The organism is Nonomuraea sp. H19 (genome assembly GCF_052068215.1).
Classification (GTDB): domain Bacteria; phylum Actinomycetota; class Actinomycetes; order Streptosporangiales; family Streptosporangiaceae; genus Nonomuraea.
The window spans coordinates 1-57,671 of sequence record NZ_JBQHCV010000033.1 but is presented as its reverse complement, the minus strand read 5'-3'; the positions used below and the strand labels follow the sequence as shown (position 1 = coordinate 57,671).

47 protein-coding genes and 1 pseudogene (1 of these 48 running past the window's edge) are annotated in these 57,671 nt (G+C 69.1%); 27 read left to right on the top strand and 21 right to left on the bottom strand.

The features are described 5' to 3' along the window. Both ACTMTI_RS47515 and ACTMTI_RS47510 read left to right on the top strand, forming a co-directional pair. A protein-coding gene (locus tag ACTMTI_RS47515) for a hypothetical protein (protein WP_441127467.1) crosses the window boundary here: on the top strand, nucleotides 1-204 show its 3' portion. 42 nt of this gene lie to the left of the window's left edge; 204 of the gene's 246 nt are visible here — the last part of the coding sequence; its start codon lies beyond the left edge, outside the window; the stop codon is at nucleotides 202-204. An 824-nt stretch (nucleotides 205-1,028) separates the two neighbouring features. Then, the gene (locus ACTMTI_RS47510; RefSeq protein WP_441127466.1) at nucleotides 1,029-2,087 is read left to right on the top strand and encodes a LacI family DNA-binding transcriptional regulator; all 1,059 of its coding nucleotides are present in this window, start codon (nucleotides 1,029-1,031) and stop codon (nucleotides 2,085-2,087) included. Nucleotides 2,088-2,290: 203 nt separating this feature from the next. On the opposite strand, the gene ACTMTI_RS47505 is transcribed toward ACTMTI_RS47510, so the two are convergent. The 3 genes from ACTMTI_RS47505 to ACTMTI_RS47495 form a co-directional block, all read right to left on the bottom strand. Then, nucleotides 2,291-3,862 carry a lectin gene (locus ACTMTI_RS47505; RefSeq protein WP_441127465.1) on the bottom strand — a complete coding sequence of 524 codons (1,572 nt, stop codon included), beginning with the start codon at nucleotides 3,860-3,862 and terminating at the stop codon, nucleotides 2,291-2,293. Nucleotides 3,863-3,875: 13 nt separating this feature from the next. Beyond that, nucleotides 3,876-5,063 carry a cellulose binding domain-containing protein gene (locus tag ACTMTI_RS47500; protein ID WP_441127464.1) on the bottom strand — a complete coding sequence of 396 codons (1,188 nt, stop codon included), beginning with the start codon at nucleotides 5,061-5,063 and terminating at the stop codon, nucleotides 3,876-3,878. A 256-nt stretch (nucleotides 5,064-5,319) separates the two neighbouring features. Beyond that, nucleotides 5,320-6,651 (bottom strand): extracellular catalytic domain type 1 short-chain-length polyhydroxyalkanoate depolymerase, encoded by a 1,332-nt coding sequence (locus tag ACTMTI_RS47495; protein ID WP_441127463.1) that lies wholly within the window; start codon nucleotides 6,649-6,651, stop codon nucleotides 5,320-5,322. Nucleotides 6,652-7,165: 514 nt separating this feature from the next. Between ACTMTI_RS47495 and ACTMTI_RS47490 the strand changes: the two genes are divergently transcribed. The 6 genes from ACTMTI_RS47490 (at nucleotide 7,166) to ACTMTI_RS47465 (ending at nucleotide 17,665) form a co-directional block, all read left to right on the top strand. Then, complete coding sequence (locus tag ACTMTI_RS47490; RefSeq protein WP_441127462.1) at nucleotides 7,166-8,626, top strand: endo-1,4-beta-xylanase; 1,461 nt, start codon at nucleotides 7,166-7,168, stop codon at nucleotides 8,624-8,626. Between the two features lie 246 nt (nucleotides 8,627-8,872). Continuing rightward, entirely contained in the window at nucleotides 8,873-9,055 is a 183-nt protein-coding gene (locus ACTMTI_RS47485) for a hypothetical protein (RefSeq protein ID WP_441127461.1), read from the top strand. A gap of 632 nt (nucleotides 9,056-9,687) precedes the next feature. Further along, nucleotides 9,688-12,414, top strand: a complete 2,727-nt coding sequence (locus ACTMTI_RS47480; RefSeq protein ID WP_441127460.1) for a beta-L-arabinofuranosidase domain-containing protein — start codon at nucleotides 9,688-9,690, stop codon at nucleotides 12,412-12,414. Nucleotides 12,415-12,419: 5 nt separating this feature from the next. Continuing rightward, on the top strand, nucleotides 12,420-14,432 hold the full coding sequence (locus tag ACTMTI_RS47475) for an RICIN domain-containing protein (RefSeq protein WP_441127459.1): 2,013 nt from the start codon (nucleotides 12,420-12,422) through the stop codon (nucleotides 14,430-14,432). 73 nt (nucleotides 14,433-14,505) lie between these two features. Continuing rightward, nucleotides 14,506-15,960 (top strand): non-reducing end alpha-L-arabinofuranosidase family hydrolase, encoded by a 1,455-nt coding sequence (locus ACTMTI_RS47470; protein WP_441127458.1) that lies wholly within the window; start codon nucleotides 14,506-14,508, stop codon nucleotides 15,958-15,960. A 133-nt stretch (nucleotides 15,961-16,093) separates the two neighbouring features. Further along, on the top strand, nucleotides 16,094-17,665 hold the full coding sequence (locus tag ACTMTI_RS47465; protein WP_441127457.1) for a cellulose binding domain-containing protein: 1,572 nt from the start codon (nucleotides 16,094-16,096) through the stop codon (nucleotides 17,663-17,665). A 37-nt stretch (nucleotides 17,666-17,702) separates the two neighbouring features. Here the strand turns inward: ACTMTI_RS47465 and ACTMTI_RS47460 are convergent, their stop codons facing one another. From ACTMTI_RS47460 to ACTMTI_RS47435, 6 genes are all read right to left on the bottom strand, one after another. After that, entirely contained in the window at nucleotides 17,703-18,296 is a 594-nt protein-coding gene (locus ACTMTI_RS47460; RefSeq protein WP_441127456.1) for a DedA family protein, read from the bottom strand. Nucleotides 18,297-18,503: 207 nt separating this feature from the next. After that, nucleotides 18,504-19,967, bottom strand: a complete 1,464-nt coding sequence (locus ACTMTI_RS47455) for a sensor histidine kinase (RefSeq protein WP_441127455.1) — start codon at nucleotides 19,965-19,967, stop codon at nucleotides 18,504-18,506. Then, nucleotides 19,964-20,644: a response regulator transcription factor gene (locus ACTMTI_RS47450; RefSeq protein ID WP_441127454.1), complete on the bottom strand. Its 681-nt coding sequence runs from the start codon at nucleotides 20,642-20,644 to the stop codon at nucleotides 19,964-19,966. The genes ACTMTI_RS47455 and ACTMTI_RS47450 overlap by 4 nt, the downstream gene beginning before the upstream one ends. Nucleotides 20,645-20,731: 87 nt before the next feature. Beyond that, entirely contained in the window at nucleotides 20,732-22,660 is a 1,929-nt protein-coding gene (locus ACTMTI_RS47445) for an ArnT family glycosyltransferase (RefSeq protein WP_441127453.1), read from the bottom strand. Next, nucleotides 22,657-24,096, bottom strand: a complete 1,440-nt coding sequence (locus tag ACTMTI_RS47440) for a glycosyltransferase (protein ID WP_441127452.1) — start codon at nucleotides 24,094-24,096, stop codon at nucleotides 22,657-22,659. The genes ACTMTI_RS47445 and ACTMTI_RS47440 overlap by 4 nt, the downstream gene beginning before the upstream one ends. Before the next feature lie 41 nt (nucleotides 24,097-24,137). Then, entirely contained in the window at nucleotides 24,138-25,418 is a 1,281-nt protein-coding gene (locus ACTMTI_RS47435; protein WP_441127451.1) for a glycosyltransferase 87 family protein, read from the bottom strand. 367 nt (nucleotides 25,419-25,785) lie between these two features. On the opposite strand from ACTMTI_RS47435, the gene ACTMTI_RS47430 reads away from it, so the two are divergent. From ACTMTI_RS47430 to ACTMTI_RS47410, 5 genes are read left to right on the top strand one after another with little or no spacing between them, the layout of a single operon-like run. Further along, entirely contained in the window at nucleotides 25,786-26,478 is a 693-nt protein-coding gene (locus ACTMTI_RS47430; protein WP_441127450.1) for a DUF998 domain-containing protein, read from the top strand. Then, on the top strand, nucleotides 26,475-27,479 hold the full coding sequence (locus tag ACTMTI_RS47425) for a DMT family transporter (protein WP_441127449.1): 1,005 nt from the start codon (nucleotides 26,475-26,477) through the stop codon (nucleotides 27,477-27,479). The genes ACTMTI_RS47430 and ACTMTI_RS47425 overlap by 4 nt, the downstream gene beginning before the upstream one ends. Beyond that, the gene (locus tag ACTMTI_RS47420; protein WP_441127512.1) at nucleotides 27,374-28,567 is read left to right on the top strand and encodes a glycosyltransferase; all 1,194 of its coding nucleotides are present in this window, start codon (nucleotides 27,374-27,376) and stop codon (nucleotides 28,565-28,567) included. Before ACTMTI_RS47425 ends, ACTMTI_RS47420 begins: the two co-directional genes overlap by 106 nt. Beyond that, the gene (locus ACTMTI_RS47415) at nucleotides 28,539-29,243 is read left to right on the top strand and encodes a response regulator transcription factor (RefSeq protein WP_441127448.1); all 705 of its coding nucleotides are present in this window, start codon (nucleotides 28,539-28,541) and stop codon (nucleotides 29,241-29,243) included. Before ACTMTI_RS47420 ends, ACTMTI_RS47415 begins: the two co-directional genes overlap by 29 nt. Next, nucleotides 29,240-30,406 carry a sensor histidine kinase gene (locus tag ACTMTI_RS47410; RefSeq protein ID WP_441127447.1) on the top strand — a complete coding sequence of 389 codons (1,167 nt, stop codon included), beginning with the start codon at nucleotides 29,240-29,242 and terminating at the stop codon, nucleotides 30,404-30,406. Before ACTMTI_RS47415 ends, ACTMTI_RS47410 begins: the two co-directional genes overlap by 4 nt. Before the next feature lie 180 nt (nucleotides 30,407-30,586). Here the strand turns inward: ACTMTI_RS47410 and ACTMTI_RS47405 are convergent, their stop codons facing one another. From ACTMTI_RS47405 to ACTMTI_RS47395, 3 genes and pseudogenes are all read right to left on the bottom strand, one after another. Beyond that, entirely contained in the window at nucleotides 30,587-31,246 is a 660-nt protein-coding gene (locus ACTMTI_RS47405; protein ID WP_441127446.1) for a response regulator, read from the bottom strand. Next, nucleotides 31,243-32,352 (bottom strand): annotated as a pseudogene (locus ACTMTI_RS47400) (sensor histidine kinase); the annotation flags it as partial. The pseudogene ACTMTI_RS47400 and the gene ACTMTI_RS47405, both read right to left, overlap by 4 nt. Further along, nucleotides 32,351-32,479 carry a hypothetical protein gene (locus ACTMTI_RS47395; protein WP_441127445.1) on the bottom strand — a complete coding sequence of 43 codons (129 nt, stop codon included), beginning with the start codon at nucleotides 32,477-32,479 and terminating at the stop codon, nucleotides 32,351-32,353. The gene ACTMTI_RS47395 and the pseudogene ACTMTI_RS47400, both read right to left, overlap by 2 nt. 46 nt (nucleotides 32,480-32,525) lie before the next feature. Here ACTMTI_RS47395 and ACTMTI_RS47390 point away from each other — a divergent pair, with 46 nt between their 5' ends. Further along, nucleotides 32,526-32,756, top strand: a complete 231-nt coding sequence (locus ACTMTI_RS47390; RefSeq protein ID WP_441127444.1) for a hypothetical protein — start codon at nucleotides 32,526-32,528, stop codon at nucleotides 32,754-32,756. Between the two features lie 229 nt (nucleotides 32,757-32,985). Here the strand turns inward: ACTMTI_RS47390 and ACTMTI_RS47385 are convergent, their stop codons facing one another. From ACTMTI_RS47385 to ACTMTI_RS47350, 8 genes are all read right to left on the bottom strand, one after another. Continuing rightward, a complete protein-coding gene (locus tag ACTMTI_RS47385) occupies nucleotides 32,986-36,465 on the bottom strand; it encodes a ThuA domain-containing protein (protein WP_441127443.1) in 3,480 nt (1,159 codons plus the stop codon). A 315-nt stretch (nucleotides 36,466-36,780) separates the two neighbouring features. Then, nucleotides 36,781-36,909: a hypothetical protein gene (locus ACTMTI_RS47380; RefSeq protein WP_441127442.1), complete on the bottom strand. Its 129-nt coding sequence runs from the start codon at nucleotides 36,907-36,909 to the stop codon at nucleotides 36,781-36,783. Between the two features lie 854 nt (nucleotides 36,910-37,763). Next, the gene (locus ACTMTI_RS47375; protein ID WP_441127441.1) at nucleotides 37,764-38,597 is read right to left on the bottom strand and encodes a sugar phosphate isomerase/epimerase family protein; all 834 of its coding nucleotides are present in this window, start codon (nucleotides 38,595-38,597) and stop codon (nucleotides 37,764-37,766) included. Between the two features lie 35 nt (nucleotides 38,598-38,632). Further along, a complete protein-coding gene (locus tag ACTMTI_RS47370; RefSeq protein WP_441127440.1) occupies nucleotides 38,633-39,841 on the bottom strand; it encodes an ABC transporter substrate-binding protein in 1,209 nt (402 codons plus the stop codon). Then, the gene (locus ACTMTI_RS47365; RefSeq protein ID WP_441127439.1) at nucleotides 39,828-40,778 is read right to left on the bottom strand and encodes an ABC transporter permease; all 951 of its coding nucleotides are present in this window, start codon (nucleotides 40,776-40,778) and stop codon (nucleotides 39,828-39,830) included. Before ACTMTI_RS47365 ends, ACTMTI_RS47370 begins: the two co-directional genes overlap by 14 nt. Beyond that, on the bottom strand, nucleotides 40,775-41,746 hold the full coding sequence (locus ACTMTI_RS47360; RefSeq protein WP_441127438.1) for an ABC transporter permease: 972 nt from the start codon (nucleotides 41,744-41,746) through the stop codon (nucleotides 40,775-40,777). The genes ACTMTI_RS47365 and ACTMTI_RS47360 overlap by 4 nt, the downstream gene beginning before the upstream one ends. Next, complete coding sequence (locus tag ACTMTI_RS47355; protein ID WP_441127511.1) at nucleotides 41,743-43,176, bottom strand: sugar ABC transporter ATP-binding protein; 1,434 nt, start codon at nucleotides 43,174-43,176, stop codon at nucleotides 41,743-41,745. Before ACTMTI_RS47355 ends, ACTMTI_RS47360 begins: the two co-directional genes overlap by 4 nt. 2 nt (nucleotides 43,177-43,178) lie before the next feature. Next, nucleotides 43,179-43,859 (bottom strand): Gfo/Idh/MocA family protein, encoded by a 681-nt coding sequence (locus ACTMTI_RS47350; protein WP_441127437.1) that lies wholly within the window; start codon nucleotides 43,857-43,859, stop codon nucleotides 43,179-43,181. Between the two features lie 91 nt (nucleotides 43,860-43,950). On the opposite strand from ACTMTI_RS47350, the gene ACTMTI_RS47345 reads away from it, so the two are divergent. The 8 genes from ACTMTI_RS47345 to ACTMTI_RS47310 all read left to right on the top strand — a co-directional run bounded on the left by ACTMTI_RS47345 (nucleotide 43,951) and on the right by ACTMTI_RS47310 (nucleotide 51,834). Continuing rightward, a complete protein-coding gene (locus ACTMTI_RS47345) occupies nucleotides 43,951-45,135 on the top strand; it encodes an ROK family transcriptional regulator (RefSeq protein ID WP_441127510.1) in 1,185 nt (394 codons plus the stop codon). Between the two features lie 120 nt (nucleotides 45,136-45,255). Then, nucleotides 45,256-46,386 carry an inositol-3-phosphate synthase gene (locus ACTMTI_RS47340; RefSeq protein ID WP_441127436.1) on the top strand — a complete coding sequence of 377 codons (1,131 nt, stop codon included), beginning with the start codon at nucleotides 45,256-45,258 and terminating at the stop codon, nucleotides 46,384-46,386. Then, nucleotides 46,383-47,228 (top strand): SCO3242 family prenyltransferase, encoded by an 846-nt coding sequence (locus ACTMTI_RS47335; RefSeq protein WP_441127435.1) that lies wholly within the window; start codon nucleotides 46,383-46,385, stop codon nucleotides 47,226-47,228. Before ACTMTI_RS47340 ends, ACTMTI_RS47335 begins: the two co-directional genes overlap by 4 nt. Continuing rightward, nucleotides 47,225-48,091 (top strand): sugar phosphate isomerase/epimerase family protein, encoded by an 867-nt coding sequence (locus ACTMTI_RS47330; protein WP_441127434.1) that lies wholly within the window; start codon nucleotides 47,225-47,227, stop codon nucleotides 48,089-48,091. The genes ACTMTI_RS47335 and ACTMTI_RS47330 overlap by 4 nt, the downstream gene beginning before the upstream one ends. Continuing rightward, nucleotides 48,036-48,542 carry an EboA domain-containing protein gene (locus ACTMTI_RS47325; RefSeq protein WP_441127433.1) on the top strand — a complete coding sequence of 169 codons (507 nt, stop codon included), beginning with the start codon at nucleotides 48,036-48,038 and terminating at the stop codon, nucleotides 48,540-48,542. Before ACTMTI_RS47330 ends, ACTMTI_RS47325 begins: the two co-directional genes overlap by 56 nt. Beyond that, nucleotides 48,543-49,388, top strand: coding sequence for a TatD family hydrolase (locus ACTMTI_RS47320; RefSeq protein ID WP_441127432.1), 846 nt, complete (start codon nucleotides 48,543-48,545; stop codon nucleotides 49,386-49,388). Between the two features lie 2 nt (nucleotides 49,389-49,390). Next, nucleotides 49,391-50,503, top strand: coding sequence for a metabolite traffic protein EboE (gene eboE / locus ACTMTI_RS47315; protein ID WP_441127431.1), 1,113 nt, complete (start codon nucleotides 49,391-49,393; stop codon nucleotides 50,501-50,503). Beyond that, nucleotides 50,503-51,834 (top strand): nucleotide pyrophosphatase/phosphodiesterase family protein, encoded by a 1,332-nt coding sequence (locus tag ACTMTI_RS47310; protein WP_441127430.1) that lies wholly within the window; start codon nucleotides 50,503-50,505, stop codon nucleotides 51,832-51,834. Before eboE ends, ACTMTI_RS47310 begins: the two co-directional genes overlap by 1 nt. A 119-nt stretch (nucleotides 51,835-51,953) precedes the next feature. Here ACTMTI_RS47310 and ACTMTI_RS47305 read toward each other — a convergent pair whose 3' ends face one another. Further along, complete coding sequence (locus ACTMTI_RS47305) at nucleotides 51,954-52,673, bottom strand: FadR/GntR family transcriptional regulator (protein ID WP_441127429.1); 720 nt, start codon at nucleotides 52,671-52,673, stop codon at nucleotides 51,954-51,956. A gap of 297 nt (nucleotides 52,674-52,970) precedes the next feature. On the opposite strand from ACTMTI_RS47305, the gene ACTMTI_RS47300 reads away from it, so the two are divergent. Genes ACTMTI_RS47300 through ACTMTI_RS47280 form a run of 5 tightly spaced genes read left to right on the top strand, consistent with a single transcriptional unit; the run spans nucleotide 52,971 to nucleotide 57,005 of the window. Then, a complete protein-coding gene (locus tag ACTMTI_RS47300; protein WP_441127428.1) occupies nucleotides 52,971-53,111 on the top strand; it encodes a hypothetical protein in 141 nt (46 codons plus the stop codon). Further along, entirely contained in the window at nucleotides 53,108-53,233 is a 126-nt protein-coding gene (locus ACTMTI_RS47295) for a hypothetical protein (RefSeq protein ID WP_441127427.1), read from the top strand. The genes ACTMTI_RS47300 and ACTMTI_RS47295 overlap by 4 nt, the downstream gene beginning before the upstream one ends. Before the next feature lie 53 nt (nucleotides 53,234-53,286). Beyond that, entirely contained in the window at nucleotides 53,287-54,366 is a 1,080-nt protein-coding gene (locus ACTMTI_RS47290) for a sugar ABC transporter substrate-binding protein (protein ID WP_441127426.1), read from the top strand. A gap of 31 nt (nucleotides 54,367-54,397) precedes the next feature. Next, nucleotides 54,398-55,966 (top strand): sugar ABC transporter ATP-binding protein, encoded by a 1,569-nt coding sequence (locus ACTMTI_RS47285; protein ID WP_441127425.1) that lies wholly within the window; start codon nucleotides 54,398-54,400, stop codon nucleotides 55,964-55,966. Then, nucleotides 55,959-57,005, top strand: coding sequence for an ABC transporter permease (locus ACTMTI_RS47280; protein WP_441127424.1), 1,047 nt, complete (start codon nucleotides 55,959-55,961; stop codon nucleotides 57,003-57,005). Before ACTMTI_RS47285 ends, ACTMTI_RS47280 begins: the two co-directional genes overlap by 8 nt. The last annotated feature ends 666 nt before the right edge of the window (nucleotides 57,006-57,671 follow it).

Sequence of the window (57,671 nt, the reverse complement as noted above, 5' to 3'; positions counted from 1 at the left end):
ATCACCGCAGCTGCCATCTGGCTCATCATCCTCGCCGCCCGCCTCACCGAGCGGCCGCGCAACCGTCCCAACCCCAGCATCGATCTTGTCGATCAGGCCCGCGAGCTCAAAGCCCTCGGCCAGATCCAGGAAGCCGTCTTCCTGGTGCGGGGCGAAACAGGCATGAGCCAGCGCGCCGCCGCCCGCTTCGTCAACCGGCTGTGAGCCTGGCGGTCTCGCCCAAACGGACAGAACTGCACGAACGGTGAGTTTTAGCGTCATACCGTACAGAACGAGGATTCTGTTCTGTTTGACTTGTTTGTTGGCGTTCGTCCCCATCCGTGTCGCATCAGGTGTCCTATCTCATCGGACCTGCTTGGGCTGGCGGGTACTCGTCTCAGTGAAAAGGCGCCTCGATCCCGGAGATCCGCGGTGACCCGTCGGCTCGCAAAGTGCGGCGGGATACGCAGACGGGGCAGCGACCCGGGCGCTCCCCCAGCCTCCCACCACCGACCTCCTCGCAATCAGCGGGCGTTTCGCGTCCCGGCCGGGCCCATGGCGACCCGCCCGCCGGTGCGTGATCATCGGTTGGGGCCGTGCGTGCTGCCCGACGCATTCACCACCGGCAGCGCGTCCCCGAGCCACTGCCGCACAAGCGGCTGTTCCTTGCCCGCCACCGGCTACTCCCCTGTTTCGATCGCGGCGGCAGTGCTATGGAGGGCCGGACTTCAGCGGGCTCCGTCCCTCCCCTGCCCTGGTTGGTCAGGACCGGAAGTGATCTTGCGGTGTTGTGTGTGCCCGCCCCTGCCATGCGCCGCTCTTGTTTGGGCCGCGACGGTCACCGTCACTGCGCAGCGCGTTCTTTGCAGGCCTGGTGCTGGGCGGGTGCGTCCGACGGCAGGAGGTCACCGGGCCGCCGCGGCGGTGTCTCCATGGCGGTCTGGGTGTCATGGGCGCGAAGCATGCGTTTGAGGGGTTGCCGGCAGCCGCCGGGGTGCTGGGCGGTAGTGATCGTTCGCCCGGCGTGACCACGTGGCTAAACTGCCGCTATGACCGCAGAGTCGTCCCCTTTGACCCTCGCGCAGCTCGCCGAGCTGGCGGGAGTTTCGACCGCCACGGTCTCGAAGGTCGTGAACGGCCGCTCCGAGGTCTCGCCGGAGACGCGGGCCGCTGTGGAAGATCTCATCCGGCGGCACGGCTATCGCAGGCAGCGTCGGCGGCCTGCCCCGACCGCTGTGGTCGAGGTGGTCTTCCACGCCTTGGAGGGCGACTATCCGGTCGAGATCATCAAGGGTGTGGAGGAGGTGGCGCGCGAGCACCAGCTCATGGTGGCGGTGTCGGAGCTGCAACACCAGCAGGCCACGGAGCAGGGCTGGTTGGAAGGGGTGCTGCGCCGTCGCCCCACCGGGATCGGGGTGATCGCGGTGTTCTCCAGCTTGAACGAGGCCGAGCGGGAGCAGCTTGCCCGGCGTGAGATCCCGCTCGTGCTGCTGGATCCGGCCGACGCTCCTGGCAGGGGCACCCCGTTGGTGAGTGCGGGCAACTGGAACGGCGGGCTGGTGGCCACGCGTCACTTGCTGGAGCTGGGGCATCGCCGGATCGGCATCATCACCGGCCCCGACTACGCGCTGTCCGGGCGGGCCCGGTTCGACGGCTACCGGACCGCTCTGGACATGGCGGGCGTTCCCGCCGACCCCGGCCTCGTCGCGTGCGGTGACTTCCTCATCGAAGGCGGGATGGCGGCCGCGCAGCGGCTGCTGCGGCTGCCCGATCCGCCCACGGCCATCTTCGCCACGAACGACGGTCAGGCCATCGGCGTCTACCACGCGGCCCGCCGGCTCGGCCTGCGCATTCCGGATGATCTGAGCGTGGTCGGTTTCGACGATCTGCCGTCCGTGCGATGGGCCACTCCGCCGCTCACCACCGTTCGCCAGCCTCTCACTGCGATGGCCGCCGCGGCCACGACCATGCTGCTGACGCTCGCGCATGCCGGCCCTCTGCTCCAGCACCGCATCGAACTCGCCACCGAGCTCGTCGTCCGCGAGAGCACCGCCCCTCCCCCGCCCGGTCGCCCGGGCAGGGGTGGCGGATCGCCGTCAGCAGGGTGAGTTGAGTGCGGCTGTTGCCTGTGTGCGCTGGCTGCCAGGGTTGTTGACTATGTGTGCTTCGTCGGCGACGGCGAATCCCAGGTGCCGAGAGGGTCGTCGGCCAGGCGCATGGGCGTACGGACGGTGAGATCGCTGCGGCAATTGGCCTGACCGCGCCACCGCTTTCGCGACGGCGCCGCCATCGGGGTCGTGGGATTGGGTCCTCAGGTGCGGGCCCACCGCTGGTTGGTGCCGCCGTTGCAGGACCAGATGATCAGCTTGGTGCCGTTGGCGGTGGCGTTGTTCGGCACGTCGAGGCACAGACCCGAGTGCGCTGCGGTGATGGTGCCGTCGGCGTTGTGGCGCCACTGCTGGTTGGCTTGCCGGTTGCAGTCCCAGACGATCACTTGGGTGCCGTTGGCGGTGCCCTGGTTGTAGGCGTCCAGGCACTTGTTGCCGTAGACCCGTAGTTCACCGCTCGCGGTGGGTGTCCATTGCTGGTTGGGCTGGCCGTTGCAGTCCCAGATCTGTGCCTGCGCGCCGTTGGCCTGCGAGGCGCCGGTGACGTCCAGGCATCGGCCTGAGGCGGCCCCTCTGATCGCGACCGTGGGGACGATGCCCCCTCCGGTGAGGGTGTACATGGCTGCGCCGTGCCCGGGCACCGAGGCGCTGATCGTTCCGGATGTGGAGGACGTCGTGTGCGCCCACAGGTCGCGTACCGAGTAGGAGGACGCCGGGCCCAGGCCCAGGGCTGAGGCGGTGGTGGAGATGGTCGAGGTCGAGGTGCCCCGGTTGAGCAGGACGATCGCGACCGAGCCGTTGGACATCGGCTTGCGCCAGACCTCCAGGTTGCCGTTGTCGCTGATCTTGTGGCCCTGCCTGCCGGCCCAGTCCTGGTTGATCGCGATGACCTCGGTGTTGGTCAGGATAGAGCGGGTCTCGGCGCTCATCGAGCGGATGTCGTTGCCTGCGATGAGTGGCGCGTTGAGCAGCGACCACAGGCTGAAGTGTGCCCGTCCCTCGGTCGGTGTGAGCGCGCCGACGCCCACTTCCAGCATGTCGGGGTCGTTCCAGCCCCCGGGCCCGGAGTACGCCTCGAGTCCGACCTGCTGGTCCAGGATGCCCATGATGGAGTTCCAGTTCGCGGCGATGTCGCCCGTCGTGCGCCAGGAGTTGCCCACCGGCATCCCCCAGGTCCACACGTTCTCCTGGCCCCAGTTGCACAGGCTGTACAGGATCGGGCGCCCTGTGGCGGCCAGCGCGTCCCGCATGGCGGTGTAGCGCTGCTGCCCGCTTCTGCCCTGGTGGTCGCCGCAGTTGTCGTACTTGAGGTAGTCGATTCCCCAGGACGCCCACAGGGCGGCGTCGCGCCGCTCGTAGCCGAGGCTGGCCGGGTACCCCGCGCACGTGGTCGTCCCGGCCGAGGAGTAGATGCCGAGTTTCAGCCCTTTGGCGTGGACGTAGTCTGCCAGGGCTTTCATGCCGCTGGGGAATTTCTGCGGGTCAGGCACCAGGTCCCCGTTGGCGTTGCGGTTCTTGGTGGACCAGCAGTCGTCGATGTTGACGTATTCATAGCCGGCCGCGGCCATGCCGCTGGAGACCATGACGTCTGCGGTCTGCCGGATGAGGTTCTCGTTCACGTTGCAGAAGAAGGTGTTCCAGTCGTTCCACCCCATCTGCGGTGTACGGGCGAGCCCGTTGTCCAGCGCGATGGCCGGCGGCGCCCCGCTGCCCATCGCGACCAGGGAACCGGCGGCCAGTAACGCCGCCAGAGTGAATCGAATGATTTTACGCATCTGACTGTCCTCCTCATGCGGGTCGGTCAGCAGCGGGAGGTGCTCCGGCGTCGCAGGAAAGGGTGGGCGTGGCCGGGGCGCCGTTGGCGGTGAAGCCGAAGGTGGTGGTGTGGTTGGCCGCGATGGAGCCGTTGTAGGACTCGTTGTGTACGGTCACGCCGGCTCCGGAGCCGGAGCGGATGCCGTTCCACAGGCTGCTGATGGTCTGTGCGCCCGGCCAGGTCCAGCTGACCGTCCAGCCGTTGACGGCGCTGGCGCCGGCGCGGACGGTCACGGTGGATTGGAAACCGCCGGACCAGGAGTTGACGGTCTCCATCGTGGCTGTGCATGCACCGGGTGCGGGGGTGGGCGATGAGGAGCTTCCGAATTGGGAGAAGAATTTCCACACCTCTGCCTTGGTCCAGGTCGTGACGCCGTTGTCGGTGTAGGTGCCGTCCACCGGGGCGGGCGTGTGGCCGTTGTCGAACGCGGCCCAGACGACCGGGTAACCGGCTCGGCATCCGGTGTAGGTGGTGACGATGTGGCTGCGGCTGCCCGAATTCGGCTCGGGAGGGTTCTGCGCGGTGCAGCCGTTGTTGCGGACGAACCTGTCACGCAGCGCTCGTCCTTGCGCGATGCTGAGCACCGTGTCCCCGAGGCCGTGCAGTCCCATGTACGCGACGGGCTGGGTTCCGCCGCTGCACCCGCTGAGTTGCGCGCCGGAGAAGACCGCGACCGCCCGGAAGATCGTCGGCCGCGAGCACGCGAGAGAGTAGCTCATTCCGCCGCCGTAGCTGAAACCGGTGGCGAAGCGCTGGGAGGTGTCGACGCAGAGATCCGCTTCGATGTGCCGGATCAGGTCGTCGACGAAGGTGACGTCCTCGCCGTTGCTGTTGGCCCAGCCGTTGTTGAAGCCCTGGGGTGCGACGAAGATCGCGCTGTTGTTCGACAGCTGTCTGAGGCCGTAGAAGGACCAGGGATATCCGCTGGTTCCGCCGGAGTCGACGTCGGTGGCGGTGCCGCCCCGCCAGTGGAAGCCGAAGATCAGCCGGTAGGGGGTGCCGTTGTGGTAGTTGTCGGGAAGCCGGAGGATGAAGGAGCGGTTTTTGCCGCTGGTCTGAATCGAGTGCGTACCGCTTCTCAGGGTTGGGGTTTTGCCGCATCCGGCGGTTGTCGCGAGGGCGCCGGCGGGCGTCGCGGCTGTGCCGGCGTCGCTGCTCATCGCCGCATGGCCCGTGGCCAGTACGAGAAGTGCCGCGGCAGCGACCGCGATGGTTGTGAAAAGGGAGCCGCGTCCTGACATCACGTAATTCCGATCTTGGTGGGGATTCCGATGCGTCTGGGTGGAGGAACCATTCGCTGCTCCCTTGTTCGGCGAGAGCGTCGGCCGGCTTGGGGTTATTGGAAGGAGGCGTCGTTGATGGAGAAGGCGTCGGTTTTCATGGTCACCTTCCGAAGGTCGGGCGAGCCGCGGTGTGTCAGGTGCGGGTCCAGCGCTGGTTGGCGCCGCCGTGGCAGGAGTAGAGCTGGAGCCGGGTGCCGTTGGCGGTGCCCTGGCCCACGGCGTCCAGGCACAGCCCGGACTGCACCCCGGTGATGGTGCCGTCGGCGTTCAGGCGCCATTTGTGGTTGTCGCCGCCGTGGCAGGAGTAGATCTGGATGCCGGCGCCGTTGCCGGTGCCGGCCGCGTCGAGGCATTTGTTGCCATAGACCCTGAGCTCGCCGGCCGAGGTGGCGGCCCACTGCTGGTTGCCGCGCCCGTTGCAGTCCCACAACTGCACCGCGGTGCCGTCGGCGGTGGCGGCGCCGGGCACGTCCAGGCAACGCCCGGAGCCGACTCCCTTGATCTGCCCGGCGGGTGGTGGAGTCGGCGTCGTGGTGGACGAGCCGCCGTCCAGGCCGAAGAAGCGGATGGCGTACGCGGCCATCCCGGTGCGCGGCAGGTCGTGGCCGGCTCCGGTGATGGTGTACGCCTCGACCTGCCCGGAGCCGAAGACTCGCCGGGTCCAGCCGGATTGCGGGCTGTCAGTGGAGGCGGGGGTCTGGCTCAGTCCGTGCGCGTTGGTCCACTGGTCGACCTGTTCCTGCAACATCGTGTACGGCAGCACCGAGTCGGCGGTGCCGTGCCAGGCCATCACGCGCGGACGGGGCCCGGTGTAGCCGGGGTAGGCGTTCCTGACCAGGTCACCCCACTGCTGCGGCGTCTTGTCGCCGCAGCCGGCGGGGCCGAGGCAACCGTAGGGAACTCCCGCGAACGGCGCGCCGGCTTTGAACACGTCCGGGTAGGTGGCGAGCAGGTTGTTGGTCTCCATGGCGCCGGAGGAGAAGCCTGTGGCGAACACCCGCTGCGGGTCGCCGTTGTAGCGTTGCAGCACGTGGTTCGTCATGGAGACGATCGACACCGGGTCGCTGCCGCCGCCGTGGCGCAGGGCCTCGTTGGACCACACGTCGAAGCAGTTCGACAGGCCGTTGGCGCTCTTGTTCGCCTGCGGGTAGATGACGATGAAGCCGTACCGGTCGGCCAGCGAGGCGAACTCGGTGCCCTGGTGGAAGGCCGGAGCCCAGCCGTTGCAGCCGTGCATCGCCACCAGGACTCCCGGGCGGGGTGCCACGGTGTCGGGGACGTAGAGGTACATCCGCAGACCGCCGGGGTTGGCGCCGAAGGTCGTCACTTCGGTCAGGGCCGCCGCCGACGCTCCCGGCGCAGGCGTGAGGAACACGGACAGGGCGGTGGCCACCGCCGTGATCAGAGCCACCAGGGCGGCTCCGATGCCCGCGTACCTTCTCGTACGCGGTTCGCTTCGCTTCATTGGTTCGCCTCTCCCTGTTAGCGCTAACAAGTCGGGCTCCCCCTCGGGCCGGTGGAGGTGGTGGCGGGACGGAGCAAATACGAGGCAGAAAGGTACTGTCAAGAGCGCCTTGACGTGCAGCGGGTCGGCGGGAGCAGCGCCCCAGCATGCTCACCTCGGATTATCGAGTCTGGCCGCGTTGATCAGCGAGAGCGTTGCGATGAAACTTTCACCTGCGCTCCAACCAGCGAGTCCGGCCGAAACTTTCAAAGGCCACGCGTCCCACATTGGTCCAGCACAACCGGCACAGGCAGGGACGGACGTCGCCGAAACATTTCATTACATCCTTGACAAGTTTCGGCGAGATTCCCACACTGAGTGTCCGAGGTGATCTCCCCTACCGGCTCGGTGGCGCTCAGCAGGGGGACTGCCGTCCCGACGCCTGTGGTGTGCGTCCCCACCAGGGCGCGGCGTCGGTCCCGCGGGTGTGTCCCGCACGATCCTTTCCCCATGATTCGCATACGGAGGCACAAGCATGCGTGTCAACGCCATGTCCCCACCTGCCGCCCGACGGCCGCTCGGCGCGCGCCGCCGGGCGCTGATCGCCGGCGCGCTCGGCGCACTCGGCCTGATCACGGCACTGGCGACGGCGATTCCGGCCGACGCCGCGGAGAGCACGCTCGGCGCGGCCGCCGCACAGAGCGGCCGCTACTTCGGCACCGCCATCGCCTCGGGCAGGCTCGGCGACTCCGCCTACACCACGATCGCCAACCGCGAGTTCAACATGGTGACGGCCGAGAACGAGATGAAGATGGACGCCACCGAGCCCAACCCGGGGCAGTTCAACTTCTCCGCCGGGGACCGGGTCTACAACTGGGCCGTGCAGAACGGCAAGCGGGTGCGCGGGCACACCCTGGCCTGGCACAACCAGCAGCCGAACTGGATGCGGCCGATGGAGGGCAGCTCGCTGCGCCAGGCGATGATCAGGCACATCAACGGCGTCATGGCCCACTACAAGGGCAAGATCTACGCCTGGGACGTGGTCAACGAGGCCTACGCCGACGGCAACTCCGGCGGCCGGCGTGACTCCAACCTCCAGCGCACCGGCAACGACTGGATCGAGGTGGCCTTCCGCACCGCGCGCGCCGCCGACCCGGCCGCCAAGCTGTGCTACAACGACTACAACATCGACAACTGGACCTGGGCCAAGACGCAGGGCGTCTACAACATGGTCAGGGACTTCAAGGCCCGCGGCGTGCCGATCGACTGCGTCGGCCTGCAGTCGCACTTCAACAGCAACAGCCCCTACAACAGCAACTACCGCACGACCATCCAGAGCTTCGCCGCGCTGGGGGTCGACGTGCAGATCACCGAGCTGGACATCCAGGGCGGCTCGGCCACCACGTACGCCAACGTCGTCAACGACTGCCTGGCGGTGCCGCGTTGTACCGGCATCACGGTCTGGGGGGTTCGCGACAGCGACTCCTGGCTCGGCGTCAACGCCGCCGCGCTGCTCTTCGACAGCAACGGCAACAAGAAGCCCGCCTACACCGCGGTGCTCAACGCGCTCAACGGCGGCACCACGACGCCGACGCCCGGCGGCGAGGTGGGGCAGATCAAGGGCACGGCCTCCGGCCGCTGCGTGGATGTGCCCAACGCCAGCACCACCGACGGCACCGCGGTCAACCTGTGGGACTGCAACGGTCAGAGCAACCAGCAGTGGACGCAGACCTCGGCCGGGGAGCTGAAGGTCTACGGCAACAAGTGCCTGGACGCCGGGGGCAACGGCAACGGTGCCAAGATCCAGATTTACTCCTGCTGGGGCGGCGACAACCAGAAATGGCGCGTCAACTCCGACGGCACGATCGTGGGCGTGCAGTCCGGGCTGTGCCTTGACGCCGTCGGCGCCGGCACCGGCAACGGCACGGGGCTGCAGCTGTACAGCTGCCACGGCGGCGGCAACCAGAAGTGGACCTACAACGCGGGCACCGCGTGAGCTTCGCCGACTGCGCGCAGTGGGGCCTGGTCCTGCTGACCCGGACCGGCTCCACCTGCTGACCGCACCCCCGGTGCGACCCTCCCTCGGCCCCGGTGGGCAGACCGAGGGAGGGTGAGTCACACCCGTCCGAAGCGGCCGGGTGTGGCTCAACAAGGTGTTCTCGCGGTTGACGATGCGGCACCGGCCGCCGTCCAGGTCTACCAGCTGCCACTGCAGGTTGGCACTGCCGTGTAGCTCCACTGCTTGAGCACCGAGCCGGAAGCGACGTTCCGGCCGCTGTCCACCACCAGGCCGGTGGTGGCGTTCGTGATCCGTACGTGGCTCGCCGGCGGGCCGGACGGTCATGCGGAACGTGCGCCCGGCTTGGCCGGTCAGTGCGATGACGCCGGATTCGGGTCGGGTGACACTGACAAGGTGAAGCCCTGACCGCGCGGCTCGTTAACCGCGCAGGAAGAAACTTAATCGAGATCAATGACGATGCCGACTGCGCGAGCGGAGCGGGCGTAGGCCGGCAACATGGTGCCGATGAGCGGCTGAGTTCAGCACCAAGGCTCAAGGGGATCATCCCCTCTTGACTTCAAGTCAGCAACTTACCGCGGAATCTGCCGCAAATTACTCTCTTGCCAACGGGTAACTACTGTGAAACTTTCACATGCACGAGGAGCGCGGCGCGATCTCCTTGGAGGCAAAACTCCAGGCGGGAAGGCGTTCCGATGCCAACGCCCAAGTCGGCGAGGGGCTCCCCTCATTGACTCCGGGCCTGACCGTCGGATGTACTCCGCGACAATACGCTCCATGGAGTAGGCCACACAGCTTTCTGCAGGATCGGATGTTAGCGCTAACGGGTTGTCCCTCTGCGATTCGGTAACGGAGCCCTGGATGTCCCCATTCATTTCCCGCGACGGCACAGGAGCCGAGACGGCCACGGTTCCGCATGACTTCATCAGCGACTTGTTAGCGCTAACACGCCGCCCGAGAGCGGCCTCTCCGAGGGCCTGACCCGGCGAAGACGTGACCGGCGGCGGCCGGTCACCACCCCCATCTCCAAGGAGCTCCGCATGTCCTTGAGCCGTCGTCAGCTCTTCCAAGCCACAGGCGCGACCGCCGCGCTCTCGGTCGCCGGCCAGGTCGCCGGCACATCCCCCGCTCTGGCCGCACTCCCCTGGGCCAGATCCGACATCGGCGTCTCGGCCTACGAGTTCGACCTCGGCCAGGTCCGGCTGACCTCCGGCCGCCTGCCGGACAACCAGAACCGCACGCTCAACTACCTGCGCTTCGTCGATGTCGACCGGCTGCTGTACGTCTTCCGGGCCAACCACCGGCTGTCCACCAACGGCGCGGCGGCCAACGGCGGCTGGGACGCGCCCAGCTTCCCATTCCGGTCCCACATGCAGGGCCATTTCCTGACGGCGTGGGCGCAGGCCTACGCCGCGCTCGGCGACACCACCTGCCGGGACAAGGCCGACCACATGGTGGCCGAATTGGCCCGATGCCAGGCCAACAACGGGGCCGCCGGATTCACCAGCGGCTACCTGTCCGGTTTCCCCGAGTCGGACATCACGGCCGTGGAGAACCGCACGCTGACCAACGGCAACGTGCCGTACTACTGCATCCACAAGACTCTGGCCGGGCTGCTGGACGTCTGGCGGCTGATCGGCAACACCCAGGCCCGGACCGTGCTGCTGGCCCTGGCAGGATGGGTGGACGCCCGCACGTCGCGACTCAGCTCAAGCCAGATGCAGGCCATGCTCGGCACCGAGTTCGGCGGCATGAACGCCGTGCTGACGGACCTGTTTCAGATGACCGGCGACTCCCGCTGGCTGACCACGGCCCAGCGGTTCGACCACGTGGTCGTGTTCGACCCGCTGGCCGCAGGCCAGGACCGGCTCAGCGGGTTGCACGCCAACACCCAGGTGCCCAAGTGGATCGGGGCGGCCCGCGAGTACAAGGCGACGGGCACGACCCGCTACCGTGACATCGCCGTCAACGCCTGGTCCATCACCGTCGGCGCGCACACGTACGTGAACGGCTCCAACAGTCAGGCCGAGCACTTCCGCGCCCCCAACGCGATCGCCGCCCACCTGACCAGGGACACCGGCGAGGCGTGCAACACCTACAACATGCTCAAGCTGACCCGGGAGCTGTGGCTGCTGTCGCCGGCGCGGGCCGATTACTTCGACTACTACGAGAGCGCCCTGCTCAACCATCTGATCGGGCAGCAGAACCCGGCAGACGCACGCGGGCACGTCACCTACTTCACCCCGCTCAACCCCGGCGGACGCCGGGGTGTCGGCCCGGCCTGGGGCGGAGGCACCTGGAGCACGGACTACAACTCCTTCTGGTGCTGCCAGGGCACCGGGATCGAGACCAACACCAAGCTGATGGACTCGATCTACTTTCACAACGGCACCACCCTGTTCGTGAACCTGTTCGTGCCCTCCACGCTCAACTGGAGCCAGCGCGGCATCACGGTCACCCAGACAACCTCCTACCCGGTCGGCGACACCACGTCGCTGCAGGTCACCGGCGACATGGGCGGATCGTGGACGATGCGCATCCGCATCCCGGCCTGGACCCAGGGCGCGACGATCAGCGTCAACGGAGTCCAGCAGAACATCGCCACCACGCCGGGCACCTACGCCGACCTCACCCGGTCGTGGGCGTCGGGCGACACCGTGACCGTGCGGCTTCCCATGCGGGTGATCATGAAGGCCGCCAACGACAACCCCGGCGTGCAAGCCGTCACCTACGGCCCGGTCGTGTTGTCGGGCGACTACGGCAACACCAGCCTGTCGTCGGCCCCTGCCCTGACCTCCTCCTCGATCACCCGGACCAGCACCTCCTCCCTGGCCTTCACTGCCACGGCCAACGGAGCGTCGGTGCGGCTGGGGCCGTTCTACGACGCTCACGACCACAATTACGTCGTCTACTGGAACACCGGTGGCCAGGGCGGCACCGGCGCGGCGAGCTTCCGGCTGGTCAACGCGGCCAGCGGGCTGGCCCTCGGCATCCAGAACATGTCCACGGCCGACGGCGGCCTGGCCCTCCAGTGGACCGACAACGGCACCGCCGACCACGACTGGGTCCCGGTCATCGACGGCAGTGCCCTGCGGTTCCGCAACGTCCACAGCGGCAAGGTGCTCGGCGTCGAGAACATGTCGACCGCCGACAACGCCCGGGTGCTCCAGTGGGGTGACACCGGCACCGCCGACCACCGCTGGACGATCAGCGACGTCGGCGACGGCTCCGTCAAGATCCGCAACGTCCACAGCTCCAAGCTGCTCGGCATCCAGAACGGCTCGACCGCCAACGGCGCCCAGGTGGTCCAGGACTCCGACAACGGCAGCCCGGACAACCAGTGGCGGTTCGTGCCGAACGGCGCGCGGCGTATCCAGAACGTGGGCACCGGGATGGTGCTCGGCGTCACCGGCATGTCCACGGCCGACGGCGCGCTCGTCGTTCAGTGGGGCGACACCGGCACCGCCGACCACCTGTGGACGGCGATCGCCGACACCGGCGGCTACCTGAGGCTGCGCAACTCCAATAGCCAGAAGGTGCTGGGCGTGGAGAACATGGGCACCGCTTCCGGATCGCGCGTCGTGCAGTGGGCCGACCACGGCACCGCCGACCACCGCTGGCGGCTGCGCTACGGGTCGGGCGCCGCCTTCCGTATCCAGTGCGCCAACGGCGGCCGGGTCCTCGGCCTCGGCGGCACCTCGCAGGGCGCGCAGGTCGTGCTCGCCGACGACAACGGCGTGAACAACAACCTCTGGAGGTTCTTGTGAGGCGCGTGCTCGCGATTTTCTCGGCGCTGCTTCTCGTGGGCGTCTTCCTCACGCCCCAGGCGTCGGCCGCGACGGTCGACACCAACGCGTGGTACGTCCTGGTCAATCGCAACAGCGGCAAGGCCCTGGACGTCTACAACCTGTCCACCGCCGACGGCGGCCGGATCACCCAGTGGAGTCGTAACAACGGCAACCAGCAGCAGTGGCAGTTCGTCGACTCCGGCGGCGGCTACTACCGGCTGAAGTCCCGCCACTCCGGCAAGGTCCTGGACGTCTACAACTTCTCCACCGCCAACAGCGCGAACATCGTCCAATGGGCCGACCTGAACGGCACCAACCAGCAGTGGCGGCTGGCCGACAGCTCGGACGGCCATGTGAGGTTCATCTCGCGCCACAGCAACAAGGCCCTGGAGGTCCAGGGCGCCTCCACCGCCGACGGCGCCAACATCGTCCAGTACGACGACTGGGGCGGCAACAACCAGCAATGGCAACTCGTCCAGGTCGACGGCAACCCGGATCCGGGCGGTACCTACACCAACCCGGTCGTCTGGCAAGACTTCGCCGACGGCGACATCATCCGGGTCGGCGATGCCTACTACTATTCGGCCTCGACGATGCACTACTCGCCGGGCGCGCCGATCCTGCGCTCCTACAACCTCGTCGACTGGGAGTACGCCGGGCATTCGGTCCCGAGGCTCGATTTCAACTCGGGCGCCTACGACCTCAACGGCGGCCGGGCGTACGTGAAGGGCATCTGGGCCTCGACCCTGAACTACCGGCCCAGCAACAGCACCTACTACTGGATCGGCTGCGTCGAGTTCAACCGGACCTACGTCTACACCGCCTCCGCCGTCGACGGCACGTGGACCAAACGCTCGCAGATCAACAACTGCTACTACGACGCCGGCCTGCTGATCGACACCAACGACACCATGTACGTCGCCTACGGCAACGGCACCATCAGCGTCGCCCAGCTCTCGGCCGACGGGCTCAGCCAGGTGCGCGCCCAGCAGGTGTTTCAGACCCCGAGCAGCGTCGGCACCCTGGAGGGCGCCCGCTTCTACAAGCGGGGCGGCTATTACTACATCTGGCTGACCCGCCCCGCCAACGGCCAGTACGTGCTCCGCTCCACCTCCCCGTGGGGACCGTACGAGATGCGCCAGGTCCTGCTCGACATGCCCGGCCCCATCCCCGGCGGCGGCGTCCCCCACCAGGGCGGGCTCGTCCAGACCCAGAACGGCGACTGGTACTACATGTCGTTCGTCGACGCCTACCCGGGCGGCCGCGTCCCGGCACTCGCACCGATCACCTGGACCGGCGACTGGCCGACCGTGCAGACCGTCAACGGCGGCTGGGGAGTCAACTACCCGAAGCCGAACATCCAGACCAGCCAAACCGTGGCGTCCATGATCGGCCCCGACACCTTCTCCTCGGGCAGCCTCGGGCACCGCTGGGAGTGGAACCACAACCCCGACACCAGCCGCTTCTCCACCGGCAACGGCCTGCGCCTGCAGACCGCGACCGTCACAGGCGACCTCTACAACGCCCGTAACACGCTGACCCACCGCATCCAGGGCCCGTCGTCGACGGCGACGATCGAGCTCGACTACTCGCAGATGGCGGGCGGCGACCGCGCCGGGCTGGCCATGCTGCGCGACCAGTCCGCCTGGATCGGCGTCAAACGCGACAACGGCGTCGATCGGGTCGTGATGACCAACGGCCTGACCATGAACAGCTCGTGGCAGACCACCGGCACCGGCACCGAGGCGGCGAGCGCGACCATCTCGGGCGGCCGGATCTGGTTGCGGGTCAGCGCCGACATCCGGCCGGGTTCCGGCAGGCAGGCCCGCTTCTCCTACAGCACCGACGGCAGCACCTTCGTGAGCCTCGGCCCGGCCTTCACGTTGAACAACGCCTGGCAGTTCTTCATGGGATACCGCTTCGGGATCTTCAACTACGCCGCCCAATCCCTCGGCGGCGCGGTCACCGTGCGCCGCTTCGACCTCACCACCCCCTGACCCAGCACGCCGACACAGGAAGGCACCAACCAGCAATGGCAACTAGTGCATGTCGGATAAATCGGAGCGCATCATGAGATTCAGATCCTTATCCGTTCTCGCGACGGTGGCCACGTTACTGGCGAGCCTGTTCGTCGCCCTTCAGGTTCAGGTGGCCAACGCGGCCACCGTCGACACCAATGCCTGGTACGTCCTGGTCAACCGCAACAGCGGCAAGGCCCTGGACGTCTACAACCTGGCGACCAACGACGGCGGGCGCATCACCCAGTGGACCAGGAACAACGGCAACCAGCAGCAGTGGCAGTTCGTCGACTCCGGCGGCGGCTACTACCGGCTGAAGTCCCGCCACTCCGGCAAGGTCCTGGACGTCTACAACTTCTCCACCGCCAACAGCGCGAACATCGTCCAATGGGCCGACCTGAACGGCACCAACCAGCAGTGGCGGCTGGCCGACAGCTCGGACGGCCATGTGAGGTTCATCTCGCGCCACAGCAACAAGGCCCTGGAGGTCCAGGGCGCCTCCACCGCCGACGGCGCCAACATCGTCCAGTACGACGACTGGGGCGGCAACAACCAGCAATGGCAACTCGTCAAGGTCGACGGCGGCAACCCCGGTGAATGCAACGATCTTCCGTCGACGTACCGCTGGACATCGACCGGCCCGCTGGCGCAGCCGAAGTCGGGATGGGTCTCGCTCAAGGACTTCACCGTCGCCCCCTACAACGGCAGGCACCTCGTCTACGGCACCACGCACGACTTCGGGACGAGGTGGGGCTCGATGAACTTCACCCCCTTCACCAACTGGTCCGACATGGCCTCGGCCAGCCAGAACGCGATGTCGGCCTCCACCGTCGCACCCACGCTTCTCTACTTCGCCCCGAAGAACATCTGGGTGCTCGCCTACCAGTGGGGCGGGACCGCCTTCTCCTACAGGACCTCCAGCGACCCCACCAACCCGAATGGCTGGTCATCGCAGCAGGTGCTCTTCTCCGGAAGCATCTCAGGCTCCAACACAGGCCCCATCGACCAGACGCTCATCGGTGACAGCACGAACATGTACCTGTTCTTCGCCGGCGACAACGGCAAGATCTACCGGGCCAGCATGCCCATCGGGAACTTCCCGGGCAGTTTCGGCTCCACATCGACGGTGATCATGAGCGACACGACGAACAACCTGTTCGAAGCCGTTCAGGTCTACAAGCTGCAGAACCAGAACCGCTACCTCATGATCGTCGAGGCGATCGGCTCGCGGGGCCGCTACTTCCGCTCGTTCACCGCCACCAGCCTGAACGGTTCGTGGACGCCGCAGGCCGCCACCGAGAGCAATCCCTTCGCCGGCAAGGCCAACAGCGGCGCCACCTGGACCAACGACATCAGCCACGGCGAACTGATCCGCACCAGCGCCGATCAGACCATGACCGTCGATCCCTGCAACCTGCAGCTGCTCTACCAGGGACGCGACCCCAACTCCGGCGGCGACTACGGCCTCTGGCCCTACCGGCCGGGTCTGTTGACATTGCAGCGCTGAGGGCGTGACACGGGTCCGGCCGGATGTTTCTGACGTTCAGCGCGGTCCCCGGCGCCTGACCGGCGAGCTCATGGGATGGAGCGGCGGCCCGTCCCATGGGCTCGCCCCTTCCATCCGTTGAGGAGAGACAGCAATGAGAAGGAAACCAACGCGCATCCCTCTGGCCTCCGCCGTCACCGTGCTTCTGGCCCTGGCGGCGGGAGCGGTGGCGGTCGGCTCGGCCGTCCCGGCGCGGGCACTGGACAACGGCGTGGGCCGTACCCCGCCCATGGGATGGAACACGTGGAACACGTTCGGCTGCAACATCAACGAGACGCTGATCCGGCAGACGGCTGATGCGCTGGTCAGCTCCGGCATGCGTGATCTCGGATACCACTACGTCGTGGTCGACGACTGCTGGTTCGATCCCAACCGCGACTCGGCCGGAAACCTCCGGGCCAACCCGTCGCGGTTCCCGAGCGGGATGAAAGCTCTCGGCGACTACCTGCACGCCAGGGGCCTGAAGTTCGGCCTCTACCAGGCACCCCTGGACCGGACCTGTGCCCAGTACTTCGGCGCCTATCCGGGCGCGACCGGAAGCCTCAACCATGAGGTCCAGGACGCCCGGCAGTTCGCCGCCTGGGGCGTCGACTATCTCAAGTACGACTGGTGTTCTCCCACGGGCACCATCGACGACCAGGTGCGCACCTTCGCGAAGATGCGCGACGCGCTGGCGGCGACCGGACGGCCCATCCTCTACAGCATCAACCCCAACAGCATCCATGCGAAGACCGGGCCGCAGCGTGATTGGGGCGACGTCGCCAACATCTGGCGTACGACGGAGGACATCACCAACGCCTGGAACACCGGCCAGGCCAACGGATACCCGATGGGCATCCAGAACATCGTCAACGTCAACGTCCCCCTCGCGGCCAACGCCCGGCCGGGGCAGTTCAACGACCCCGACATGATGGTCGTCGGCAGGGGCGGCATGACCGACACCGAGATGCGCAGCCACTTCGCCCTGTGGGCCGTCATGGCCGCCCCGCTGATCGCCGGGAACGACGTCCGCACCATGGACAACCCGACCGCGACGATCATGAAGAACCAGAACCTGATCGCCATCAACCAGGACCCGCTCGGCCTCCAGGCGGTCCAGATCAGCAACGACGGGACCCGGCGCGTCCTGGCCAAGCGGCTGAGCAACGGCGACGTGGCGGTCGCGCTGTTCAACCAGGGCGGCAGCACCACCACGGTCAGTACGACCACCTCTGCGATCGGCCTGCAGGGTTCCTCGTTCACCTTGCGCGACGCCTGGACGAACGCCGTCAGCACCACCACCGGCGCCATCTCGGCCGCCGTGCCGTCCCACGGCACCGTCGTGTTCCGGGTCAGCGGCGGCACGACCCCGACCGAGCAGCCGGGAGCCTGCGCGGCGGCGTACCGGCTGGTCGACAGCTGGGGCGGCGGCTTCCAGGGTGAAATGACCGTCACCAACACCCGGTCCTCCAGCCTCAACGGGTGGACCGTACGGATGACCCTGGCGGGCGGGCAGACCATCACGAACCTGTGGAACGGCGTGAACACCGGCTCCAGCGGCGCCATCTCCGTCAAGAACGCCGACTACAACGGCACGGTCACGCCCGGCGGGTCCGCCACGTTCGGGTTCACCGCCAACGGCAGCGGAGCGAGCGCGCCGACCGGCGTGAGCTGCACCAGTCCCTGAGCCGTCCAGCGTCACCGCGCCCAGCTGCCGCAGGCCCTCAACGGCGAGCCGTATGCCGGCCCTTGCGCCGCTCGGCCAGCCGTACCCCGACGAAGACCAGCACCGCCGCCACCACCATGGCGATCACCACGTTCGAGCCGATGCCGACGTAGGTCTCGACCAGCGACCAGTTCTCGCCCAGGAAGTATCCGGCCAGCACGAAGATGGTGTTCCAGATCAGGCTGCCGGCCGTCGTCAGCAGGGTGAACGTGGGCAGTGGCATCCGCTCCACGCCGGCCGGGACCGAGATGAGGCTGCGGAAGAGGGGGATCATCCGGCCGAAGAAGACCGTCTTGCGGCCGTGGCGCTGGAACCAGGCCTCGGTCTTCTCGATGTCGGAGGCCTTCACCAGCGGCAGCTTGGCGGCGATGGCCAGGACGCGCTCGCGGCCCAGCAGCGCCCCGATCCAGTACAGCGCCAGCGCGCCGATCACGGAGCCGAGGGTCGTGAACACCAGCACGTCCAGCAGGCCCATCTCGCCCCGGCTGGCGGTGAAACCCGCCAACGGCAGGATCACCTCGCTGGGCAGGGGCGGGAACAGGTTCTCCAACGCGATCGCGAGGCCCGCCCCAGGGGCCCCGAGAGTCTCCATCAGTCCAACGAGCCAACCAGTCATGAGGGCAAGGCTCAACGACGAACGTGGGAACGACCTGGGAAAGCGCTGTGATTCATCCGTCAGTGCACCCATAAAGCCGCTCACCGCCCGATGTGAGCACGCACTTACGGCTCTGCTCGATCCAACGGGGTCACTGCAGTCCGGGAATTTCGGTCGGAGACTGATGCCCCCCGCTCCCCCGGCCTAGGACCAGGGAAGCAGCACGGTGAAGTGAGCGCCTTCGCCGGGCGCCGTCCTGAGTTCGACGCGGCCGCCGTGGGCCTCCAGGATCGCGGCGGTGATGGCCAGGCCGAGTCCGGTGCCGCCGCGGGTGCGGGAGCGGGCCTCGTCGACCCGGTAGAACCGGTCGAAAATGTTCGGGGCGGCCTCCAGCGGCACGCCAGGTCCTTCGTCGATCACTTCCAGCACGACGCGGCCGCGCGATTCGAGGCTCCCCGCCGCGGCCACAGGTGGTCCGGGCTGTTCGGCGGGCACGTCTACGCGGACGTGTACGGGCGTGCCGGGCGGGGTGTGGGCCATGGCGTTGCTGACGAGGTTCGTGATCACCTGGCGCATCCGATGTTCGTCCACCGTGACGCGGACCGGTTTGTCGGCGCTCTCCAGGATCAGCGGCCGCTCCGGGTCGCGGGCTTTGGCGTCGTGCACGGCGTCCTCGACGAGCGTGCGGATGTCCAGTTCGGCCAGGTCGAGCGCGCGTTCCTGGTCCAGCCGGGCCAGCAGCAGCAGGTCGTCGACCAGCCGGCCCAGACGGATCGCCTCGTCCTCGATCCGGCCCATCAGCCGGTCCACGTCGGCCCGGTCCGGGGCGCCGCCGCGGCGGTTCAGCTCGGCGAAGCCGCGGATCGACGTCAGCGGGGTGCGCAGTTCGTGCGAGGCGTCCATGACGAACCTGCGCAGCCGCGCCTCGGACTGCTCCCGTTGGCGCAGCGCGGCGGAAAGCCTGCCGACCATGGTGTTCAGGGCGCCGCCGAGCCGGCCGACCTCGGTACGTGAATCCGACGCGACCCGCAGATCGAGGTGGCCGCCCGCGATGTCCTCCGCGGTCTTCTCGATCTTGGTCAGCGGCCGCAGTCCCAGCCGTACCAGCAGGAACCCACCCACGCCGAGGGCGAGCAGCACGGTGATCCCGACCCCGGCCTCGATCCAGATCAGCCGCGTCACGGTCACCTCGGTGGTCTCCGTCGACTGTGCGGCCACGACGATCCGCGGCCCTTCGGGCGTCGTCCGCCGCGACACCAGGACGCGCCACCCGGCGCCGCCCCGCCTGTCGTCGACCGTGAACGGGCGCTCGTCGTACTGGCCGATGGTGGTCGAGTTGATCATCGGCAGTACCGGCCCGTCCGCGGTGACCGGGGCGGACAGCTCCGGCGTCCCGTTGTCGTAGAGCACCAGGACCGCGAAGTCCGTGGGCAGACCGTCGGACTGGCGCTGAAGGTCGTCCGGCGACGGCGACAACCCTACCGGGCGGCCGTCCACCCGCTGCGCGAAGTCCCTGAGCTGGTCGTCCATCCGGTCGATCATCGACGTGCGGAGCAGCACGACGCTCGCGACCCCGATGGTGCCCACGCCGACGGTGGCCAGCACCAGCAATACCATGATCAGGCGCGCCCGTAGTGTCCACGGTCTGCGCCACCGGTTCTTGCTCAACGCTCTTCCCTGGGCAACCGCAGTGAGTAGCCGACGCCCCGGATGGTGTGGATCAGCGGCGGTTCCACCGAGTCGATCTTGCGGCGCAGATAGCTGATGTACGACTCGACGATCCGGCCGTCCCCGCCGAAGTCGTAGCTCCACACCCGGTCGAGGATCTGCGCCTTGCTGACCACCCGCTCGGCGTTGACCATCAGGTACCGCAACAGGTTGAACTCCGTGGGCGACAGCGGCACCAGCCGGCCGGCCCGGTGGACCTCGTGGGCGTCCTCGTCGAGCACGAGATCGGCGTACCGGAAGGTGCCGCCGTCCGGCGGGACGTCAGCGCCGCCGTTGGTGCGCCGGAGGATCGCCCTCAGCCGCAACACCACTTCCTCCAGGCTGAAGGGCTTGGTCACATAGTCGTCGCCACCGGCCGTCAGGCCCGCGATCCGGTCCGCCACGGCGTCGCGTGCGGTCAGGAAGAGCACCGGCAGCTGGTCGTGCACCGTACGGAGGCTGCGGGCGAGGTCGAAGCCGTCGGTGTCGGGCAGCATCACGTCCAGGATCACGATGTCCGGCCGGACGCGCCGGACCGTGGCCAGCGCTTCGGCTCCGCAGTCCGCCGCGTGCACGGTGAACCCGCTGAGCCGGAGCGCTGCCGACAGCAGCTCCAGGATGTTCGGTTCGTCGTCCACTACGAGGACAGTTGCCTCACCACGCTGCTGATCCACCTGACCAGGGTCGAAGACGAACCTGGGAACTTCCTGGGAACACGCTGTGAGTCATCCGACCGTGCACTCGTGAAGCGTCTCGCCCTCGCCGATCGCGGTGAGCACGGGCTTGCAGTGCTGCTCGATCCACTTGGACCGCTCGATGACCCTGTTGTCGTCCCCCATCCCGCCGCCGGCCAGCCCGCCGATGAGCACGAACCGCAGCTTGCCCGCCCGCACCCACGCGGTCAGCTGGTCCGTCGAGGGCGCCGGGTCGCGGCCGTCGAACCCGCCCATTCCGATGACGGTCTCGTCGGTGGCGACGATGTACGTGTTCGCGGCCTGGGCGCCGCCCTCGACCGCCATCGTGATCTCGGCTCCGGACGAATGTGACTTGGCGTAGTCCAGGATCTTGCGTTGGTCCGCGGTGAGTTCCCCACCGTCCAAGCCAATCGGCATCTCGTTGTCCGCCGGCCCCGCGGCCGGCAAGCTCGCGGGGGCGGTGGAGGCGAACGCACTGGCCCCCGACCACACGGCAGGTGCCAGCAACACCGCGACGAGCCCGAGCACGGGTGCCACCCTCTGGATCTTGCGCAGCGCCAAGGCCAGGATCGCGGCCAGCGCGACGATCACCACCGCGTACCGCAGCCAGCCGTGCCACGAGGTGTCCCGGGAGATGACCACCCACGCCCACACCGCGGTCACCGCGACGCCGGCGGGCAGCACGAGCCAGCTCCGTCCCTCGGGCTCCCGGTACTTCCGGAACGCCCACACTGTGCCCGCACCGACGAGTGCTCCGATCGCGGGTGCCATGACGGTGGTGTAGTACGGGTGGAAGACGCCTTTCTGGAAGCTGAACACGAGGGCGTACACCAAGAGCCAGCCGCCCCACAGCACCCAGCCCGCGCGGTCGGCGGTGTCCGCCGGGGCAGACCGGCGCCACCGCCGGAAGCCGAGCACCGCCGCGACCACCAGCGCGATCAGCGCCAACGGAAGCAGCCAGCTGATCTGCCCGCCGACCGCGTCGGCGAACATCCGATCGATACCGGACGGGCCGCCGAACGACGGGCCGCCGGGGCCGCCGGGGCCGCCGGGGCCGCCTCCGCCCGGCGGGGGCGTACCGGTCGCCGCCCCGCCGTTCGCCGTTCCTTCAGCGCCGAACACGCGGCCGAGCCCGTTGTGGCCCAGCACCAGGTCCAGGGCCGTGCCGTTGGTGCTGCCGCCGATGTACGGCTTCTGGCCGGGCCACAGGTCGACCGCCGCGACCCACCACAGTGAACTCGCCACCAGCACCACGGCCGCACCGGCCAGGTCGAGCACCTGACGGCGCCAAGGCGCCTTGTTGCCGACCAGGTAAGCGGCGAAAAGGGCAGGAAGGACGATGTACGCGGCCGCCATCTTCGCCAGGAAGCCGCAACCGACCAGGAAGGCCGTGAACAGCAGCCACTTCGTCCTTCTGCCTGGTTCCACCGCTTTCATCGCCCGGGTGAAGGCGTAGGCCGCCGCGACGAGCGTGAGGAGGAGCATGGTGTCGGTGTTGTTCGTCTGGGTGGTCGCCACGGTGATCGGGGTGAGCGCGAAGATCAAGGCGGCGATCAGCGCGGCGTTCTCCCCCGCCCACATCCGGACCGTCCGGTGCAGCAGGAAGATCGCCGCGACGCCTTCGATCACCTGCGGCAGCAGCACGGACCAGTTGTGGAAGCCGAAGATCCACACCGAGACCACCTGCGGCCACAACGCCAGCGGCGGTTTGTCCACCGTGACCACACCGGCCGGGTCGTGCGAAGCGAACAGGAAGTTCGTGAAGTTCAACGACATCGACTTGACCGCGGCGGTGTAGTACGTGTTGCCCCAGCTGCCGCTCCACAGCCCCCAGCCGTACAGCGCCGCCCCCAGCACGAGGATCGCGATGAGCGCGTACCGCGGCCGGCGCCTGGCAGGTTGCCCTGCCGGTTCGATGGGCACTGTCTGCTCCGCTTGGCCAGTGTCGGCGGCGGTCATGTGTTTCCCTTTCCCTGGTTGAAAACCCAGCCACGCAGCAGGACGAACCGGCCGGCCGTGCCCAGCACGGACGCGCCGAGCAACACGACCAGCTCGAGGAGTCGCGAAGGCCCGGCCACTGCGGAGTGCAGGACCAGCAGCGCGCTCGAGGTGAACGCGTAGTAGAGACCGAAAACGATGAGACCTTGCAGGTGCACCCGGCTCGACGAGCCACGGGAGCCGAGGAACGTGAACCGCCGGTTGGCCTCGGTGTTGACCATCGTGGTGATCACGAGGGCCAGCAGGTTGGCCGTCAACGGGTCCATCGCCGACCGGAAGAGCGCGTAGAGCAGCAGCGTGACCGCCGTGGACAAGACGCCGATCGCGCCGAACGACAACAGTTGCCAGACCAGACCGGTGTCCCGTCTGGACACCACCGCGTCCGGGTGGGACGGCTTGGGTTCCGGACGCCTCGGCAGGTCGGCGACTCTCGCTGTGCCGCCGGCTTTCGCCCTCGCCACCCGGATCAGGCCGCGAATGTCCTCGAGCGCGGTCGACCCGATCTTGACCCGGGTGTCGATGTCCTCGACCCAGTCGACCGGCACCTCGTGCACCCGCAGTCCGTTGTGCTCGGCCAGCAACAGCAGTTCGGTGTCGAAGAACCAGTTGTCGTCCTTGATGTGGTCGAGCAGCGGGCGGATCACGTCCGTGCGCGCGGCCTTGAATCCGCACTGGGCGTCGGAGAACGTCGCGCCGTGGCTGAGCCGGATGATCGCGTTGTAGCACCGGGAGATCAACTCACGCTTGGGGCCGCGCACGGTCCTCGCGCCCGAGGCCAGCCGCGAGCCGATCGAGACGTCCGAGTGGCCGTTGACCAACGGGGCCACCAGGGGCAGCAACGCGTCCAGCCCGGTCGACAGGTCGACGTCCATATAAGCGACCACGTCGGCGTCGCTCCATTGCCACGCCGTGCGCAGGGCGCGGCCACGGCCTTTCTCGTCGAGATGAAGCACGCGGACCTGATCCGTCGTTTCGGCCAGTTCGTCGGCGATCGCCAGGGTGGCGTCGGTGCTGGCGTTGTCGACGATGGTGATGGTCCACTCGAACGGGAACTGTTCGCCCAAGTAGGACTTCAGGACTTCCACGCAGCCGCGCAGCGCGCGTTCCTCGTTGTACACCGGGATCACGACGTCGACCGTGGCGGCTTTTGTCGCACCGGTCAGGTCCGGCGGGGTCGCCGGGGCTGGAGTGCTAATCATGAATAAAGGTTTGCCAGGTGCAACCGCGAGGAGGCTGGGCGGAACCTCAAAGGAGCCTGTGAGCCTGCGATATTCATCGACATTCTCCGATGACAGGTTCGTGTCATGGCGCGAGACCCGTTCAGCGTCCAAGCGCTTGAATCGGCTTTGCACAACGGAAATGCCGGTATGGGTATCAGCGCGCCCGGCCGCTGACATTCTCCGTCGGCCGGCGCGGGGATTCCTGCGTACTGAGCGCATCATGAGTCGGTGTTTCCGGTGTTTTCTGTGCTCCCGGCGCGGGAGTTCCGGCGGAACTCGCGGAATGTCGCCCACAGTATGGATACGACCGCGACCGCCATGAGCGCGGCGAGGATCCGGAACTCCAGGGTCGGCGCGTACATCTTCGCCATCGCGTCCGCGAGGACCCCGGACGCGGGGTCACCGCCGGGAGACGCTGCGTCTCCGCCGGGAGGAGGCTCGCCGGTGGACATCTCCCCTGGCGAGTCTCCAGGAGGCATCGAATCCGCCGCCGGGAACAGCACGGGGAGATAGGCCAGGAACGAGGCCACCTGGACGAGGACAGGCACGTACCAGAGACGGCGCGGCAGGTAGAACGCAGCGATCACGGCGAGTACCTCGGCCAGATAGAAGTAGCGCTCGTGCATCGACGGCAGCAGGAACGGCATCAGGACGGCCGAAGTCGCCCCCATCAGCACGATTTTCGCCGTCGTCAGCTGCACTCGGCTGAGCAGTACGCCGAGACACAGTCCGACAATCACCAGCCCGGTCACCGCGACACCGATGGGCCGGATCACCGCCGCGTCGGCGCCCGCCGGGAGGAACTGGTAGATCGACGGCGCGTTCAGCGACAGCGCCGAATACGAGCCCACTTGCTGCGCGTACACCGACAGCAACTGTCCCAGGGGCGCTCCGGCCAGCAGCGCCGGCACGTCCAGCAGCAGGACGACCCCGGGGACGGCCAGCAGTGCCCGCCACGGCATCCACTTCTTCAGTACCAGCACCAGGAGCAGCGGGAACAGGAAGACCGCCTGCAGCTTGAAGGCCAGCGACAGGCCGAAGAAGACGCCGGCCGCCCACGGCCGCCGGCGAAGGAGGAAGTACACGCCGCCCAGGCCGAACGCGGCGTAGATGGAGTCGGCCTGCCCCCACATCCCGCTGTTGGTCGCCACGGTGGGGAGGAACAACACGATGAGGGCGGCCAGTGGCGGTAACCAGCGGCCGATGTGGCGCAGCGCGACGATGCGGTAGGTGAAGTACGCCAGTACCAGGTCGAACGCCACCGAGATGATCTTGATTCCGGCGAGCGGGGGTATCGGCAGATAGGTCAATAACGTGATCAGGTACAAATAAGGGACGTTGTAGTCCGCAAAACGGTGCTTGAGGGCGCCCAATCCACCATGCGTGGAAATGAAGTCATACCAGCTTTTCACAAAGAATTTGTAGTCGAAGGACTCGTGGCCGAACATGGCGACCCTGGCCACGACCGCGATCACGACCGCAGCGGCCACCAGCCCCATTCGGCGGAATGTTCGTTTCCGATTCTCGTCGCTGTCGACGGATTCCGATTCTGCTGACACGCCGCGACCGTAGAGCGCCTTTGTGTGAGTTACCTGGAAGTTGTGCGAGTAAACCCTGAGAACCGGTCTTCATGGCCCGGTCTCGGCTGCCTGTCGCCGGGTTTAGGAAAGTCTGTTTTCGCGAAGACGCCGAGGTCGAACGGATCTGCGGCGCCGACTGCGGTGAGATCAGCAGCGAGCGCCCGCTTTCTGGGGCGGGCGGCTCCGGCGGGCACGCGCGCCCCGGCCAGGACACGGCGCCTGCTTCACGGAAGCTTCACAGTCGAAGTCGTACGCGCAACATGATGTCCCTGTTCGCTGTCGTGGTGTGGACAGCTTTCCCCTCACCCGAAAACTCGTGGTCGCGGCGCACGCCGGGCTGGCCGGGGCGCTGGTCGGCGCCGCCGCCCTGCACCTCGGCTGGGCGAAGCAGGTGGACACCGTCCGGAACGTGTTCAGCGACTACGCGCTGAGCGACGGCGCGGACCAGATCTTCGTCGGCACCGTGGCCTGTCTGTCGATGGGATCGACGGCGCTGGTCGCCGGACTCGTACGGTCCAGGCTGCCGGTCGGCGCGCCGGCGCTCGCCCTGCTGGGCGCGTGGTGCGGCGGGCTGGCGCTCGCCGTGGTCTTCCCGACCGACCCGCCGGGCGTCCCCACCGTAGAAGGGTTGTTGCACCGGTACGCGGCGGGCGGAGCCGTGGCGGCACTACCGGCCGCCACACTCCTGATCGCCCGGCGGCTGGGGCAACGGCCCGGCTGGCAGACGACGGCGCGGTCACTGCGCCGTACCTCCTGGGCGAGTGTGGCGGGCTGCGTCGCTTTCATGTGCGCGCACCTGTGCGTCATGACCCCCGACCCGGCGCCGCTGGTCCAGGAGATCGGCAGCTGGCTGGGGCTGGCCGAGCGGATCACCCTCGCCCTGGAGATGAGCCTGCTGTTCATCCTGGCCGGCGCGGTGGCGGCGAACCGGGAAGACAGACAGGCCGGCGCGGTGGCGGCGAGCCGGGAGTGCACATGACCTGGCTCGCCATCGGCCTGGCGGTCCTGAACGCCTGCTGCTTCACCGCCGGGACCTGGCTGCAGCACAGCGCGTCGGCGGGTGGCGCGTCCCTGGCGGCCGCGCTGCGGCGGCCCCGCTGGCTGGCGGGGCTGGCGCTGCTGGCGGCGGGGGCGGTGTTGCAGGTCATCGCGCTGCGACTGGCTCCGGTGACCGTGGTCGAGCCGGCCGGGGTGCTCGGGATCGTGATCAGCGTGGTGTGGGCGCTGCGGCTGCGACGCGCCCCGCTGCGCTGGGACACCGGCCGTGCGCTGGCGGCGATCCTCGTCGGGACGGGCGGCTTCGCGGTGCTCGCCGCGTTGAACACCGTCCCCCGCCCGGTCCCCGTGGCGGCGCAGATCCAGGCCGGTGCGCTGGTCTTCGCCGTGATGGCCGTCTGCCTGCTGGCCGCCCATCCGCTCAGGGGCCGGGCCCGGTGCCTGGTCCTGGGCATAGGCGGGGGTGCGGCCTACGGCTGCACCTCTACGCTGGTCCGGGCCGCGACGGAGGAGTTCCTCGCGCACGGCGTCAGCGCGCAGCTGTTCGGCACGCTCGCCGGTCTGGCGGCGACGGTCCTGGCCGGTTTCTGGTTCGTGCAGCGCGCGTACGCCGACGGCCCGCCCGAGAGCACGGTGGCGACCCTCACCGTCGTGGACCCGCTGGTCGCCGTCACCATCGGCATCGGCGTGCTCGGCGAGGCGCCCGGCCTGACCGTGCCGATCATCGCCGCGGGGCTGGTCTTCGCCGCCGTCGCGATCGGCGGGGTCGTCGGCCTCTCCGGCGACATCCCCACCCAGCCGCCGCCCCCTTCACACCCTTCGTCCCCTTCTTCCTCTTCGCACGACAGGAGCACCTCATGCCCGGTCCCGTCCGGCGTATCGTCATCGGCGCGGACACCTACCCGCCCGACGTCAACGGCGCCGCGAACTTCGCCCACCGCCTGGCCACCGGACTCGCCGGCCGAGGCCACGAGGTCCACGTGATCTGCCCCGCCACGGGCGCCGGTCCCGAGCGCGTCACGCCCGATGGCCCGACCGTGCACCGGCTCCCCTCACACGGCACCCCGTTCCATCCCACCTTCCGGGTCTGCCTGCCCTGGCAGATCCGCAGCCCGGCCGCCCGGCTGCTGGAGCGGATAGCACCCGACGTCGTCCACGTGCAGTCCCACTTCGCCGTGGGCCGGACACTGATCAGAGCCGCGCGGCGCGCGGACCTCCCGGTGGTGGCGACCAACCACTTCATGCCGGAGAACCTCGTCGGCCACACCTCCCTTCCCGGCTGGCTCGCCGCCCCCACGTGCCGGCTGGCCTGGCGCGATTTCGTACGCATCTTCCACCGCGCCCAGGTCATCACCGCCCCCACCCCCAGCGCCGTGCGGCTGATGCGCAGGCACGGTCTCGTCGGTGACGCCGTCTTCCCGGTGTCCTGCGGCCTGGACCTGCACCGCTTCGCACAGCACACGGCGAAGAACCAGGGCGAGGGACTACGCGTGCTGTTCGTGGGCCGGCTGGACGCGGAGAAGAACGTGGGCGAACTCCTGCGCGCCCTGCCGCTGCTGCCCACGTGGCTACCGGTCACGGCCGAGATCGTGGGCGACGGCTCCCGCCGCCGTGAGCTGGAGGACCTGGCCCGCGCACTCGGCGTCGCCGACCGCGTCACCTTCCACGGCCTGGTCGGCGACCAGGAGGTCCTGGACGCCTACGCCCGCTGCGACGTGTTCTGCATGCCCGGCACCGCCGAACTGCAGAGCCTGGCTACGATGGAGGCCATGGCCGCCGGAAAGCCCGTCGTCGCCGCCGACGCCACGGCGCTGCCCCATCTGGTGCACCAAGGACGCAACGGACTGCTCTTCCCGCCCGGCGACGTCCCGGCCCTGGCCGAAGCCCTCGGCTCGATCCTGGACGACCCCGAAGGCCGGACGCGCATGGGCGAAGCCAGCCGTGAGATCGTCGCCCGCCATGACATCGAGCACACCCTGGACACCTTCGAAATGCTCTATCGGGAAGCGGCCAAGCTCACGACGGCCCGTGGCAGGGAGAACCATGAGCACACAGCGCATTCTGGTCGTTGACGACGAACCCAAGATCCGGATGACGCTGCGCGGCTATCTGGAGGCGGACGGCTTCGAGGTCCTGGAGGCGGCGGACGGCCCGTCCGGCCTCGCCTCGGCCGTCCGCGAGCAGCCTGACCTGATCGTGCTGGATGTGATGCTGCCCGGCCTGGACGGGTTCGAGGTGCTGCGCCGGATCCGGGCGATCCGCCAGGTTCCGGTGATCCTGCTCACCGCCCGGACGGAGGAGGTGGACCGGGTCATCGGCTTCACCGCGGGCAGCGACGACTACGTCACCAAACCGTTCAGCGCCCGTGAGCTCGCCCTGCGCGCGCGGGCCATCCTGCGCCGCGCGGAAGGCCCGGCCCAGGCCGCGGAGGAACGGACGCTGCGCTTCGACGGCCTGGTCATCGACCCCGACACGCGTACGGTGACCTGCGACGACGACCGTACGGTGGAGCTGTCCGCGCTCGACTTCGACCTGCTGGTGGCCCTGGCCCGCGCGCCGGGCCGGGTGTTCACCCGCCACGGGCTGATCGAGCACGTATGGGGCAGCGACTTCTTCGGCGACGAACGCGTGGTGGACGTCCACGTCCGCACGCTGCGGCGGGCACTCGGCGACGACGCGAGTGCGCCCCGGTTCGTGGGCACGGTGCGCGCCATCGGCTACCGCTTCCTCGCCCGTCCCGCCGTATGACCCGCCCGCCCCGTCGCCGGAGGACCGCCTGGGCCGGCACGCTGCGCAGCGCGGTACGACGGCTGCCGGCGCTGCCGCTGACCATCCGCCTGACGCTGTCCCACATGACGGTCCTGGTCGTGTCGCTCGTGGTGATGGACGCCACCTCCGGAGTGATCGGGCCCCCGGCGCCCCTCACCGGGCGTACCGACTTTGAAGCACTGGTGGCCGCGCTGGCCAGCCAGGACGAAGGAAACATCGCTTTTGAGATGGTCCTGCCCGCACTGACCGCCGGCATGATCTCGGCGCTCGCCCTGTCCCTCGTGTTCTCCCGGTTCTTGCTCCGGCCGTTGCGCCAGGTCAGCGCGGCGACCCACCGCCTCGCCGACGGACACTACGACGACGTTCTCAACGTCCCCCGCGAGCCGGGACTCGCCGCACTGGTCGAGGACGTCAACCGGCTGGCCGCCGCACTCGCCGACATCGAGCGGCGCCGCGCCCGCCTGGTCTCGGAGATCGCCCACGAGATGCGCACCCCGATCACCATCCTCAACGGCCAGATCGAGGGAATGGCCGACGGCATCTTCACCCCCGACGACGCCATGTTCGCCTCCCTCACCGACGATCTCACCCGGCTGCGGCGTCTCACGGACGACCTGTCCAACCTCTCCCGGGTCGAGGAGGGCGCGTTCACCCTGCGGCACTCGCTCACCGACATGACGGCCCTGACACAGACCACCGTCGAAAAGCTGCGTCCCCAGTTCGACGACGCCCAGGTCACGCTCGTCATGACCCCCGGCCCGCCGGTCGAAGCCCTGCTCGATCCGGGCCGCATCGCCCAGGTGCTGGTCAACCTCCTGGGCAACGCCCTGCGTGCCTGCGACCCCGGTGGCCGGGTGTCGGTCACCGCGCGCACCGGCGACAGCCCGGCCCCGCACGTGGAGATCACCGTCCAGGACGACGGGGTCGGCATCGCCGCCCACGACCTCACCCGGATCTTCACCCGGTTCGAACGCGTCGAGCACCCCGGGCGCCCGGCCCCCGCGGGCGGCAGTGGCATCGGCCTGACCATCGCGCGCGGCATCACCCGCGCCCACGGCGGCAACATCACAGCCACCTCCGGGGGTTTGGGCCAAGGGGCGACCTTCACCGTCCGCCTGCCGCTGGCGCCGCCAGGCGCCTAGGCCGTCTTCCGGCCATGGTCTGTTGCCGCCGCACAGGTCAGTTCCCGCTGAAATCCGGCCACAACGTCTGTGAAGGGAATGGAGGCGGACTGGTGAGCGAGAACCAGCACGACACATGTGTGATCGGGGCGGGGCCCGCAGGGCTGCCGACTATCCGCCGGCCTGCCGCTGCGGTCGGGGTCAGGTCACCAGGCCGTTGCGGTAGGCGTAGACCACCGCCTGGACGCGGTCCCGCAGGTCGAGCTTGGTGAGGATGCGCGACACGTACGTCTTGACGGTTTCCTGGCTGATCACCAGCGTCGCGGCGATCTCGCTGTTGGACTGGCCGTCGGCGATGAGGCGTAGTACCTCCAGCTCGCGGGGGGGCAGCCTGGTGTCGTCCGGCGTGCCCTCGGCGGGCCGGATCCGCGCCGCGTACCGGCCGACGAGCTGCCGCGTCACCTCGGGTGCCAGCAGCGCGGCGCCTGTCGCGACGGTGCGGATGCCGTGCAGCAGCTGCGCCGGTGGGGCGTCCTTGAGCAGGAACCCGCTCGCCCCGGCGCGCAGCGCCTCGTATACGTACTCATCCAGGTTGAACGTCGTCACCACGAGCACCTTGACCGGATGCTCCACCCCGGCGCCGGCCAGCAGGCGGGTCGCCTCGATGCCGTCGAGCACCGGCATCCGCACGTCCATGACCACGATGTCCGGGTTGAGCCGGCGGGCGAGGTCGACCCCGGCGCGGCCGTCCGCGCACTCGCCCACCACCTCAAGGTCGGGCTGTGCATCGATGATCGTCGCGAAGCCAGTGCGGATCAGCGCCTGGTCGTCGCAGATCAGCACCCGGAGCGGGGCGGTCACGGGCTCCCGGCGGGGATGCGGGCCCGTACGACGAAGCCGCCGCCCGCCTGCCGGTCAGCGCTGAACTCGCCGCCCAGGGCGTCGACCCGCTCGCGGAGCCCGTCCAGGCCCCGCCCGCTCCCGCCGGGAGAGCCGGCCCGCGAGCCGGATCCCTCGGTGCTGACGTCCACGGTGATCTCCTTCTCGCCATAGCGCATGCGGACTACGGTGCGGCTGCCGTGGGCGTATTTGAGGGCGTTCGTCAGGGACTCCTGCACGACCCGGTAGGCCACGAACTCGGCGCTTCCGGCCGACTCCGCCGGCCTGCCCTCCTCGGTGAACTCCACCGGCTGACCGGCCTGACGGGTCTGCTCCACGAGGGTGTGGAGTTCGCCGACGGACGGCGTCCTGACGTCGGTGTCGTGGTCGGGGTTGAGCAGGTCGAGCAGGTGCCGTAGGTCGGCGATGGCGCGCCGGCCGGTGTCGGTGACGGCGTTCAGGGTCGCGTCGAGGCGATCGGGCACGGCGGTCAGGTAGCGTGCCGCCTCGGCCTGCACGACCATCGCCGTCACGTGGTGGGTCACGACGTCGTGGAGTTCGCGGGCGATGCGGGTGCGCTCGGCGGCGCGGGTGGCCTCGGCGACGTGGCGGCGGCGTTCGGCCTCGGCGGCCCGGGTGGAGCGCAGCCAGGCCCCGATGCACCACGCCAGGACCAGCGTCAGGTAGAAGACCACAAATCCCTCCGGCCGTTCGGGCGCGCCGAGCCGGTCGAGCGCGACCGCCAGCGGCACATACGCCGCGGACAGCAGGAGCACGGTGGCGCGCCGGTGATGTTCCAGATAGGCCGCCGCGCTGATGAGCGCGATGGGCAGGGCGGTGCCCGCGAACGCGTGGTAGGCACGGATCTGGTCGAGGGCGAAGCCGAGCGACACCAGGGTGAGGCAGACGGCCGGCCACCGCCGGCGCACGGCGAGCGGGAGGCCCTCCAGGGCGACCACCATGACGGCGAACGCGTCGAGGGGGCGGACCGGCAGGTCGCCGACCTGCGTCCCCTTGCCGTGCAGCGCCGGGACGAAGGACACGGCGATCATCAGCAGCGCGAACGGTGAATCCCGGACCGTGACGTCACAGGTTGCCGCGCCGGCGGGCCAGCCAGATGAACACGATCGTCAGCAGCACGCCGGACACCACCGTGTACAGGCTCGCCTCCGGCCCGAACGCGCCGCCTGTGAGCAGGGCCGGCCCCGATGTCACCCCGTCCAGCAGCCCCCGGATGGCCGACGCGCCGCTGGTGACCTGCGTGCCCGTGCATGATCATCGCTTCGGGCCCTGCACGCTGCCGGACGAGGTCACTCCCGACAGCGCGGACTGGCACAGGGGCGGCTGTTACTGGGGCGACCCCGGCTACCACGTGCTCGTTTGCGAAACCAGGGGCGGCAACCGGGAGGGGTACTACATCCGTCGCGAGGACCGCCGCCGCAGCCGCCACCAGGCGCGCCGCGAGTTGCGCGCCTATCGCGGTGAAGACTGATAGAAGGCGGACGGGGCGCTCGCTTACGCGTCCTGACGGTGACCGCCGCCGTAGGCAGATGATCCCACCGAACGGTGCAGGCGATCCTTCCTTCAGACGGCAAGGGTCAATCGCGGCTGCTGCAGACCGTCGATGGCCTGAGTGTCTCACCGTTGGGTGGTGTGGCCAGGCCGCTGGAGCCGGTCCGCAGCGGGCGGGCCGGCTCCAGGGTTCGGGCGTCACATTGGGGTCATACCCGGGTCCACTTCTGGTTGTTCTGGCCGTTGCACGTCCGGATCTGCACCTTGGTGCCGTTGGCGGTGCCGGTGCCGCTGACTTCCAGGCACTTGTTCGCCCCGATGGCGGTGATGGTGCCGTCGGCGTTGAGGCGCCACTTCTGGTTGTTCTGGCCGTTGCAGTCCCAGATGATCACCGCGGTGCCGTCCGCCGTCCCGGCCCCGTTCACGTCCAGGCACTTGGTGCCGTACACCCGCAGCTCGCCCGCGCTGGTCGACGTCCATCGCTGGTTGGACTGCCCGTTGCAGTCCCAGATCTGCACCTGGGCGCCGTTCGTCTGCGAGGCGCCGTTGACGTCCAGGCACCGGTTCGATCCCACACCCCGCAGTGCGCTCGTGCTGTCCGAGGGCGGGTCACCCTGCCCGACGCCCCTGCCGCTGAAGGTGAACGAGTCCACGTCGAACGAGTTCGCCGACGGCGCCTTGAACACGACGTAGACATTACGGGTGCCACCGGGGTCGGTGACCCGCACCGCGGGCAGGGACACGTAGGTGTTCCATCCCCCGGTTGCCGGCACGGGGCCGGCGGCGATGAGCGCCCCGGTCGGCGAGTCGGCGTGCAGCTCGATGGACGCCCCGGTGCTGGACGGCGCCGAGACACGGAAGGACACCGTGTCGATCCCGGACAGGTTGATCGGCCTGAAGGAAATCCAGTCGTTGTTGGAGATGTCGCCGATGCGCCTGCCGCCCTCGGCTCCGGGCTGATCGATGATCCGGATTCCGGACGAGCCGGTGAAGTGCTCGGCCTGCTTGTGCTTGGGCTGCAGCGTGATGCCGGCGCTGCCCTTCAGGCCGCCCTTGTCGGTGTAGTCGGCGGACAGGACGTAATAGACGTTGGAGGCGTCGTCATGGCCGGAGGCGGTGGTCGTGACCGTCCCGGAGCAACCGGTGTACTGACCGGTGTCGTGGGCGTGCTGGTCATGGCCGAGTGCGGTGACCACGTTGACCTTGGTGCAGTCGACGGCGCCGTCCTCGGGGTCGGTGACGTTCACCGTGTAGGCCACCTGGTCGCCGAAGTCGATGAACCCGCCGTCGGGGGGAGCCGAGAAGACGACGTTGGGACGGGTGTTGCCGACGGCGATGGACAACGTGACGCTGCCCGTCTTCCCGCCGGAGTCCCGTACGGTCAGCTTGACCGTGTAGGTGCCGTTGGCGGTGTAGGTGTGGGACGGGTTGGCGCTGGTGGAGGTCCCGCCGTCGCCGAAGTCCCACGCGTAGGTGATCGCGTCGCCGTCGGGGTCGGACGAGCCGGCGGAGGAGAACGCCACCGTCAGCGGCGCCGCTCCCGAGTCGGGGTTGGCGATCGCCTTGGCCACGGGTGCGCGGTTTCCGGCTACGTAGTCGACGCGGTAGATGCCGTCATCGGTGTTGTCGTGGCCGAAGCCGTTGCCCCAGTCGGCCATGTACATGGCGCCGTCCGGACCGAACTTCATGTCGATCGGCGCGTGCGGGGCGAGCTGTGCCACAAAGCGGTTGATCTTCAGGAGGTTGCCCGAGGAGTCCAGGCGGAACTCCTTGACGAAGTTGCGGCTCCATTCGTAGAAGAACGGTGTGCCGTCGAAATACTCGGGGAACTTGCGGTCAGAGCTGCTGGCCGGGTCGTAGCGGTAGAACGGGCCCCCCATCGGGCCGGCACCGCCGCAGCAGTCGATCTCGGGGAACTCGGCCGAGGCGTGGTAGTTGTACCAGACGGTCGCGGGCTTGGCCGCGGGCAGGTTGGTCAGGCCGGTGTTGTTGGGCGAGTTGTTGACCGGCGCCGAGCAGTTGAACTTCGCGCCGGAGGTGTTGGTGGCGAAGTTGTAGTCGTTGTACGGGATGTTGTCAGCGACGCAGTACGGCCAGCCGTAGAAGCCCGGCTGCTTGATCAGGTTCCACTCGACGGTGCCCTCGGGACCGCGGCTGGAGTTCGCGGCGCCCGCGTCGGGGCCGTAGTCACCCACCGAGATCCAGCCGGTCACCTTGTCGACCGAGAAGCGGAACGGGTTGCGGAAGCCCATCGCGTAGATCTCCGGCCGCGTCTTGGCGGTGCCGGGCGCGAACAGGTTGCCGGACGGAATCGTGTAGGTGCCGTCGGGCTCGGGGTGGATGCGCAGGATCTTGCCGCGCAGGTCGTTGGTGTTGGCCGAGGACCGCTGGGCGTCGTAATGCTCCCGGCCCTGCCGCTCGTCGATCGGGGCGTAGCCGCTGGACCCGTTGGGATTGGTGTCGTCACCCGGGCCGATGTACAGGTTGCCGCCCGGCCCGAACGCGAGGTAGCCGCCGGTGTGGCCGGGCTCGTCGACGTTGCGGTACGCCGGAACCTCGATGATCTTCTTCTCGCTCGCCACGTCGAGGCTGGTGCCGTTGAAGGTGAACCTCGATACCCGGTTCACCTCACCTCCATTGGACGGCGAATAGTTGACGTAGATCCAGCCGTTGGTGGCGAAGTTCGGATCCAGCGCAAGCCCGATACCGCCGTCCTCGCCGCCGTCGTACACCGGCAGGGTGGCGATGACGCGCGTGCCCCCGCCATTGGCGGGGATCATGTTCACCTTGCCCGAGCGTGAGATGTAAAAGACCCTGCCGTCGGCGGCGACGTCCAGTTCCATCGGCTGGTCCGGTGCGCCGTCGAGGGTCACCTTCTGAAACCGTGCCGCGACCGTGCCGCCGCAGTCACCCGGCGCCGCGCCCGCCGCCCACTTCACCCCACCCAGCAGGTGCTGTTTGAACAGCGGCTCCGAATAGGAGGACGCCTGGTGGCCCATCGCGGTGGCCCACACCCGGCCGCCCTCCGGGTTGTGACACCAGGAGATAGGGTGGTCGGCGCCCATCTTGTTCGGCCCCGCGTCATAGGTGGTCTCGTCCGCGGTCACCAGCACGTGCACCGAGCCGCGCATGTTCTTGTCGAAGTTGTACCACTCCTCCGGACGCACCCACCGATCCGGCAGCCCCTTCGTGGAGGGGTGAACCTTGTCGGCCACCTTGGCGGTGCCCTGCAGGGTCGCCGAATGCGCGGTCATGTGCGCGCCGGCCAGCACGACCTGGTCCCACCAGGGGAACTGCGCCTCGATGTTCATGTCGGTGGCGTTGTGGATCGCGACGACGCCGCGGCCGCTCCGCACATACGTCTGGAAGGCCTGACGTTGGGCGTCGTTGTCCCACACCATGCCACTGGTCTGGAACATGATCACCGCGTCGTAGGTGTTCAGGGTCGCGGTCGTGAAGACGGCGGAGTCCTCGCTGTGGTCGAGCTGGAAGTTGTTGTCGGTCGCCATCTGCTGGAACATCGCGACACCGGCGGGGATGGAGTCGTGCCGATAGGCGCCGCTCGCGGTCTCGGTGAACAGCAGCACCGTGAACTGCGGAGCGGCCGCGTGCGCCACCAGTGGCACCGCGGACAGCCACAGCCCTAATAAGGCTGCGGCAAGGGCGGGAAGCAGGCGTGATGTTCGCATGGAGGATCTCCTGGGGGTTACCGGCAACGGTCGGAGTTGAAGGGTGCGAAGGCATGCGTCGTCTCGGCTCGTTCTCCGTGACCAGGTCGATCCCCGCGGCGATGCCCGGGCCGAGCGGGGACGGTAGGGCGGTCATCTCGCCGCTGGTGAAGGGCTCCGCGCCGAACAGCGCCTTGGCCGGCTCGGTGCGGGCCGAGTCCTGCAGCCGGGCCACCCCGACGATCTCTGTGGTCGGCTCGTCCATCACCACGATCCGGGTGTTCAGCGACAACGCCTTGACGATCTCCGCGACGTGCTGCTGCGCGACCGAGATCTTCATGGGCGTCGACTGCCTGCGCCGTTCTCCACCACCGCGTGGACATCGCCGGCGGACGCCTCCAGGTCCACTTCGTTGAGGACCCGGACGCCCACGAAGCTTTCGCCGATGCCGGTCAGCTGCAGCACGTGGCCCACCCATCGATCCGGGCGGCCGGGCCGGGGGCGGGCGGCGCCGCAGCGGTGTGACCGGCCGGGACGAGTCTCCGTGCCCTTCGGGGTGAGGAGTCATGCACGGGGATCTCCTAACGGGCGGGCGGGAGTCGTGCGGTTCGCCGGGCCGGTCTTCCGGTGATGACGCCACGGTCGCTGGACGGCGCCGGCCGGCGCAGCCGGCACGCTTTCCTCCCTGGTGGACGGCGCGTGGCGCGGTGGACGCCGGGCCTGACCATGCGACAGGCGTCGAATCGATTCGAAACGAAAATAGGTCTGCTTAACATACCTGTCAAGCATGCTTATCCAGCGCATCAGAGACCGCCTTTCCTCCTCGCTGGGCGGGGGCTCGCTGCTTGACCGGCATTTGCCGACGGTGCCGATGGTACGCACCTGTATCACCGCTCTCGACTCGGCAAATATTGGTTCTACATCCTGGATTAGTCAGACGCGCGATAAGTATGAAACTTTCAAGCTCTGTACCGGGCGCGGGCTTCCCCGCCGCGCATCCGCCGAGAAGCCTCCTTTTTCTGCCGACCCGGCCCGAGAACGAAGCCCGCCGCGCGATCGATCGCGCCCGCTGATGGAGGCGTGCACGTATCCCACTGCTTTGCTGAACAGCAGGGCGCGGAACCCGTGGAGGGCGGCGCTGGACGCGTGGGCGGGAGCCGGCGCCAGGCGCCGGCAACAAGACTGGGAGTAAGAGGGCAGCGAGGAATCATCGCATGGCGAATCTCCGGGGGTGCGGGGACACCTCGAGACGCGGCGCGAAGGGAACGCGCGCGTCCAGAGGGCGCACGCCGGCGGATGTCAGAAACGGTGAACGGGTGTCAGAGGGCGCGCAGGTAGGCGAGGCCGTCGACGGCCAGCGCATCCTGGCTTTCCGCGAGGGGCCGCCAGATGGAGGCCGCGGTGGCGATGGTCTGGTTGTGCGCGGTGAAGGACTCGATGACGAGCGGCCCTTGATAGCCGGCGTCGTGCAGGGCCCGGGTGAAGCCGGGCCAGTCGAAGCGGTCGGCCCCCGGCGTGCCGCGATCGGTGCCGCACACCTGCACGTGCGCGATCCGATCCGCCGCGACCCGCACCGCCTGGGCGGGGTCTTTCTCCTCGATGTTCATGTGGTAGATGTCGAGTGCCAGGTGGCAGTCCTCGGGCAGCGCCTCCAGCGCCTGCTCGACGGTGTTGACGAGGCTGGTCTCGTACCTGTTGAGCGGCTCGACCGCGAGCTTCACCCCACGCTCGGCCGCGTGGTCCAGGACGGGCCGCAGATTCTCCCGCAACTCGGCGTAGACGCCGCGGCGCTCTTCCGGTGACAGCCGCCACGTACGGCCGACCGAGGCGTACGCCGGCCCCCCGATCACCGGGGAGCCGACGGTCACCGCCACGTCGACGCAGTGCCGCAGATAGTCCTGGGTTCGGCGAACCGTCTCCGGGGAGGCGGCCACGAGCTCGCGCCCCGGCGGCATGACCAGCACCACGGACGCCGCCAGCCCCTGCTCGGCCAGCACCGCCGCGGCCTTGTCCGGGTTCCAGTCGCCGGGTTGCTCGACGGGCAGCTCGATGACGTCGAAGCCCCACCCGGCGATGCGGGGCGCGAGCCGCGCCAGGTCGTCGTCGGTCAGCGGGGAGACCCAGACCCAGGTGTTCACTCCGATGGAGAACATGGCATCCCTCTTCGTCGGTTCGCGAAAGGAGCCGATCAGCTCTTCTTCCCGCCCCAGGTCTCCGGGAACCCGGGCAGGTCCTCACAACCGCACAGCGCGTAGTGCAGCGGCGGCATGTTGGGCTTGAGGTAGGTCGACAGGTTCTCGCTGGTGACCTTCGGCTGCGGCAGGTTCCACATCTCGGGCACTTCCTCGCCCTTGAGGATCTTCAGCGCGGCGATGATCGGGGTGCGCCACTGGTAGGTCGGGTACGTGGGTGCGATGGCGGTGAGGTTGGCGCCCTTCCACTTCTGCAGGAAGTCCTGCTGGTCCTCGCCGTTGATCGGCGGCACCGGCAGGCCGGCGTCCTCGAACGCCTCGATCGCCGCCACCGCCGTGGCGCCCGCGTCCATCCAGACGCCGTCGATCTTGCCGTGCCGCTGGATGTAGTCGCTGACGATGCTCTTGGTCTTGGCGGCGTCCCCGTCGGTGAACTCCACCCCCACCACCTGGACCTGGCTCTTGTCGAAGACCACCTTCGCCGCCGACCAGCGGGTCTCCAGCACGTCCACGCCGGGCAGGATGCGCAGCGCCAGGACTTTCCCGCCGGCCGGCACCTTCTCGACGAGGAACTCGGCGGCGTCGGCGCCGAAGGCGTAGCCGCCGATGGGCTTGATGAACGTCACCGGGCAGTCCGTCTCCACGCCTCGGTCGAACACGATGACGGGCACCTTCCCGCACGCCGCCGTCACGGCGGGGGTGAGCGTGGCCGTGGTGTTCGGCGAGACGATCAGCGCGTCGCAGCCCTTGGCCTGCAGCTCGGCGATGTCGGAGATCTGCTTGTCGTCCTTGCCCTCGGCATCCAGCGCGGTGAACTTGGTGATCTCCTTGTGCAGGCCGACCTCGGCCTGCATCGTCTTCCAGCCGACCTGTCGCCAGGGGTTGTTGACCGCCGCGTTGGAGAAGCACAGGTGGTACGGCCCGTCCTTCTTGTACTTCGTCGTGTCGATCATCTTCGGGGCGATGGTCTGCTCCCAGGGCTTGTCCGTGGGACCCTGCGGCGTTTGGGAGCGCATGGCCAGCTGGGCGTCGAAGTCCGCCCGCACGAAGAACTTCGACTGCGCGCCCGTGCCCGAGCCCTGAGCGCTCTGGCCGGCGCTCGCGGCGGGCGCTGCGGGTTGGGTTGTGGCCGCCGGCTTGTCGGTGGTGCAGCCGGCGAGGACGAGCGCGGTGAACATGGCGACTGCGGCCTTATGACGCGGCATGTGCGTCTCCTCTTCGGGGGGTGAACTTCCGGGGAAGTCGGATGGCTCCCGCCGCGACCGCGGCGATGATGATGACGCCCTGCACGGTGAACTCCAGCGCCCCCGAGATTCCGTACAGGTTGAGCAGGGTGAACAGCGCCTCCAGCGTGAAGGCCCCGGCCATGGCGGCGAGCACGGAGCCGCGGCCGCCGCCGAGCACCACGCCGCCGAGGACGACCGCGGTGATGGCGGAGAACTCCAGCCCCTGGCCCACCTGTGCCGAGACCCCGGCGAAACCGCCGAGCAGGATCGCCGCGACGGCCGCGGCCAGGCCGGAGAGCATGAAGGCGAAGATCTTGGCCCGGTCGACCCGGACCCCGGACAGTGCCGCGGCACGCTCGTTGTCGCCGGTGGAGATGAGGGTCTTGCCGAAGTCGGCGCGCATGAGCCAGATCGCCGCCGCGCCCACGGCGATGAGGACCAGCACCGACCACGGCACCGGCCCGAGGCTGCCGCGGCCGAACACCCGGAAGCCCTCCGACAGCGCGCCACGCGGCGCGCCGCCGGTCCAGAGGAAGACCGTCCCGCTGAGGATGAGCAGCATGCCGAGCGTCACGATGAACGACGGCACCCGCAGCTTGGTGGTGACCACGCCATTGACCAGTCCGACGAACAGCCCGACAACGATCAGCAGGGCGAGAACGGGCCAGGTGGCGGACTCGTCGCCGTCGATGAGCCGCGCGGCGATCACTACCTCGGCCGTCACCAGTGAGCCGACCGACAGGTCGAACTCGCCGGAAACGATGACGAAGTACTGTCCCGCGGCGAGGATCACCAGCGGCGCGGCCCGCTTGAGGAACGCCAGGAACCCGGCAGGCTCCAGGAAATGGGGGTTGGCGACTGCGATCGCGGCCAGCAGCACCACGAGGACCGCGAGGATGGGAAGTGCGCGCTTCATGCCGACCGCCCCTTGATACGCCGGGCGTAGACGGCCACCGCGATGACGATGACCACGCCGCGGACCACGTCCTTGACGAAGGAGTTGACCTCGAGCTGGTTGAAGATGGTGTCCAGGACGGCCAGCAGCAGGACCCCGCCCACGGTGCCGGCGACCCCGCCCTTGCCACCGGCCAGCGCGGTCCCGCCGAGCACGACCGCGGCGATGGACTCCAGGTCGTAGCCGCCGTCGGTGCCCACCGTGGGCGCGCCTGCCCCGAGCCTGCTTGCCAGCAGCAGGCCCGCGATGCCGGCGCAGACGGAGCACAGCACGTGGGTGAGCACGATGACCCGGCCCGTACGAATCCCGGACAGGCGGGCGACCTCCTCGTTCCCGCCCACCGCGTAGATCCGGTAGCCCAGCCGGGTCCTGCTCAGCAGGAACCAGACCACGACGGCCACGCCCGCCCAGAGCAGGGCCGAGACGGGGATCGGCCCGATGCGGGAGTAGCCGAGAAGCTGGAACGACTCGGGCACCTTGCCCGCCGGGCCGTCGTACAGGTGGTCGACGATGCCCTTGATGATCAGGGCGACGCCGAGCGTGGCGATGAAGGCGTGGACCTGGAGCCTGGTGATGACCAGCCCGTTGACCAGCCCCACCAGCGCGCTGATGGCCAGCACTGCGGCGACCGCCGGCAGGACGTTCCCGTCCCGGCCCGCCATGATCTCCGCCGCGACCAGCGAGGCCAGGCTGATCAGGTACGCCACGGACAGGTCGAGCGATCCGGCCAGGATCGCCAGCGTCTGCCCGATCGCCACGATGCCGAGGGCCGCCGAACGCTGCTGGATCCCGACGACGCTCTCCATGGTCAGGAACTGGCCGCCGTCGAGCGCGACGAGGACCCAGCCTGCCGCGATCAGGCCGGCCAGCGCGAGGAACACCACCTGGGTGGGCTCGCGCAGCCGCGCCGTCACCGGGACGCCGTTCATGCCGCCTCCTCCCCCGCGGCCAGGCGCATGATGGCCTCCTCCGAGGGCCCGGCCGGGAGCGTGCCGGCGATCCGGCCGTCCCGCAGGACGACGACGCGGTCGCTCATCCCGATGAGCTCCGGCAGCTCGGAAGAGATCATCATGATGGCCATGCCGTCATTCGCCAGCTCGCGCATCAGGTCGTGGATCGCGGCCTTGGCCCCGACATCGACGCCCCGGGTGGGTTCGTCGAACAGCAGCACGCGCGGCGCCATCGTCATCCATTTGGCGAGCACGACCTTCTGCTGGTTGCCGCCGGAGAGGTAGCGGACCTCCTGTTCCTGGCGTGGCGGCGCGAGCTTCACCCGTTCGAGCAGGTCGCGGACGCCGTTGCGGCCTTTGGCGCCCACCGCGCGGGCGACGAGCAGGGCGTTGTCACGCACCGACTGGCGCAGGGCGAGCCCTTCGGCCTTGCGGTCCTCGGTCACGAGCCCGATGCCCATGGCCACGCCTTCCCTGACCGAGCGGGGACGCGCCGGGGTCATCTCCCCCGTGGTGAACGGTTCCGCGCCGAAGATCGCTTTGGCGAGTTCCGACCTGCCGGATCCCTGCAGGCCCGCGATGCCGACGATCTCTCCGGCCCGCAGTTCAAGATCGATGTCGCGGAGCTGGTGATTGCCCGCTCCGCGCAGGCTGAGCCGTACCTCGCCGGCGGCGGACGAGCGGGGCGGGAAGTAGGTGCCGAGGTCGCGGCCGACCATCAGGCGGATCAGCTCGTCGGAGGACACCTCCCCGATCGGGCAGGTGGTGACGCGTGAGCCGTCCTTGAGCACGGTCACCCGGTCGGCGAGGTCGAACACCTCGCGTAAGCGGTGGGAGATGTACACGACGGCGACCCCGCGCTGCCGTAACCGCCCGATCAGCCGGTAGAGCAGCTCGACCTCGTGCTCGGCGAGCGCCGCGCTGGGCTCGTCCATGACGACGAGCCGGGCGTTCACCGATAACGCCTTGACGATCTCGACGACCTGCTGCTGCGCGACCGAGAGCCGGCGTACCGGGACCCGCGGCTCGAAGGAGTGCTCGCCGAGCTCGTCGAGCAGCCGCGCGGTCGCCTCCTCCATGGCGGCCCGGTCGACCAGGCCGCGCTTGACAGGTTCGCGCCCGAGGAAGACGTTCTCGGCGACGGTGCGCTCTGGTAACAGGTTGAACTCCTGGTAGATGATCGCGATGCCGCAGCGCTGCGCGTCGAGGGGGTGACCGAAGGAGACCGGCCGTCCGTCGATGTCGATCGTGCCCTCGTCCGGCGCGTGCACCCCGCAGATGATCTTCATCAGGGTGGACTTGCCGGCGCCGTTCTCGCCGACGACAGCGTGCACCTCGCCGGCCGTCACGTCCAGGTCGACTCCGGACAGCACCCGTACGCCCAGGAAGCTCTTGCCGATGCCGCGCATGCTCAGCACTTGGTCCACCTCTCCGTCTGCGCCGACGCGAGGACGGCCTCGCAGATCGCGGCCGCCCGGGCGACGTCCGCGAACACCGGCAGCCCGTCACGGTGCTCACCGCGGAGTGCGGTGGAGGTGTCGGCGGCGAAGGCGTCGAAGCAGTCGTGATACCCCTCGGGATGACCGGCCGGGAGCGGACAGGAGGACAGGGCGGCCTGGGACAGGGTCTCCGGGTCGCGTATGAGGGTTCGCGATCCGGCGCGGGCTCCCACCGGGAGAACCGCCGCGACCAGCTCTGCTTCTGCCGCCCGCCCTGCCATCAGCGCGGCGATCTCCGCGTCCGTGGCGAGCGGCTTCTCACAGATCACGGCCAGTCCCGCGGACAAGGCATTGAGGGCGGACAGGGCGTGGAGGTGATGGGGGGTGCAGATGTGCGCCGGGTCGATCTCGCCGGACTCGGTGAGCTGGTCGGCGGAGGCGAAGACCTTCGCCGGGCCGAGACCGTCCTGCTGCGGCTTCTCGGGTCGCGATCCGGCCACGCCGGTGATGGCGGCACCGGCGAGCCGTACGGCGCGGGCCTGCACCCGCCCCATGAAACCTGTCCCGATGATCCCCGCTCTGGGGCTATCGGCAGTTTCAGGCTTATATCCCTCATGGTGCGGGATGCTAAGCGGGCTTATGTCGATGGTCAAGCAAAAGTTCCCACTGGTGCGGCATAATTGGGGGGAGATCGCGAAAGATGTCGTCCCGATGAACGGAGCGGTGTTGAGTGAGAGCACGCTGATGGCCACCGGTGGCCCGGCCACCGGAGCAGGAGCTCTGCTCTCGATCCTGCGCGACGGACGGCCTCGCACCCGCGCCGAACTGGCCCAGCTCACCGGGTGGGCCCGTTCGACGCTCTCGCTCCGGCTGGACGCCCTGCTGAGTCAACGCCTGGTGACGCCGACGGAAGACGCGATCCACTCGGGCGGGCGTCCCGCGACGACGTTCGCCTTCAACCGGGGCGCACGCGTCGTGCTGGCGGCCGACCTCGGCGTGACACACGCCCGGCTCGCCGTCACCGACCTCGCGGCCACCGTGCTCGCCGAGCGCAGCGCCGAGATGCCCATCGACCGGGGTCCGGTGCCCGTGCTGACCTGGCTCGTCGAGAGCTTCCACGAGCTGCTCGGCGAGTGCGGGCGCGGCATCGCCGACGTGTGCGGCATCGGCGTCGGCCTCCCCGGCCCGGTGGAGCACGACACCGGCAAGCCGGTCAACCCGCCGATCATGCCGGGGTGGGACCGCTTCTCGGTGCCCGAGTGGCTGAGCGCGCGGCTCGGCGCCTCGGTGCTGGTCGACAACGACGTGAACATCATGGCACTCGGCGAGTACTGGGCGGTCAGATCACAGGTCAAGCACCTGATCTTCCTCAAGATCGGCACCGGTGTGGGCTGCGGGATCATGAGCGAGGGCCGCCTGCATCGCGGCGCCCAGGGAGCGGCCGGCGACATCGGCCATGTCCGGGTCCCGTCGTTCGAGGACGTCGTCTGCCGTTGCGGCAACACCGGGTGCCTGGAGGCCGTGGCGGGCGGTGGCGCGCTGGCCGCCCGCCTGCGCGCGGCGGGCGAGGACGCCTCCGTCAGCCGCGACGTCGTCGGGCTGGTGCGAGCGGGCAACGTCCACGCGATCCAGGCGGTCCGGCAGGCCGGCCGGGAGATCGGCACGGTCCTGGCCTCGGTCGTCAGCTTCTTCAACCCTTCGCTCATCGTCATCGGCGGCGACCTCGCGGAGGCGGGCGAACACCTGCTCGCCGGCGTTCGCGAGGTGGTCTACAGCAGGTCGCTGCCGCTGGCCACGCAGCACCTCGGCATCCTGGCGAGCGAGCTCGGCGACCGCGCGGGCATCACCGGCGCGGCGGTGATGGTGATCGAGCACGTGCTGGCGCCCGAGGCGGTGGACCAGGCGGTGATGGCCGTAAGCGGCCGATGATAAGACAGCGATAAGCATGCTTATGCTTGACCATCGACAAAAGTAGCTCTTAACATCGCGGATACCTACATACCGGATGCCTTCCGCATGCGGGGGTAGTCCCGACGCGATGGAGCTTTCATGGACAAGCTCGGTGTGTGGCTCATCGGGGCACGTGGATCCGTGGCGACCACAGCGACCGTCGGCGCCGCGGCCATCAGGGCGGGAGCGGCGTCCCCGCAAGGATGCGTGACGGAGTCCCCCGGTTTTCCCGGCCTGGTTCCGCTCACCGACCTGGTCTTCGGCGGCCATGACATCACCGAGACCTCCTTACGCAAGCGCGCCGAACAGCTGGCGAGGGCAGGCGTCATACCACCGGACCTCCCGGGGCTGCTCGCTTCCGATCTGGACGCCGCCGACGCCGAGATCCGGCCAGGTCACGTCCCCGGCGACGGCGGCCGGGCCGCCGCCCGGCTGATCGACGACATCGCCGGCTTTCGCGCCCGGCACGGGCTATCCCGTGTCGTCGTCGTCAACGTGTCGTCGACCGAGCCCCCGGCCGGTTCGCGGCCGGAGTTCGAGAGGCTGGCCGACCTCGAGAAACGCCTCGCCGCGGGGGACGACGTCCTGCCGCCGAGCTCGCTGTACGCCTATGCGGCTTTCCACGCCGGCTGCGGCTACGTGGAGTTCACCCCCTCCACCGGGCCGACCCTGCCCGCCCTGACGGAACTCGCCGCCCAGCGGGGCGTGCCGTACGCGGGACGCGACGGCAAGACCGGCGAGACCCTGGTCAAGAGCGCCCTGGCGCCCATGTTCGCCGACCGGGCACTGCGGGTCCGCTCCTGGTCCGGGCTCAACCTGCTCGGCGGCGGCGACGGGGCGACACTCGCCGATCCGGCCGCAAGGTCCAGCAAGCAGCTCTCCAAGGACCAGGTCGTCGCGAAGGTCCTGGGAGGACCCGTCGAGGGGGAGACGCACATCGACTACGTCCCGGATCTCGGAGAGTGGAAGACCGCCTGGGACCACGTGACCTTCGAAGGCTTCCTCGGCGTGCGGATGACGCTGCAGTTCACCTGGCAGGGCTGCGATTCGGCGCTGGCCGCTCCGCTCGTCCTGGACCTGGCCCGGCTGGTCGCCCGTGCGCACGAGAAGGGGCGGAGTGGCGTCCTGCCCGAGCTCGGCTACTTCTTCAAGAGCCCGCTGGGGACGGACGAGCACACGCTGGCCGCCCAGTACGCCCGGCTGCGCGCCTTCGCCGAGGAGCTGTCATGAGGGCGTTGCTCGAGCTGGTCCGCGCACCGGCCGCACTGTCGGTGCCAGGGGACACCATGGCGGGGGCCGCCGCCGCGGGGCGGCGTCCGGCACCCGGCCTGGCCCTGGCGTCGGTGCTCATGTACTGGTCGGGAATGGCGCTCAACGACTGGGCAGACCGTGAGGCGGACGCCATCGAGCGTCCTGAACGCCCGATCCCGTCAGGCCGGGTCCACCCGAGCGCCGCGCTCGGGCTCGCGGCCGCCCTGACCGGCGCGGGCCTGGCCACGGCCGCCGTCACCGGCGGCCGTCGCGGTCTCACCGTCGCCGGCCTGCTGGCCGGCGCGGTGTGGGCCTACGACCTGGGCCTCAAACGGACGGCGGCGGGACCGGCGTCGATGGCGGCCTGCCGCGTGCTGGACGTACTCCTGGGCGCCGGCGAGCAGGCCGGAGCCGCCGTGCCGGCGGCGCTGGCGATAGGCGCGCACACCTACGGAATCAGCGTCCTGGGCCGGGCCGAGGTGACGGGGGCGGCACCCGGGACCGCCGAGCGCGCGCTCGTGGCCAGCACCGCGGCGGCCGGGCTCGCGGCCGCCTCCTGCGTGCGCAGCGGAGCCGCCGCCCGGGCCGGAGCGGGCATCCTCATCGCCGGCTATCTCGCCTCCACCCTCCCGGTCCAGGCCGGGTTACGGGCCCGGCCCGACCCCGAGAACGTCCGGCAGGCCGTCCGCCTGAGCATCCTCGGCCTGATCCCGCTCCAGGCGGCGGCGGTCGCCGGTGGCGGACGGTTCGCGACGGCGGGCGCGCTGCTGTGTTCGCTGCCCGTGGGAAGGTGGCTCTCGTCCCGGCTGGCGACCTCGTGAAGTGGGCCTACTGCACCAACGGCTTCGCCGGCCACCGGCTCCCCGAGGCGCTCACGGTCCTGGCCGATCTGGGGTACACCGGTGCGGCGATCACGCTCGACCACGGACATCTCGACCCCCACTCCCCCGGCCTGGCCACGGAGGTGTCGCGGATCGCCGGGCTCCTCGAACGCCTCGGCCTGGATGCCGTCGTCGAGACGGGCGGGCGTTACACGCTCGATCCCCTGCGCAAACACCATCCGACCCTCATCAGCGACGACGCCGAGCACAGAGTGGAGTTCCTGACCACGGCGATGCGGGTCGCCGCCGACCTGGGCGCTCCCGTGGTGCATCTGTGGAGCGGGGTCCGGCCCGACGGCATGCCGGAGGCGGAGGCGTACACGCGGCTGGCCTGTCAGTGCGCACGGCTCCTCGACGAGGCCGACCGGGTGGGCGTCACGCTGGGATTCGAACCCGAACCCGGGATGCTCGTCGCCGGCCTGGACGGCTTCGAGCGGCTGCGTGCGATGCTCGGCGCCCATCCCCGGTTCGGTCTCACCCTCGACATCGGGCACTGCCACTGCGTGGAGCAGGAGGACCTGGACACCTGTGTCCGCCGGGCGCTGCCGTACACCGTGCACGTGCAGATCGAGGACATGCGCCGGGGAGTCCACGAGCACCTGGAGTTCGGCGAGGGCGAGATCGACTTCGTGCCGGTGCTCGCCGCTCTGCACGGCTACTCGGGTCTGGTGGCCGTGGAGCTGGCCCGGCACAGCCATGCGGCCCCGCAGGTCGCCCGCCGATCGATCGACTTCTTGAGGAGGGCACATGAAGGAGCCGCCACAAGAGTGGCTGGCACAGGCCGTCCGGCAGGTCGAGGCTGACCCGCACGCGATCCACCGGCTCTTCCCGCAGGCCGAACGGCGGGGCGGCCCAGGCGCCCGGCGCGCGCTGCTCGGCGCGCTGCACGGCCACCACGCGGTGATCAGCAGCCTCTACGAGGCCGGCGACAGCGGCGAGCGGCTGACGATCCTGACCGCCCTGCATGAGCTCGATCTGGAAGGGACGGCGGTCGGGCTGGTGCAGGACGCGCTGCGCACCAATGACGCGCGGCTGGTCGCCGCGGCCCTCGGCCCTTACGGCTCAGCGTGGCTGGACGACCACTCCTTCCGGCAAGGGGTGCTCAAGTGCGTCTTCATGTCGATCCCGCTGGCGGCGGTGGCGGAGCTGGACCGCCGCTTCGACGCCGAACTGGCCCGGATGTTGTCGGACTACGTGATGGAGCTGCGGGCGGCCGGCCGGCCCGTCCCACGCGACGTCCTGGAGAGGATCTGAATGCGCATCTTCGACCCCCACATCCACATGACCTCCCGGACCACCGACGACTACCAGCGCATGCACGCCGCGGGGGTCCGGGCCGTCGTCGAACCCGCCTTCTGGCTGGGGCAGCCCCGCACCAACGTGGGCAGCTTCCTCGACTACTTCGACGCGCTGCTCGGCTGGGAGCCGTACCGCGCCGCGCAGTACGGCATCCACCACCACTGCGCGCTCGCGCTCAACCCGAAGGAGGCGAACGATCCGCGGTGCGCGGGAGTGCTGGCCGAGTTGCCGCGATACCTGCTGAAGGACTCCGTCGTCGCGGTCGGCGAGGTCGGCTACGACTCGATGACAGCAGAGGAGGAACGGGCCTTCGAGGCCCAGCTCGCCTTGGCGCAGGAGAATGCTCTTCCGGTACTCGTGCACACTCCGCATCGGGACAAGGCCGCGGGCACCCGCCGGACGCTCGACGTGGTCCGGGCCGCCGGGATACCCCCCGTGCGGGTGCTCATCGACCACCTCAACGAGATGACCGTCGGCATGGTCGCGGACTCGGGCTGCTGGATGGGGTTCTCGATCTACCCCGACACCAAGATGGACCCGGACCGGATGGTGGCCGTGCTCAAGGAGTACGGCACGGACAGGATGCTGGTGAACTCGGCCGCCGACTGGGGACGGAGCGACCCGCTGAAGACGCGCGAGGTAGCCGACGTCATGCTCGCGGCCGGCTTCGGCGAGGACGAGGTGGATCAGGTGCTGTGGCGCAATCCGGTCGCCTTCTACGGGCAGAGCGGCCGGCTCGACCTCGAGACCGGTTCAGAAGCCGGCCCCGACTACGCCGGCAACACGATCAAGCGGGGCTGACCATGCGGCTGCGCCATCCGGACGGCTCGACGGTGCACCTGTCCTACTGCACCAACGTCCACGCCGCCGAGGATCTCCCCGGCATCCACGGTCAGCTGTCCGGCGTCGCCGCACGGGTCAGGCGCCTGCTCGGCGTCGACCTGCTCGGGCTGGGGCTGTGGCTGTCCCAGCACGCCGCTGCGGACCTGCTCGCCCGGCCCAAGGAACTCGCCGGGCTGCGCGAGCGGCTGGCCGCGCTCGGGCTGGAGGTCGTGACCCTCAACGGATTCCCCTACCGCGGCTTCCACGACGAGATCGTGAAGTACCGCGTCTACAGCCCTGACTGGGCCGACCCGGAGCGGCTGCGTTACACGCTCGGGCTCGCCGAGATCCTCGCCGCGCTGCTGCCGGACGACGTCACCGAGGGAACGATCTCGACACTCCCCCTCGCCTGGCGGACCGGGTGGACGAACGGCAAAGCGGCGGCGGTCATGGCCAATGTCGATGCGGTCGCCCAGGGCCTGCGCGCGCTGGCCGGCCGTACCGGCAAGGTGATCCGGCTGGGCTTCGAGCCGGAGCCCGGCTGCATCATCGAGACGACCCCCCAGGCGACCGCCCTGCTGAGCGACGTGGATCGCGACTACCTCGGTCTCTGCCTGGACGCCTGCCACATGGCCGTGGGCTTCGAGGAACCCGGCGCGGGCGCCGGCAGCGGGCTGCCGATCGTGAAGCTCCAGGCGTCGTGCGCCTTGGAGGCCCCGCCGGGGGCACAGCGGGGGCTCGCGGCGTTCGACGAGGCGCGGTTCCTCCACCAGACGCGCTCCGCCACCGGATACGCCGACGACCTGGGCGAAGCCCTGGCCGGTGGCCTGCCCGCGGACGAGAGCTGGCGCGTGCACTTCCACGTCCCGCTGCACGACGCGCCGCCCTCTCCGCTCGCCACCAGCGCCCCCTACCTGCGGGCCCTGCTGGACGCGCTCCTCGGCGGAGACCGCCCGCTGACCAGGCACGTCGAGGTGGAGACCTACACGTGGAACGTGCTTGCCGGCGCGCCGGCCGACATCGCCGAAGGCATCGCCGCCGAGCTCGACTGGATGCGGGGGCAACTCGCCGCCCTCCGGCTGAAGGAGACGTGATGGCACCGCTGATCGTGATCAATGTGGTCGGGCTAACCCCGCGCCTGCTCGCGCACATGCCGAACGTGGCGAAGGCGGGCGCGCCGGCCGCGCTGCGGCCCGTGCTCCCAGCCGTCACCTGCTCGATGCAGGCCACCCTGCTGACCGGTTCGATGCCCCGCGACCACGGCATCGTCGGCAACGGCTGGTACTTCCGCGACCTCGGCGAGGTGCTGCTGTGGCGCCAGCACAACGCGCTCATCCAGGGCGAGCAGCTGTGGACCGCCGTGCCCGGCCTGCGCACCGCCAACGTCTGCTGGTGGTATGCGATGGGCGCGCCGGCCGACCTGCTCGTCACCCCGCGCCCCGTCTACCACGCCGACGGCCGCAAGTCGCCGGACTGCTACACGCGCCCGCCCTCACTCCACGACGACCTCGAGGCCGCGCTCGGGCCGTTCCCCCTGTTCACCTATTGGGGCCCCAACGCGGGGATCGCGTCCTCCGAATGGATCATCGCCGCGGCCCGCCGCATCCTGGCCCGCGAACGGCCGGACCTGCTCCTTGTCTACGTGCCCCACCTCGACTACGACCTGCAGCGGTACGGCCCCGCCGGTCCCGAGGCGATCGCCGCCGCCCGCGCCGTCGACGCCGCGCTGGCTCCGCTCCTCGCCGAGGACGCCCAGGTGGTCGTGCTCTCGGAGTACGGCATCACCCCCGCGTCCCGCCCGGTGGACATCAACCGGGCGCTGCGCACCGCAGGTCTCCTGGAGGTCTACACCCAGGCCGGGATGGAGTACCTCGACCCGTGGACGTCCCGAGCCTTCGCCGTCGCCGACCACCAGGTGGCCCACGTCTACGTGCGCGACCCCGCCGACCTCGACCGCGCCCGCGCCGTCGTCGCCGAGCTGACCGGCGTGGACGAGGTGCTCGACCAGGCGGGGAAGGCGAAGTACGGGCTCGACCACGAACGCGCCGGCGAACTCGTCGCGGTGGCGGAGCCCGACGCCTGGTTCACCTACTACTACTGGCTCTCCGACGACCGCGCCCCGGATTTCGCCAGACTCGTGGACATCCACCGCAAACCCGGCTACGACCCCGCCGAGCTGTTCATGGACCCGGGTGATCCGTTCGTCAAGCTCCGTGCAGCGGCGGCGCTGGCCAGGAAGAAACTGGGCTTCCGCTACACGATGCAGGTGGTGCCGCTCGACCCGGCGCCCGTGCGGGGCAGTCACGGCCGGTTGCCCGATCTCCCCGACGACGGCCCGCTGATCATCGGCCCCTTCGACCGTGACTCCTACGAGGCGACCGAGGTCAAGGCACTCCTGGCCGACCTGGCCAGGAGAAGCCGCTGACCGCGCACCGGCAGCCGGCCGGGTGGCCCGAGGTCACGGCCGACAAGGCTGTCGCGGCCGGACCGGGTGTCGTATCGGTCTCGTGTCAGGGCCGGTCGGGTGCCGAGGGCGGGGGTCCATCAGGATGGCCGCGTGCCGACGCGGGCGGTCGAGGCCTCGCTCTGCTGAAGGTGGGCGCGCAGCCAGCGCTCCGTTGTGCTGACGTGCATGAGCGCCGCGGCCTCGGCCAGCGCGGCGTCCCCTTCGATCAGCGCTTCGTAGATGGCTTCGTGTTCGGCGAGAGTGCGGGGGGCGGCATTGTCGTCCACCAGTCCGCGCCACACCCGGGCCCGCAGCGTACGGCCGGCGATGCCTTCGAGCAGGGTCGCCAGGGTCTGGTTGCCCGTGGCGGCGATGACCGCCCGGTGGAACTCGGCGTCGTGCCGGTTCAGCAGTTCGACGTCGTCACGCGCCTCGCGCATGGCGGCGAGATGCTGCTCGACCTCGCGGAGCTGCTGGGCGGAGATCCGCACCGCGGCCAGCCCGGTGGCAATGGGCTCGAACAGTCGCCGCACCTCGGTGACCTCCAGAAGCGTGTCGCCCTGGAGCAGTTCGACCGCGCCGCCGACCCCTCCGAGCAGCAGGCTCGGCTCGAGACTGGTCACGTAGGTGCCGTCACCTCGGCGTATCTCCAGTACCCGGGCGACGACCAGCGCTTTGACGGCCTCGCGCATGAGGTTGCGCGACAGGCCGAGCTCGGTGGCCAGCTGTTGCTCGGGCGGCAGCTTGGAACCGGGCGGCAGCTCTCCGGACTGGATGAGCTCGCGAATCCGCGTGATGGCCTTGTCGGTCAATGACATCGACGGTCCCCCGGGGCGGTCCGGCTTTCGGGGAGAGAGAGCCGGACGTGGTGATCGGTACGTCCCCGCAGCGTAACAGTGACATCCCATGTTTAGAAAGCAGAGATCCCATGTCTGGCCCTGATCGGCTCCGCGTGTATCGGATGGCGTCAACGTTTTTACGTGCATCGATGCCAGGAGTCTATGACAAGCCTAGACACGACATCCCTGGGCGCGTATAAATCCATCCCATGTCGAAGAATCGACGTCATGCAACGTTGATGCAGACGAAACGCCTCTGGGAAGGCGCCGGCCGCCGTGACTGAAGTGATCAGCGCCGTCGAGGCGGTGGACGTCCGGTTCCCCACCTCACGCCAGCTCGACGGCTCCGACGCGATGAACCCCGACCCGGCCGCGGAACGCCGCGCTCTGGAAGCGCGCCAGGCGGCCGGCTCGTGACCGCGTGGGAAGTCGCCGCGGCCATCGCGTATCTGGCGAGCCCGCTCGCCGGAGCAACAACAGGAACCGATCTTGCCGGGGACGGCGGCATGAGCGGCCTGCGCATCCGTCCGCGCAACTGACTCAGCACCAACGTGTCCCTCGGCGAGACCGAGGTCAGCGGCAAGGAGAACACATGAAACTCAGGTCGGCAACCCTGGCTGGCATCGGCTCCTGCATGGCCGTCTGCCTCCTCTCGGCCTGCGGTGGCGGCTCCGGCGGCGGCTCCGGCACTGCGGCGACCGACGGCGGCGGCTCCCCCGTGGTGGGCGTCGACTACCCGCGCTCCGACACCGACTTCTGGAATTCCTACATCAAGTACACCCCCGAGTACGCCAAACAGCTCGGCCTGGACATCAAGACCACCAACTCCCAGAACGACGTCGCCAAGCTGACCGCCAACGTGCAGACGTTCATGAGTCAGGGCGTGAAGGGCGTCGCGATGGCGCCTCAGGACACCGCCGCCATCGCCCCGACCCTCCAGCAACTCGCCGCGAAGAAGATCCCCGTCGTCACCGTCGACACCCGGCCCGACACCGGAGACGTCTACATGGTCGTACGGGCCGACAACCGCGCGTACGGCGAGAAGGCCTGCCAGTTCCTCGGCACCAAGCTCGGCGGCAAAGGCAAGGTCGTCATGCTGCAGGGCGACCTCGCCTCGATCAACGGCCGCGACCGCACCGAGGCCTTCAACGACTGCATGAAGAAGAACTACCCCGGCATCAAGGTCTTCGGGGAGGCCACGAACTGGGACGGCGCGATCGCCGCGCAGAAGCTGCAGACGGACCTGGTCGCCAACCCCGACATCAAGGGCGTCTACATGCAGTCGAGCTTCGCGCTCGCCGGGACGCTGCAGGTGCTGCAACAGCGGGGGCTGCTGGTGAAGCCGGACGATCCCAAGCACGTCTTCGTCGTCTCCAACGACGGCATTCCCGAGGAGCTCAAGGCCATCGCCGAGGGCAAGATCGACGCGACCGTCTCGCAGCCGGCCGACCTCTACGCCGAGTACGCCCTGTCCTACCTCAAGGCCGCGATCGACGGCAAGACGTTCCAGCCGGGCCCGACCGACCACGACAGCACCATCATCCAGGTCCGCCCGGGCCTGCTGGAGGACCAGCTCTCGGCCCCGCTCGTCACCGCCGACGGCGAAACCTACGGCGGCGTCAAGAGCCTGAAGAGCACCGACCAGTCCCTGTGGGGCAACAACCTCAGCTGACCGGAAGCCGCGAGAGAGGAGGGCGGTTCATATGGGCGATCGGGAACCGGTGACGAACTCCGGTTCAGCCCCGAGCGGCGGCGGGTGGCCCCCGGCAGGGTCACCCGTCGCCGAGGCTGCGGGGATCACCAAGCGGTTCGGTTCGACGCTGGCGCTCGACGGCGCACGGATCACGATCATGCCGGGTGAGACCCACGCGCTCGTGGGGCGCAACGGAGCCGGCAAGTCGACCCTGGTGTCGATCCTGACCGGTCTGCAGGCGCCGGATGAAGGGACGCTGACCCTCGGCGGGCAGCCCGCGCCACGGCTCGCCGACCGCGACGCCTGGCGGCAGCGGGTGGCCTGCGTCTACCAGAAATCGACGATCATCCCCGAGCTGACGGTCGCCGAGAACCTGTTCCTCAACCGGTACAGCCGGGGCCGCGCCGGGCTGATCAGCTGGCGCATGCTCCGCCGCCAAGCCCGGGAACTGCTGGAGAGCTGGTCGGTGGACGTGAGCGCCGGAACCAGGGCGGGAGACCTCACCATCGAGCAGCGGCAGTTCGTCGAGATCGCCAGGGCACTGTCGTTCGGCGCGCGCTTCGTCATCCTCGACGAGCCGACGGCCCAGCTGGACGCCGCAGCGATCACCCGGCTCTTCGACCGGATCCGTGACCTCCAGCAGCAGGGTGTCACGTTCCTCTTCATCAGTCACCACCTGCAGGAGATCTACGAGATCTGCGACATGGTGACGGTCTTCCGGGACGCGCGCCACATCCTCACCGCCCCCGTGAAGCGGCTGCCGCGCGCGGAGCTGGTCGCGGCGATGACCGGCGAGGCCGCCACGGCCGCCGAGCAGCACGGACGTGAAGCCGTGCACCGGCCCGGCGACGAGCATGTGCTCAAAGTCGAGGGTCTGTCGGCGGAGGGCGCCTACGACGATGTGTCGTTCCAGGTCCGAGCGGGTGAGATCGTCGGTCTGGCTGGCGCGGCGAGCAGCGGCCGCACCGAGGTGGCCGAGACGGTCGTCGGCCTGCGCACTGCCGGCGCGGGCGCCGTAGAGATCGCCGGGAAGCGCCCACGGCCCGGCAGCGTGTCCGCGGCCCTGGCGGCCGGAGCCGGTTTCGTTCCGCAGGACCGTCACCATCAGGGTTTGGTGCCCGAGATGTCCATCGCGGACAACAGCACGTTGACGGTTCCCGAACGGCTTGGTCCGTCGGGATTCATCAGCGGGCGTCGCCGGGACGCTCTCGCCCAGTCCATGATCGAGCGGTTGACGATCAAGGCTCCAGGGCCTGCCCTTCCGGTCTCCGGACTCTCCGGAGGGAACCAGCAGAAAGTCGTGATGGCTCGGGCGATGGCCAACGATCCGCGGCTGCTCGTCCTCATCAACCCGACCGCCGGCGTCGACGTGCGGTCCAAGGAGTTCCTCCTCGGCAAGGTCGAGGAGATCGTCCAGTCGGGCACGGGCGCGCTCATCGCGTCCGACGAGCTGGACGACCTGCGGATGTGCGACCGCGTCCTGGTGATGTTCCAGGGCCGCCTGGTCGCCGAGATGGCCAGTGGCTGGCACGACCACGACCTCGTGGCCGCCATGGAAGGAGTGGACCTCGATGCATGAGACCGCGACCGCGGGCCCGGACGCCACCCCCGGCACGCCGGGAGCCGATCCGCCCCCGGCCGACGGCAACCGGCGCCGGATCGCCTTCGCTCGCCTGCGCGATCTGGCGCTCATCCCCGCGATCATCGTCATCGGGGTGGTGGGACAGTTCGTCAGCCCGGTATTCCTGCAACCCGACAACATCGTCAACATCCTGCAGACAATGTCGGAGATCGCGATATTGGTCCTTGCGCAGACCATGGTGCTGGTCGTCAAGAAGATGGACCTTTCGCTGGAGTCCACCATGGGGCTGGCGCCCGGGGTGGCCGCCTGGCTCACCGTGTCCGCGGGCGCGGGGCACGGCCTGGGCCTGCTTCCGGGCGCCTGGGCGGTTCCTGTCACCCTCGCTGTCGGTCTGCTGGTGGGCGTCGCCAACGCGCTGCTCATCATCCGGTTCGGGCTCAACGGCTTCATCCTCACGCTCGGCATGCTGATCGTGCTGCGAGGCATGCTGACCGGGATCTCCGGAGGGCAGACGTTCTTCCAGCTGCCCGAATCGATGATGTATCTCGGCACGGCCCTGTGGCTCGGGGTGCCCGCCTCCATCTGGATCTGCCTGGCGCTGTTCGCGATCGGCATCGTGGTGCTGGGCTTCACCGGCTTCGGCCGGTCGCTGTACGCCATCGGCGGCAACGTCAACGCCGCGAAGGCGGCCGGCATCCGCACCGATCGAGTGCTGGGGATCGTCATCGTCACGGCCAGCGTCCTGGCCGCGCTCAGCGGATTGCTGCTGTCCGGCCGGCTGGCCTCTGTCGCCTCCGCCCAGGGCAACGGCTACATCTTCACGGTCTTTGCCGCCGCCGTCATCGGCGGCATCAGCCTGAACGGCGGGAAGGGAACGATCTTCGGAGCCTTCACCGGCGTCCTGCTCCTCTACCTGATCCAGAACGTGCTCACCCTCGCGGGCGTCCCCGCCCAGTGGATAGGCGCCCTCAACGGCGCGATCATCATCATCGCCCTGGTCATCTCCCGCATAACCGGAGGAAAGGTCCAAGAATGACCATGGAGGCGGGCGGACCCCGTCGACCGCGGCCACCAGGCCGCGTTGCCGGCGCGCGATTGTTACTCCCGTATCCCAGCTCGGCTGGAGGGGCGCCGCGTCCGCGCCGAGGTAGGCGAATGGAGCGCAGCTGCCTACAGCGTTCGACGCTGGGCAGCGGTCCCTTGCGGATTCTGGCGAAAGGAGCCGGCCGTGCCGGAGAATGTCGCACTGATCATTCGATTCCGCCTGGCCGCTCTTCAGACGTCTGGTGGCGCGTCAGCCGCTCGGCCTTCCGCCCGCGCATGGCGCTACATGGTTATGAAAGGGCAGGGCTAACTGATGCCGCGGTATCGCTCGGCGGGTACGGGCGCTCGACACCTTCGCGCACCCCACTCGGCTGGTGCATGGGACGCACAGTGCCGCCGTCGTCATGCAGCGCTACTCGCCATGGACGATCTTCGCCGCAGCCGACGACTGTAGACGGGGCCCTATCGCGGGCGGCGCTGTTGTTCGTGGTCACTGACTGCGGCGCCGCTCTATGTCGCCCGTGACCTTCGTCGAGCGCCAGGAGGCTCGCATCCATCCATCCGGTCGCGATCGTAGGTTCGCGTGACCAGCAGAGAGGAGCACACCCGTGACAGACGCGACGTCCTTCCTGCTCGAACGCCTGCACGCGGCCGGCCT

What these genes read in the sequence shown, in the direction of transcription:
- ACTMTI_RS47365 (WP_441127439.1), bottom strand. Translation starts at nt 40,778, where the DNA reads ATGAAGCGCGCACTTCCCATCCTCGCGGTCCTCGTGGTGCTGCTGGCC.
- ACTMTI_RS47465 (WP_441127457.1), top strand. Translation starts at nt 16,094, where the DNA reads ATGAGAAGGAAACCAACGCGCATCCCTCTGGCCTCCGCCGTCACCGTG.
- ACTMTI_RS47500 (WP_441127464.1), bottom strand. Translation starts at nt 5,063, where the DNA reads ATGAGCAGCGACGCCGGCACAGCCGCGACGCCCGCCGGCGCCCTCGCG.
- ACTMTI_RS47410 (WP_441127447.1), top strand. Translation starts at nt 29,240, where the DNA reads ATGACCCGCCCGCCCCGTCGCCGGAGGACCGCCTGGGCCGGCACGCTG.
- ACTMTI_RS47445 (WP_441127453.1), bottom strand. Translation starts at nt 22,660, where the DNA reads ATGACCGCCGCCGACACTGGCCAAGCGGAGCAGACAGTGCCCATCGAA.
- ACTMTI_RS47435 (WP_441127451.1), bottom strand. Translation starts at nt 25,418, where the DNA reads ATGGGGCTGGTGGCCGCTGCGGTCGTGATCGCGGTCGTGGCCAGGGTC.
- ACTMTI_RS47345 (WP_441127510.1), top strand. Translation starts at nt 43,951, where the DNA reads ATGGCCACCGGTGGCCCGGCCACCGGAGCAGGAGCTCTGCTCTCGATC.
- ACTMTI_RS47320 (WP_441127432.1), top strand. Translation starts at nt 48,543, where the DNA reads ATGCGCATCTTCGACCCCCACATCCACATGACCTCCCGGACCACCGAC.
- ACTMTI_RS47385 (WP_441127443.1), bottom strand. Translation starts at nt 36,465, where the DNA reads ATGCGAACATCACGCCTGCTTCCCGCCCTTGCCGCAGCCTTATTAGGG.
- ACTMTI_RS47480 (WP_441127460.1), top strand. Translation starts at nt 9,688, where the DNA reads ATGTCCTTGAGCCGTCGTCAGCTCTTCCAAGCCACAGGCGCGACCGCC.
- ACTMTI_RS47360 (WP_441127438.1), bottom strand. Translation starts at nt 41,746, where the DNA reads ATGAACGGCGTCCCGGTGACGGCGCGGCTGCGCGAGCCCACCCAGGTG.
- ACTMTI_RS47510 (WP_441127466.1), top strand. Translation starts at nt 1,029, where the DNA reads ATGACCGCAGAGTCGTCCCCTTTGACCCTCGCGCAGCTCGCCGAGCTG.
- ACTMTI_RS47440 (WP_441127452.1), bottom strand. Translation starts at nt 24,096, where the DNA reads ATGTCAGCGGCCGGGCGCGCTGATACCCATACCGGCATTTCCGTTGTG.
- ACTMTI_RS47285 (WP_441127425.1), top strand. Translation starts at nt 54,398, where the DNA reads ATGGGCGATCGGGAACCGGTGACGAACTCCGGTTCAGCCCCGAGCGGC.
- ACTMTI_RS47375 (WP_441127441.1), bottom strand. Translation starts at nt 38,597, where the DNA reads ATGTTCTCCATCGGAGTGAACACCTGGGTCTGGGTCTCCCCGCTGACC.
- ACTMTI_RS47490 (WP_441127462.1), top strand. Translation starts at nt 7,166, where the DNA reads ATGCGTGTCAACGCCATGTCCCCACCTGCCGCCCGACGGCCGCTCGGC.
- ACTMTI_RS47495 (WP_441127463.1), bottom strand. Translation starts at nt 6,651, where the DNA reads ATGAAGCGAAGCGAACCGCGTACGAGAAGGTACGCGGGCATCGGAGCC.
- ACTMTI_RS47340 (WP_441127436.1), top strand. Translation starts at nt 45,256, where the DNA reads ATGGACAAGCTCGGTGTGTGGCTCATCGGGGCACGTGGATCCGTGGCG.
- ACTMTI_RS47310 (WP_441127430.1), top strand. Translation starts at nt 50,503, where the DNA reads ATGGCACCGCTGATCGTGATCAATGTGGTCGGGCTAACCCCGCGCCTG.
- eboE (WP_441127431.1), top strand. Translation starts at nt 49,391, where the DNA reads ATGCGGCTGCGCCATCCGGACGGCTCGACGGTGCACCTGTCCTACTGC.
- ACTMTI_RS47425 (WP_441127449.1), top strand. Translation starts at nt 26,475, where the DNA reads ATGACCTGGCTCGCCATCGGCCTGGCGGTCCTGAACGCCTGCTGCTTC.
- ACTMTI_RS47290 (WP_441127426.1), top strand. Translation starts at nt 53,287, where the DNA reads ATGAAACTCAGGTCGGCAACCCTGGCTGGCATCGGCTCCTGCATGGCC.
- ACTMTI_RS47470 (WP_441127458.1), top strand. Translation starts at nt 14,506, where the DNA reads ATGAGATTCAGATCCTTATCCGTTCTCGCGACGGTGGCCACGTTACTG.
- ACTMTI_RS47505 (WP_441127465.1), bottom strand. Translation starts at nt 3,862, where the DNA reads ATGCGTAAAATCATTCGATTCACTCTGGCGGCGTTACTGGCCGCCGGT.
- ACTMTI_RS47460 (WP_441127456.1), bottom strand. Translation starts at nt 18,296, where the DNA reads ATGGAGACTCTCGGGGCCCCTGGGGCGGGCCTCGCGATCGCGTTGGAG.
- ACTMTI_RS47305 (WP_441127429.1), bottom strand. Translation starts at nt 52,673, where the DNA reads ATGTCATTGACCGACAAGGCCATCACGCGGATTCGCGAGCTCATCCAG.
- ACTMTI_RS47370 (WP_441127440.1), bottom strand. Translation starts at nt 39,841, where the DNA reads ATGCCGCGTCATAAGGCCGCAGTCGCCATGTTCACCGCGCTCGTCCTC.
- ACTMTI_RS47280 (WP_441127424.1), top strand. Translation starts at nt 55,959, where the DNA reads ATGCATGAGACCGCGACCGCGGGCCCGGACGCCACCCCCGGCACGCCG.
- ACTMTI_RS47355 (WP_441127511.1), bottom strand. Translation starts at nt 43,176, where the DNA reads ATGCGCGGCATCGGCAAGAGCTTCCTGGGCGTACGGGTGCTGTCCGGA.
- ACTMTI_RS47335 (WP_441127435.1), top strand. Translation starts at nt 46,383, where the DNA reads ATGAGGGCGTTGCTCGAGCTGGTCCGCGCACCGGCCGCACTGTCGGTG.
- ACTMTI_RS47325 (WP_441127433.1), top strand. Translation starts at nt 48,036, where the DNA reads ATGAAGGAGCCGCCACAAGAGTGGCTGGCACAGGCCGTCCGGCAGGTC.
- ACTMTI_RS47415 (WP_441127448.1), top strand. Translation starts at nt 28,539, where the DNA reads ATGAGCACACAGCGCATTCTGGTCGTTGACGACGAACCCAAGATCCGG.